Origin of the sequence: Shouchella shacheensis (assembly GCF_001484965.1) — a bacterium.
Taxonomy (GTDB): domain Bacteria; phylum Bacillota; class Bacilli; order Bacillales; family Bacillaceae_D; genus Shouchella; species Shouchella shacheensis.
In genome coordinates this window covers 1-46,994 of sequence record NZ_LLYY01000033.1, presented here as the reverse complement: position 1 = coordinate 46,994, position 46,994 = coordinate 1, and the positions used below count along the sequence as shown (strand labels likewise).

Below are 46,994 nucleotides of genomic sequence, written 5' to 3'. Positions count from 1 at the left end.
TATCTCTTTTTTTACGCTTGGCTTTTGTTCAGTTTTCAAAGAACTCGTTTGACGCTTCCGTTTCAGCGACTCAATTAATGTATCACAGATGAACGTTCAGGTCAAATATCTTTTCGCTTGCGGCGCGTTTTTGCATTGCCGCGGCGACAAGGAATAATATATCACACACTTAAAAAGGACGTCAACACTTTAACCAAAAAAATTCTTAACCCGTTCTTTAACCCGTATAAATAGCGCAAAGTCCTCTCCCTTATTGAATCATAAAGATTACTCTAAAACAAGAAAGCGTTCTATGATATACTAACACTACCAACTAAATTAGGTTAGAAAGAATGTACAGGAGGTTACATACATGAGTTTAAAATATTCTAATAAAATAAACAGGATTCGTACATTTGCCCTCGTCCTTGTTTTTGCCGGAATTCTAATCATGTACGTCGGCATCTTTTTTCGGGACTATACATTTGTCATGGTCACAACGATGATTCTAGGGTTGCTTGCCGTGATCGCAAGTACAGTGGTCTACTTCTTCATCGGCCTCCTCTCTACCAGGGCAGTACCGATCGTTTGTCCGAACTGCGAAAAAGCAACGAAGGTCCTCGGTCGTGTTGACGCCTGCATGCACTGTGATCAGCCCCTGACAATGGACAAGTCTCTTGAAGGCAAGGAATTCGATGAGTCCTACAACTCTCCAAAAACCACGACAAAAGCATAAACCTCAACCGAAAAGCGGAGGCGGGTCTCCTCGCCGAAGCTAGAAAAATCCGAAAAGCTCCGGCGCCCTGCTCACGAGCGACAAGTTCTGCAAGAACGGCAGTATCATTTCCGCCCTTTGACTTGATCCGGCGGTCTGAAGAAACCTCGAGCGAGCGGGCGCCGGAGCTCGATAAAAAGAGACATCTGAGCGTATATCAGATGTCTCTTCACTAGTTTCACTCATTAATGCGCTTTTGACAGGATGGACACGTGCCGTAGATCTCCATACGATGGGTATCCACGGAAAAACCAGTCACATGCTCAGCGAGCGTCTCCACCTCATCCAAACCCGGATAGTGGAAATCGACAATTTTCCCGCAGGAATTACAGATGATGTGATAATGGTTGCTTGTCACACAATCAAAACGGCTCGAAGAATCGCCGTACGTTAGCTCCTTAACAATCCCCACTTCTTTAAAAACCCGCAAATTATTATAAACGGTTGCAACACTCATATTCGGGAAACGTCCTTCAAGGGCCTTGTAAATTTCATCAGCCGTTGGATGTGACATCGATTCATATAGGAATTCTAAAATAGCATGACGTTGAGGCGTCATACGTACACGTGTGCTTTTTAGCGCATCAATCGCTTCTGTTAAGCCGTGGTTTGACATAAGAATGCGCCCCATTTCTAATAAAACTATTCTTTCTTTATAGTAATTATAAGCTAGCAATGGCCATAACGCAACTGCCAGCGCCAAACTTTTTCTGCTCAAATTCAAGCATAACATCGTATTCGGAGGCAAAGAAGAAGCGAGCGCCACGGGGCACTCGCTTCGTATTATTTTGGGTCTGTGGTAAGCAGCAGGGGGGTAGCGTTGGCAGCAGAAACAAGAAAAGACGTATACCGATGTGTTTTTTTATCCTTCGGTCTTTTCTTTTTTTCGACGTCTAAGCAGGCCTCATTCAAAGCTGCCTTCAGACCAGGAAGATCTGTTTCGTGAACGCCAAAGAGAAATGTTGTACTGCCCTTACGAAGAAAACCTCCAGAACTAGCCAATTCAGTCATTCTATACCCGTGTTCCCGCAACTGTCGTTCCACCTCACCTGAATAAAAATCATCAATAATGCATATGAGCAGCTTCATGTGCCGACCCTCCTGATAGCGTTAATATCCCTTCGTTAACATAACTCGATTCACATAGTCTGTGCGTCCTTCAGAAAAGACACGAAAGTTCGTTTTAAATACCTCTAGAGCCCGCGGCTGGTAATTCGATGTTGCCCCGGAAACATGGGGCGAGAGGGTCACCGACGGCATCTTCCAAAGAGGAGAGCCTTCTGGCAATGGCTCCGTCTCAAATACATCGAGCACTGCATGCGCAAATGCTTCCTTCTCAAGTGCCACCATCAACTCTTCTTCAATGACCGTTCTCCCGCGACCAACATTAATAAAAACTGCTTCTTTCTTTAAAAGGGCAAATTCGGCTTCACCGAGTAATCGATCGGTTTTTGCCGTATATGGCAAGATATTCACTAGGTAATCGGCTTCCTTAATCGCCTCGGCCATCTTTTCGATGGAAAACACGGCATCAAAATGTTCAACACTGCGACCATTTGTGTTAACTCCAACGGTCTTCATACGAAATGCCTTTGCTAGTCGCGCCGTTTCTGTGCCAATCGCACCTGTGCCAAGAATGACAACCGTCTGACTGACTAACTCTTTTGTAAGGAGGTCCCCCTCCCATTTCAAATCTGACTTTGCCGCCTCAAATCGTTCGCGGCACTTCGCTTGATCGAGTATCGCCCAAAGCACGTACTCGGCCATTGGTGTGGCGTGAATTCCTCTGCTGTTTGTCATCAGAATACCGGCTGATTCTATGGCATCAAAGGGCATTTCTTCAACACCTGCCGATAAAACATTGATCCACTTTAAAGAGGGAGCTTGTTGGATGTGCTTCGCCTCTACATCCTCTCCGTATGTTAATAAAATGTCTGTTTCGGATAATTTGCTCTCGGCCTCTTCCATCGACGTAAAAAAGTGAAAATCCGCTTCGGGAAAGTTTGACGTTAAATCTTCACGCAAGTCTCTGCGAATTTTTGCTGAAGTTGCAACTTGCCACTTTTTCTCCCTCTTCACAGTAAATTCTCCTCGATGTAGGAGCGTACCTCGTCCACATGATTTTTAACGCGAACGTTGCGCCATTCCTTCACAACGTTGAAGTCTTTGTTAATAATAAACGTTGAGCGGACAATGCCCATATACTCTTTTCCAAAATTCTTCTTCAATTGCCATACCCCGTACCTCTTCGCCGCTTCCAAATCCTCGTCAGCCAAAAGAGGAAAGGAAAGCCCATGCTTTGCAACAAATTTATCGTGTCTCTCGGCAGAGTCCGGACTAACGCCAAGAACAGCCGTATTCAACTCTTCGAACAAACGTGATTGATCTCTAAAATCACACGCTTCTGTCGTACACCCTGGTGTCATATCTTTCGGATAAAAGTAAAGCACAATGTTCTTCCCTTTGTAATCCGAAAGCGAAATTTCTCTATCCCCATCGGCATGTAATGTAAAGTCAGGTGCTTGTTCTCCTATTTCAACCATATTTGCTCACAACCTCTCTATTAACTTTCCTCCACTTTAGATTAGCTTAATCCGGGCACTCAAGCAATAGCTTACGTTTCTCTATCCTGTGACGCTTGCTGTTTTCACGTTGCTATGGTTGAATGTGTTGAAGATAGTTTCTGATACATGGAGGGCATTATGAATAGACAAACATCAGAGCAGCATTATAACGAAGCCAAGAGCCTTATTGTTGGGGGCGTCAACAGTCCTTCCCGTGCCTATAAAGGAGTTGGGGGCGGGACACCGGTTTTTATGGAACGGGGGGAAGGTGCCCACTTTTTTGATGTCGATGGCAATCGTTATATTGATTATTTAGCGGCGTATGGACCGATTATTACCGGCCACGCTCACCCAACGATTACAAAGGCTATTGCTGATCAGGCCGCCAAGGGCGTGCTTTACGGTGCTCCCACCAGACTTGAAAATGAGTTTGCCTCCCTTTTAAAAGGAGCAATACCCTCGCTTGAAAAAGTACGCTTTGTTAATTCAGGAACAGAAGCGGTGATGACAACCATACGCGTCGCGAGAGCCTATACCGGTCGTGAAAAAATTATGAAGTTCGCCGGCTGCTATCATGGACATTCCGACCTGGTCCTCGTTGCAGCGGGCTCTGGACCATCAACGCTTGGTACCCCTGACTCTGCCGGGGTGACGAGAGCAACAGCTGAAGAAGTCATCACCATTCCTTTTAACAACGTCGAAGCCTTTAGAAGCGCATTGGAAAAATGGGGAGATGAAACAGCTGCGGTCCTCGTTGAACCGATCGTCGGCAATTTCGGCATCGTCGAACCAGCGCCAGGATTCCTAGAAGCCGTGAACGAACTCGCTCATGCCCACGGGGCGCTTGTCATTTACGATGAAGTCATTACCGCCTTCCGCTTTATGTATGGCGGGGCACAGAATCTGCTCGGAGTTGAACCTGATATGACCGCGCTCGGGAAAATCATCGGCGGCGGACTGCCGATCGGTGCCTACGGCGGGCGAATGGACATTATGGAACAGGTCGCTCCTCTTGGACCTGCCTATCAAGCCGGAACAATGGCCGGAAACCCAGCTTCCATGAGCGCTGGTATTGCCTGTTTGCATGTTTTACAGGAGGAAGGAGTATACGATCGGCTCGATACCCTTGGTGCCAAACTTGAAAAAGGCCTGTTAGAAGCGGCCGAAGAGGCCCGTGTTCCAATCACGGTGAACCGCTTAAAAGGAGCGCTAACCGTCTTTTTCACAAAGGAAGTTATTTCGGATTACGACGGAGCGACACGAACGAATGGAAACCAATTTTCGATCTTTTTTAAAGCGATGCTCGATGAGGGAGTTCATCTCGCTCCGTCTAAATATGAAGCCTGGTTTCTCACGACTGCTCATCGGGAAAAGGACATCAAAAAAACGATTGAGGCTGCGCGAAAAGCATTCATAGAAGTTGCAACTCACTCATAGATTAGCGGTTATGGGGCTTGCTTTTGAAAAAAAGTAGCGCCTTGCGTATAATGAAAACGGGTCAAAAACGACTCGACTCGAACCTGAGAAAGGATTCATTTCATGAGACTAGGAGCTCGTATTTTAAAAACAGGGCTTGCTGTCGTACTGGCTCTTTACCTTGCGAATTGGCTTAACTTTGACCAACCGCCAACATTTGCAGCAATTGCCGCAGCATTCGCCATTCAACCATCATTGTTTCGCACGTTTCGTACATTTAGCCATCAAGTACAAGCCAACTTAATCGGGGCGATTATCGGTGTGGCGTTCGTGATGACGTTTGGACATGAACCGTTTGTGGTCGGGGTTGTGGTCATGCTGTCTATTGGCATTTTCATTAAATTGAAACTTGAGTCCGCTATTATTCCAACGGCTATCGTGACGATTATCATTATTATGGAGAGCCCGTCAGACGCTTTTCTGGAGTTTGCTTCTCAGCGATTTCTTTTCGTGTTAATTGGGATCACCTCTGCCTTTTTAGTGAATTTGGTGTTTATCCCCCCGCGCTATGAAAAGAAAGTCTATACTCAAATGGAGAGCACGACAGATACGCTGATTCAATGGTTGCATCTTCTTATTCGCCATGACGCGGATCCCTCAACGCTTCGTGAAGACCTCCAAGAGATGCGAAAAGGACTGGATAAATGCGAAGAGCTCTTTAAGCTGTACCGTGAGGAACGCAACTACTTCCGTAAAAAAACGTTCTTCCAGCAACGAAGGGTCGTCGTCTTTAGACAGATGATTACTGCTAGTGAAAGAGCGTACACCGTTCTGGAAGGTCTTGAGAAGCGTTCGGACGAGTATTTTCAGCTTCCTGAGCGCGTTCAGACACGAATTGAAGAACATATTTTCCAGTTAACGGATTACCACCACCGTATCTTGCTTCGCTACAACGGCAAGGTGAGTGCGCACGCACCAGAAGATTATATCTCTGAACTAGATGAAGGGCAGGCATCGATGACGAACCTCTTCGTCACGCTGTATGAAGAGGAGGCCTTTGACTTATCCCAGTGGCACTCCTTCCTACCAGCGATTTCAGCGATCATTGAATATCAGGAAGAGCTTGACCACTTGGATTCGCTTGTCGAGAACTTCCATACTCACCAAGAGGAATAATCATAGAAAAAAGGGGGCAGACTGGAGTTTCTGCCCGGACAAAAAGCTTTACGCCTCAAATAGGCGTAAAGCTTTTTTCGTACTATTCCTCAAACTGCTGTACACTGTACAGTTTATGATAAGTGCCATGCATGCTCATTAACTCTTTGTGTGTTCCCGCTTCTACGACACGACCACTGTCAATAACGACAATCTTATCTGCACTCGTAATGGTTGAGAGACGGTGAGCAACGATAAAAGTGGTGCGGTCTCTTGCCAACACATCCAATGCCTCTTGAATGTACTGTTCACTCTCAAGGTCAAGTGCAGATGTTGCTTCATCAAAAACAAGGATCGGTGGGTTCTTTAAAAAGACGCGGGCAATGGCAATCCGTTGCTTCTGACCTCCAGAAAGCTTCACGCCCCTCTCGCCGACTTCGGTGTCATACCCTGTCTCCAGCTCTGTGATGAACTCATGCGCGTTGGCAGCCCTCGCTGCTTGAATGACTTCTTCATCAGTAGCCTCAGGTTTGCCCATTTTAATATTCATTTTTACACTATCGCTAAAGAGAATATTGTCTTGCAACACCATGCCAATTTTATCGCGTAGGCTGCGGACGGCCAGGTTGCGAATATCCATTCCATCGATGGAAATCTCCCCCGAAGTAACATCATAAAACCTAGGAATTAAACTAATGAGGGTACTTTTTCCGCCTCCGCTCATCCCCACAAAGGCAACAGTCTCGCCTGCAGGAACATGCAATGAGACGTCAGCGAGAATCGGCTTATCATCGTTATTGTAAGTGAAAGAGACTTCTTTGAACTCAACCTCACCGCGGACATTTTTTAATTCCTTCGCCCCTTTAGCATCCTGAATATCATACGATTCATCCATAAACTCAAACACACGGTCCATGGACGCAACCGACTGCGTAAGGACGGTCGATGAATTCACAAGGCGGCGCAGTGGTCCGTACAACCTCTCCATATAAAGAACAAATGCCGTCATTACACCGATTTCTAGGTTGCCCTGTATCGCAAAGTACGCAGCCACAAACAAAACAAGCAGCGGCGCGATATCAGTCACCGTATTGACAACGGCAAAGGTTTTAGCGTTCCAGCGCGTATGATCCAGTGCTCTCGTCAGAAAGTTGCCGTTCCGTTTTGCAAATTGACCTTGTTCATAATCTTCATTCGCGAAGCTACGAATCACGCTCATTCCTTGCACACGTTCATGAAGGTGGCCTTGTACATCGGCAAGCGCCTGTGAACGCACACGTGTTAATTCTCTTAACTTCTGATAGAAAAACTTGATTGAGAAGCCGTAAAATGGAAACATTGAAATCGCCACAAGCGTGAGCCATACATTCAAATTGAGCATGATAATAATCGCAATGACGATTGTTGCTAAATCCAGCCAAATATTCATGAGCCCTGTAATAACAAAGTTCTTCGTTTGTTCTACATCATGAATCACGCGAGAAATAATCTCCCCAACTTTACGGTTGGAATAAAACCGGAGGCTCAGCTTCTGAATATGGGTAAATAATTGATCACGAATGTCAAAAAGCACTTTGTTTCCAATCCACTGCGCAAAATACTGCCGGTAGTATTCAACAGGCGGACGAAGAACAATAAACAAAACCGCCATTCCTCCGACGATCCAGTAAAGCTGAGACAACTGTTCGTCTGAACTCATATCTGTATTAATAATGTCATCAATAACATACATCAAGACCAACGGAAACAAGAGTGGTATTCCAAATTTCAACAATCCAATTAGAATCGTTCCAACAATCTCTTTGCTGTACGGCTTAACAAATTGTAAATATCGTCTGATTGTACCCAAAAAAGTAACTCCTTTATAAGAAAAGCGCAGGCGGGTTGGTCAGGAGCGAGGATTTTGGAGCCCTGACAAAAGAAATCCCGATCTTGGATTTCGGGGCAGGACTGAAAAATCCCGAGCTCCTACCCGCCGGAGCTGGATCAGAAGAAAAGCGCAGGCGGGTTGATCGTACCCGCCGGAGCTAGACACAAAAGAGAGCCTGGTCACAGGACTCCTATCGGTGTTGCAAGTAACGTTCGTACCAACTCTCAACAAACTGCGGTGCAAACGGGCCCTTTCGCTGGTGAATCCAAGCAATTAGCTCGTCTACACTCCTCTTCAAAATTCCGTCAAGTTCAGGCGGATATTTCATAAGCTTACTATGCAATTCGTACTCATCTTCATCCAGCAGCTTCATGGTCATATCCGGATACACCTTAATATCCAAGTCATAATCAATATACTTTAATGCCTCTTCATCCCACGTAAAAGGCGTGCCAATGTTGCAGTAATAGTAAATGCCGTCCGCTCGAATCATTCCAATGGTATTGAACCACTGGTCGGCATCAAAGTAACAGATGGCCGGTTCACGTGTCCGCCAGTTCCGCCCATCTGATTCACGCACAATGATTCGGTCATTGCCCGCTACTACGACTTTTGACGTTCCTTTTAAAACGGTTGTATCTTCCCAAATACGATGAAGCGTACCATTATGCTTGTAGCTTTGTATCTGGATCGTGCTGCCTTCCTTAGGAAAGCTCATAGCCTGCTCCTTTCATTAAACTAAAACCTTTCAAGTAATTTTCACATATCCCTATCTCCATGTTTCATTATACTAGGTTCTCCGCGGTTTTGAAATGCCTACCACTTATAGCAGCAAAGACGTTCATTTGCACAGAAAAAAGCACCCTCAAAACCGTAGAAGGCTGAGGATGCTTTTTTTAGCGCAAATGCGCGTTTAAAACCTATTATTGGTTTTTCTTTTGCTCTGATCTTGCGTTTTGCTCTTTTACATGCTGTGCATCTGTTTCGCTTGCGAACTCAGTGTTATACCCTTGCCCTTGTGCAGAAGCTTGGTTTTGCTTCTTTACTTGGTTTTTGTTCGTTTTCGAGTCAACATTTTTTGGGTTGTTAGCCATGTGTATCACCTCCACGCTATATATGGTGACCATGGCCCTTTGCTTTTATGCGAAAAAAATTAAGTTAGAAGTGAAATTCCTCCATCAACGATAATCGTCTGCCCTCGAATCATGTTCGCCTTATTCGAAAGCAAAAACAGAACGGCATTCGCTAAGTCTTCTGTCTCAACCATTCGCCCTGCAGGAGTACGCTCCGCTGATTCTTGCAACAGCTCTTCGCGGTTTGGGAAATGCTTCAGCGCATCGGTGTCTACTGCACCCCCGGAAACCGCATTAACGACAATATTCTTTTCTGCTAGTTCCACTGCCAAATAGCGTGTAAGCGACTCTACTGCTGCTTTTGAAACGCCAACCGTCGTGTAATTGTCAAGGACACGGATCGACCCCAGAGAGCTTAAACTAACGATTTTCCCACCTCCGCTCCTCTCCATCCTTTTGGCGGCTTCTTGCGCACAAAAAAGAAGGGCTTTAGCATTAATGTCCATCGTCCAGTTCCAGTGACTTTCTTCCAACTCCATTAATGGGCGCATCACTCCGGAGGCCGCGTTGTTAACAAATACATCAAGTCTCCCGTACTCTTCATCAATTTGAGCAAAGAGCTCTTTAATTTTTTCTTGCTTTCCAATATTCGCCTTTACCACAAGAGCTTTTGCCCCCAGTGCCTTAATTTCCTCGGCGGTTTCAAGTGCTGCCGATTTGCTTCGGGCGTAATTAATGACAAGGTCATAGCCTTGCTCGGCAAGTGCTACCGCTATTTTTTTGCCGATTCCACGGCTACTTCCCGTAACGAGCGCAACTTTTCTTTCCATATGTAATCGCCCTTTCCTTGTTATGGTTCTCCTTATTATAACGCATAGAGCTAGCCCGCGACAGGCAAGCTACACACACATGGTCTTTTTAGGAGGAGAATGATTTATGTATGTAGGACGAAGCCTCGATGAGCTTGAGGGCGTTGCACCTGAAGATTGGAGCGATAAAGAACTAGCGTTTTTCCACCATGGGATGAGTCAGCTGACTGCGTATTTAAATGAGCAAGGCAATGCCAAGCACAACCTGATTATTAAAGAGATTGAGGAGAGAGGCGGGCTTCATCAAGAAGCAACATGGACGCAAGGAACTGAAGTGCATTTTGATTAAAGGGGAGATTTCCTTGGATAAACAGCGTTATTACGTTAATTTAAACCCGATTAGCATGGATGAAATTAGCGCAACTCGCGTTGGTGACGGAGAGATGATTGAATACGAAATCGACGCGACACCAGAGGAAAAAAAAGAATTTGAAACACTGTTAAGACAGGTCAACAGACACGATGTCGAGCTTGGCAACTTGTTTTCTTTTCGTCATTTCGATGATATTGCTGGCGATACCGATAAAAACGAATACCAAGTAGGGATGAATGATGTGTACGAGAAAATTTATCAGCTAGGAACAGCGAAAACAAAGCAAATCATTTCCGAAATTCACCTTACGAACGAAGATGATCATGAGCCAGGGATATGAAAGGGAGGGGTTTCACAAAAGACCCTGAGCCTTCGTAGCTCAGGGTCTTCCCATTGGCATAGACGTGCGTTTACTAGGCATTAGACCTAGATTGCCCACCATCAACGTTCAGCGTCGCTCCTTGGACCCAACTAGCTTTATCTGAGGCCATAAACAGCGCAACATTGGCAATTTCCTCGGGCCTTCCAAACCTCCCGGCAGGAATTTGTTCATCAACGAAGTGTTCGATTTTCTCTGGGTTTTCTTCCAGTCTCCGCTGCCAATTGCCGGTCGGATGTAGAATGGACCCCGGGGCAATGCCGTTAACCTGGATGCCGTCACGAGCCACTTCATCTGCAAGTGCTTTTGTAAAGCTAATCATTGCCGCTTTTGCGCTATTATACGTCGCCTTTCCTCCTGACTCCCGCCCAAAAACAGAAGAAATCATGAGAATGGCGCCTTTTTGGCTTGCTTGCATGGCCGGCAGTACAAGCTTTGAAAAATGAACAGCGGAAAAGTAATTAAGCTCAAACGCCTCGTAGAACTGATCTAGAGAGGTCGCAGTAATGGTCGTGCCACTGCTTCCACCCACATTATTAATAAGTACATCGATAGGCCCTAGCGTTCCTGTGACTTCAGTGAAGACGCGTTCGCGCTCCTCTTTCATTAGTAAATCGCCATTGATGACCTTTATTTGTGGGTTCCAGTTCTCATCTACTTTAGACCGTGCTGCTACAGCAACGTCCGCCCCCTCTTTCACAAACGCTTCAGCAATCGCACGGCCAATGCCCTTCGTTCCTCCTGTCACGAGCACCGTCTTGTCTTTTAGTCCTAAGTTCATAATAACCCCTCCTCATAGCATTGGTTTATCAGCTTTTGCTGGAATACTGGAAAAGCGTACGCTTCAAGCTCATGTACATCGACCCACCGTAAGTGAACATGTTTGTGTAAATCTTGATCTTTTACTCGCCCGTAGTACAGCTGAATATGCCACACTAAATGACTAAACACATGCGTGATGTCAGCGTTGCTGCTTTCCAGAGAAGTTTGCGGCCCGTATGTGTCCTTTAACAGCTGCTTGCGCTCCACTTCATTTGACGGGTCGGCTACTTCCACCTGAGGAAACTGCCAAAGACCAGCCAAAAGGCCAGTAGACGGACGCTTTTCAATGAGTACTTTGCCTTCCTTTGATCTTAGAAGAAATGAAGCAAGCTCCTTTTCTTTCGCCTTTTTCTTTTTACTCTTCACAGGAAGCTCCTCTTGCACGCCCTGCTCGTACGCCCTGCATTGCTCGCGCACGGGGCATAGCAAACAGCCTGGAGACGTCGGCGTACATACAAGTGCTCCCAATTCCATTAATCCTTGATTAAAGCTGGAGGGATCTCGTGGATCAATCATTTCGTAAAGTGCTTGTTCAAATTGTTTGCGTGTTTTCTGCTTACTAATGTCATCACTTATGAGCAGCACACGCGAGAGAACTCGCATCACATTGCCATCAACCGCTGGCTCGGGCTTCCCGTAAGCAATGCTTAATATCGCTCCGGCCGTATAAGGACCTACCCCCTTTAACGATTCTACAGCTTCACGGGAATCAGGAACCTCTCCCCCGTACTCTTCCACGACCTCACGTACGGCTGATTGCAGATTACGAACACGAGAATAATACCCAAGCCCTTCCCACGTTTTTAAAAGCGTATCTTCATCTGCCTCTGCTAAGTCCGTCATTGTAGGGAACGTACGCATAAATTGTTCATAGTACGGAATGACGGTGTCTACCCGCGTCTGCTGAAGCATGATTTCTGAAACCCACACGCGGTAAGGCGTACTTTCTTCGCGCCACGGAAGCTCACGCTTATGTATAGCAAACCAACTCGTTAAATTTTTTCTAAACGCATTCGTTTCAAATGTATCGGCTACTGCATTTGTCATAATATCATCACCTGCTTAATTGGGGTAAGACTTGACGTTCCTTCTTGTTACGTTAATAATGGGTGACACTATCGATGCTTGAAGCGTATGATTTCTGGGTATAACTATAGCATACCATGAACTGCGGATGTATCATGTTGTCACAAAGGAGGGAATTCTGCCCGAGATGGACACAACTACACATATCGTAATGGGCGTTGGCCTTGGGGGATTAGCTTCACTAGATCCAAGTGTGGCCGCTTCTCCTTACATGCAGACCGCTGTTCTTACGGCAACATTGGTTGGGTCGAACGCTCCTGATTTTGATACCATCTTAAAACTTAGAAATAATGCGGTGTATATTCGGCACCACCGAGGCGTTACTCATTCCCTTCCAGCAGTGCTAACTTGGCCTTTCCTCGTCTCGGGAGCACTTATGCTGTTTTTCCCAAATGCTGTTTGGCTAACTCTCCTTTTATGGTCGTTTATTTCCGTGGTGCTCCATGTGTTCGTCGATATCTTCAATGCTTACGGCACACAGGCACTCAGACCAATTTCCAACAGATGGGTGGCTCTGGGAATCATTAATATTTTTGATCCAGTCATTTTCCTTACTCACGCGGTAGGAATTATTCTCTGGGTTGTTGGCGTTCCGCCTGGTCCTACGTTTTTGGCTGTCTATCTAGGTTTGATCTTTTATTATGTATGGCGAATTCACGAGAAAAGGAAAGTCGTTCAAGCGGCACGCTCGATTCACCCGACGGCTTCCCATATATTTGTCTCGCCAACGATTCGCTGGAACAAATGGCATCTGGTCATTCGAACGCCAGAAATGCTTTATGTGGCTCAGTCCAAGGACAAGGAAATACATTTTTTCGAAAGCTATACGTTTGATCCAATTCCTACGGACCCCATCATGCTTGCTGCTCGAGAAGACAAAAATCTTTCGGCGTTTCTGTCGTTCTCGCCCACGTACCGTTGGGAAATAGAGGCAAACACAGATGGCGGATACGAAGTCCGCTTTATTGACCTGCGCTACAGAAGCAAAGGCCACTATCCGTTTGTAGCGATTGTACAAATGAACGAATCCCTTAAGATCCTCTCTTCTTATACTGGTTGGGTCTATAGTGAAGAGACGCTGCAGAAAAAGCTGAAGGTCCTTACCTAGAACGATTCGATTGGGACGGATTCCCTTCATAAGCTTTGTGCCTCTCGTTCATACTAGAGGTAAGCCGATATGGCGAGGGGGGCTCACGAGTGCGAAACAAAGCAAAAAATTTTCCAAACCGAATTTCGTTTAATGGCAACAAAGTGGACAATGCCGATGAGCATGCTTCTAGGCGCGCAAATGGCACCATTAATGATCGCCCGCAAGAACGAATGAGTTCGTCCGACCATTTTAGAACGCACTAATATGGAGGGAAATCGAATGGGGAAGGAAAACAAGCATCTGAAAAATGGTTCGTATCGTGATCCGTTCATGTCACCGCGTGCAAACCCAAAGCACGCCTTCCACCAAGTGAATGGTGAAACCCAACAAACTCAGCGAGATATCGTGCTTGAAGCGCAGACGCGCAAATTACGCACGTAAAAAGTCGTGCGAATGACAAAGGAAGCCATGTTGGCTTCCTTTGTTTTTTCATCTATCGCTCGTGAGCAGAGCGCCTCCGCTTTTCTTCGCTACTCTGTCACCTTATCCCCTAAAAGCGAGATCGGCACGGCTGATAGGTCTTTTTCTTTCCCCCGGTGTCCCCAGGCGAATCGTCCATTCATGTAAGAAATCGTAAAGAGGTCCATCCCCTCCGTTAATCGGTACGTATGTCCTGGCACAAATTGGTCTGGATCAAGCAAATAAGCTTGTGCTAAAATTTTTCTTCTTTCATGTACAGCGAATTCATTCCCCATTCCAAGCTGCTCAGCTTTCTTTGCTTTCTCATTAAGAGTGGCAATTTCTTGTCGAAGTTCATACTCACTCATTTCGCTAAATCGTCTCTCCAAACTAATCGCCCTCCTTCGGGTATTCATCTAAATACCTCTCAATTACATTTAAAGCGAACCCTTTTCTGTAAAGTGCCTGCTTCAGCTTCCACTTCACTTCTCTTTCTTCATACTTCTTTCTGTAGGAAAAAGCCAGCTTGTCCGCCTGATAAACTAAGGCCTTCCATTCAACTTCTTCGTCTTTTCCTTTGATCATGGAGAGCGCCTCTCTGATCGGCTCATGCTCGAACCCTTTCGAAACGAGACGGTTCATCCACTTTAGCTTTTGCTTCTCCCAAGACTCCTTTTGCTTTCTCTGCTTGGATAATTGTTTCTCGAGCCAACCATAGGCGCTCTCCACTTGCCATTCGAAGGTTAAAGGCATGAGCGCTTGCGCGATAATTGAGGACGAAATTCCTTTTTGTACAAGCTCCTGGCTAAGCTTGCGCGGGCCAACTACATGCTGCCTTGTCTTTGTGCGGATATAGGCTCCAGCAAATTCTTCGTCATTGAGAAGCTTCTCCCTAAAGAGAAAGGCCATCGTTTGCTCAATATGAGCTGGCTCCCTCTCCTTTTTTTGCAGATACGTTCTCAATTCATGGGCAGAACGAATGCGGTACGAGAGATAATGAATCGCTAAGTGCTGCGTTTTTTTCGCTTCATCAGCATCGATGAGTGCGCGCATCTCCTCTTCCTCAAGCGCTTGTCCTTTTCGCAGATTGTATTTGATGAGGATGTCTTCATCCACACTAAAAGCGTATCGTTCGCTTTCCGCTTCTTTAAGAAAGATATTGTAGCGCTGCCTTGCTTTTTTTTGCACAGTGATCTTTGAAATCGTCGTCAAATTTCTCTCCCCCTTTCTGACCATGTGTGGCCGTATCGTTTTTGGGGTATAGCTCCGTAAGTAAAGACACGAAGGAGAATGAATCATGAAAATTGCAATCACGGGTGGAACAGGTCTTATCGGCTCTAAGCTAAGTCAACAACTTGTAAACCAGCATCATGATGTCCTTATTTTAACGCGTGATGCTAGCAATAAGCAAAACACCGACCACCTCACCTATGTAGAATGGCTTAGTGATCATTCTACTCCGGAAAAAGAGCTTGAAGGCACGGATGTTTTTGTTAATTTTGCTGGAGAATCTTTGATGGGACGCTGGACGAAAAGCAAGAAAAAAGCCATTCTGGATAGTCGAGTTACCGCAACACGTGAACTCCTCTCCATCATTCATAAGCTCGAAAAAAAACCCGAGGCGCTCATTAACGCATCGGCCATCGGCTACTACGGAAATTCACAGACGGAGGAATTTACGGAGGAATCGGAACCGATCGAAGAAAACTTTCTTTCTTACGTCACTCAGAAATGGGAACAAGAAGCAGCCAGTCTGATGGAGCTAGGTGTTCGAATCGTCTACGGGCGTATCGGCATTGTTCTCGACTCCAAAGAAGGCGCATTGCCAAAGATGACCCTACCTTACCGCCTCTTTGTCGGGGGAACCGTTGCCTCAGGAAAGCAGTGGATGTCGTGGATTCACATAGACGACGTCGTTGGGCTTTTTCAGCACGCGGTTGAGAACAAAGAAATCACGGGACCTTTAAATATCACAGCCCCAAAACCAGTGAGAATGAAGGAGCTTAATCAAGAGATTGGCGAAGAACTTGGGAGACCTCATTGGATGCCCGCGCCTCAATTTGCGATTAAGTTAGCGCTTGGAGAAATGAGCACACTCGTCGTAGATGGCGCTTATGTCTCGCCAAGAAAAGCCTTCGATAGTGACTACTCTTATCATTATACAGAGATCAAACCGGCGCTGCATCAGCTTTTAACCTAGCCTTGCGACCCGATCGCAAGGTTTTTTTATCTTTTTTCATGAAAAAGGGTTTCATTTCCTGAAAACGGGTAACTAATTTGTAGCAAATAAAAAGCACTCCAATGTCAGGTCCGCTTTTTATGAGCTCACGGCGACTCAGCCGTATATATCGTTGTTTATCCACGTTGCGCTCACTTCAGAGATTACCTATCATTAAACATGGCTAGCACAACGATACTCTATTTTCTAAGGAGGAAACCATTGAGTACACAAACAGCTGTACTAATTCAAAAAGAGACCATTACCTTCTCAAAACCTGGAACAGACGACGGGGCGTCCATGTGGGAGCTCGTCAACCAATCAACACTTGATAAGAACTCTGCCTACAAGTATGTGATGATGAGCGAATTTTTCAGCGATACATGTGTTGTCGCTAAACGCAAAGGCAAAGTGATTGGCTTTGTCACAGGCTTCATCCAACCAGAACGACCTGATACGATTTTTGTCTGGCAAATTGGCATCGACTCAGAAGCACGAGGAGAAGGGCTTGCGTCACGCCTGCTCGCTGAACTTCTCAGCCAAAATGAAGAGAAGGAGATTCGCTATGTGGAAGCGACCGTTACCCCTTCCAACACAGCTTCACGTTCTCTCTTTCAGAGCTTTGCTCGCAAGCAAAAGACAAAATGCCGCATTCGTGATTGCTTTGAAACGTCTCACTTTCCTGAATCCGGTGATGACCACGAAGCAGAAGAACTATTTCGTATCGGCCCATTTAAGTAAATCGGTTCGCTTTACAAAATGTACATCTGGAGAAGGAGAGGATCTTTTTTGAGTCAAGAAACAAACATGTCCATCTTTGAAACATTAGAATCGGAAGTACGTAGCTATTGCCGAAGCTTTCCAACGGTTTTCCATAAAGCGAGAGGCTCTTATATGTGGAACACGGAAGACAAACAATACATCGACTTTTTCTCTGGTGCCGGAGCGCTTAACTACGGGCATAATGACCCTGTTATGAAAAAAGCGCTGATTGACTATATCAGTGAAGACGGCATCACTCATTCTCTTGATATGGCGACGAAGCAAAAGGCCGAATTCCTTGAAGAATTCTACAATGTGATCTTGAAACCTCGTAATCTTGACTACAAAGTCATGTTTCCTGGTCCAACAGGAGCGAACACGGTTGAGAGTGCACTGAAGCTTGCCCGTAAAGTAACCGGACGTACAAACGTCATTAGCTTCACAAACGGATTTCACGGAATGACGATTGGTGCCTTATCCGTAACAGGAAATTCCATGAAACGCAAAGGCGCTGGCATTCCACTAAACCACACGGTGACAATGCCTTATGACAATTTTGTCAATGACAACCTCGACACTCTGGAGTATCTCGAGCGTTTTCTTGAAGGTGGCGGAAGCGGTGTCGACATGCCTGCTGCGATTATTCTCGAGACAGTCCAAGGTGAAGGCGGTATTAATGCTGCTAGATTCGAGTGGCTTAAAAAAGTTGAAGAAATTTGCAGGCGCTTTGACATTCTGCTTATCATTGATGATGTTCAAGCAGGAATCGGCCGCACAGGTACATTCTTCAGCTTTGAAAAAGCCGGAATAGAACCGGACATTGTGTGCTTATCGAAATCCATTGGCGGTTACGGGTCCCCATTTGCCCTCACGCTCATCAAACCAGAGCATGACATTTGGCTACCAGGTGAGCATAACGGGACATTCCGTGGCAACAACCATGCATTTGTGACAGCTAAAGCAGCGCTTTCGTATTGGAAGGATGAAGCCTTTGAAGCGAAAATTGCAAAGCAATCTAAGACGATCTACAGCTTTTTAGAAAGCATCGTTGAGCGCTTTCCGGAGCTTGAAGGAAAAGTTCGCGGACGCGGCTTTATGGTGGGGATTGCCTCGCCGAAGGAAGGACTTGCAGAAAAAGTAGCGGCAGAGGCCTTTAAGCGCGGCTTAATTATGGAAACAGCTGGTCCAGATGATGAAGTCTTTAAATTGTTCCCTGCGTTAACAATTGAAGACGCCGTATTAAATAAGGGGCTTGAGATCCTTGAAGATGCGGTTCGTGCCGCAACAAGACCAACAGAAGAATTAGTGAACGCATAAAACGAATGAGAGTCGGAGGGAACACACCATGAAAGTAGTCAACCTTGAAAAAGATGTACTAGGAACAGAGCGAGAAGTAGAAGCAGAGAACGGCAATTGGGTTAGCCGTCGCTTGCTTCTAAAGAAAGATGGTATGGGCTACTCCGTCAACGATACGATTATTAAGGCCGGCACAGAGACACATATTTGGTACCAAAACCATCTAGAAGCCGTCTACTGCATTGAAGGCGAAGGAGAAGTCGAAACCATCGCTGATGGCAAAGTATGGCCGATCAAAGCGGGCGACATTTACGCGCTCGACAAGCACGATGAGCATTTACTTCGTGCACATGCGGGTGGCGACATGCGCATGGTATGCGTCTTTAACCCTCCCCTCTCCGGCAAGGAACACCATGATGAAAACGGCGTTTATCCTGCCGATCTTGACTAAGGATGAGTAACTCAGCTAAAACCAGTTCGCATCGTGCGAGCTGGTTTTTTGAAGCCTTGAGTGAAGTGAACAGGCTGGGGGATTCGGCGGATCATAGGCCCTTCTCTCTCTCATCCGTGCCCTTCTTGCTCACATCCGTGCCCTTCTTGCTCACATCCACGCCCTTCTCTCTCTCATCCGTGCCCTTCTCGTTCACATCCGTGCCCTTCTTGCTCACATCCGCGCCCTTCTTGCTCACATCCGCGCCCTTCTTGCTCACATCCGCGCCTTCTTGCTCACATCCGCTCCCTTCTCTCTCACATCCACGCCTTTCTTGCCCACATCCGCGCCCTTCTTGCCCACATCCGAGCTCTTCTCACTCGCATCCGAGCCTTCTTGCTCACATCCACGCCTTTCTCTCTCACGTCCTAAGCTTTGGAAGGCCTGCACTAGAAACCCCGATCTTGGGTTTCAGGCCAGGACTGAAAAATCCCGAGCTTCTACACGCCGGAGCTAGACAAAAAAAGCAAATCACAAATGATTCGCTCTTTCCGTCTAGTGCACATACACTTGCTCAAACTGAATGCTTTTTTCATCGATCCCTAATTTACGCAAAAACTTCTTTGCTTCTTTCAGCGTTCCCAACGGGTACTGAGATTGGCAAAGTTCATCTGCTCGCCTTAAGCTTTCTTGAAATGTTTGATTTAGCGCAAGATCAGCTTTAACGTTATATATTGCTTTTAATACACGTTCATCGCGTTCAAAGCTGACAAAGCCCCTCGTTTGGTTGAAATAAACAATAAGCGGAACATGTGTGGTCGGATGAATGATGTGCGTCTTATATAGCTGCATGACAGCCCCTCCTTTATCCCTTTCTTTATCGTATGGAATAAAAGAGCAAACGGTCAATTATGAACTTCTCTTAACTCGGCAGTACTAATTCTGTTACAGACTCCACCTGCGCCGTCCACGGGAACATGTCGACTGGCTGCACCGATTTCACCTTATACCCACGTTTTGTAAGCGTATGAACGTCTTTTGCGAGGGTCGAAGGGTTACAGGAGACATAGACCACTCGTTTTGGTTGAACCGACGTGATTGTCTTCAGAAGCTTATCATCACAACCACTACGGGGAGGATCTACGAGAACAACATCTGGTTTCCACCCTTCCTTAGCCCAACGAGGAAGCCAGTGTTCAGCTGTCCCAACTTCATACGTAGCTTTTGTTAGCCCCCGATTCTGCGCGTTTATTCTTGCGTCATCGATCGCCTCTTTCGTGGTGTCCATTCCACGGATTTCCGCGGCGTCCTTCGCTACCCATAACCCGATGGTTCCGACCCCGCAGTACGCATCTACCACTTTTTCCTTGCCTGTAAGCTCCGCCGCCTTTTTTGCCTCATTATATAAGGGCACTGTTTGTTCAGGGTTAAGCTGAAAAAAAGCTCGAGCCGACAACGAAAACGCGACGTCTCCCAGGCGTTCCTGAATGGTTTTCTCTCCGTCCACGTGCACGGTCTCTTCACCAAAAACAAGCGACGTCTTCTCCCCATTTACATTTTGCATAAACGAGGTGACTTCAGGCAGTCGCTTCCGTACTTCTTCAATCAAAGCCTCTCTTTTTGGAAGCTTTCTGGTGCGAGTAACGAGTACCAGCTGAACGTGGTTCGTCTCAAAGCCGACACGTGTGACGATCGTTCGCACGTCTCCGGAATGTTTCTTTTCGTCATAGATCCCAATAGTAAGGTCTGCCAAAATTTCTTTTACGACTTGGGTAACATGGTTAACCGTCTTGTTCTGCACCATGCATTCGCTTAAATCAATCAAGTCATGGGTATTCTCTTTATAGAGACCAGCGAGAACTTTTCCACCCTTTTTACGTGCTTGAAGCTGACCTTTATTTCGGTAATACCACGGGTGGTCCATCCCGATTGTTTTCTTGATAGGAAGACCTTTTCCTAGCCCAGTATGACGCTCGAACGCCTGAGCCACCATGTCTTTTTTCTCCCGAAGCGTTGCGGCGTAGCTCATATGCTGCAACTGACACCCCCCGCAGGCTTCATAGATTGGACAGGGCGGGTCTACTCGTTCGGGGGAACGCTTACGGATCTTCTTTACTTTGGCTTGCGAGAAGCGCGGCCCTGGTTTCACAACTTCCGCCACTACTTCCTCACCAGGAATGGCCCCTGGAACAAACACCACATGGCGCTTAAAGTAGCCGACACCTTCCCCGTTAATCCCTAGTCGCTTAATCGTGAGCGGGAATTGCTGCCCTTTTTCAACCGAGGACTTAGGTTTTGTGCTATTTTTGTATGAGTCGTTTCTCATCCCATTCAACTCCAACTTTTTGCTTTGATGCTATTGTACCAAAATTAATCCCCTTCCTAAACTTACTAACCCTATAAGCGTTTATCTTTGCTAAAATAGGGGAGTCATTCGCTTTTTAAAGGAGAGATTAAGTTGTCCATACCTACAGACGTTGCGTCTTTAAAAATCATGGCTCATGTGTATAAACAAAAGGAAACACAGTCCGTTTTTGTGAAAACTGTAGAGAGTTTGGTGGATACGGTTCCCTACATTGACTGGGTAGGTATTTATGTGTATGAAAATGTTGACCACAAACTCGTCGCCGCTTCCTGTTTTCAAGACGACTTGCGGTGGGAGTGCAATAGTGAGTTAAAGTTCCCGGTGACAGATTCGTCCAATTCCGAGATTGGTATGATGATTGTTCGTACGCGTGAATCGATTGCCTTTGATGTGACCGACGTGTCCACTCTTGAAACGATTGCCACCGCTATTGGGCAGGACTGCTTGGTGAATTAAAATAGGAATGGGAGAGAGGCCTGCGTTTGGGAAAACGCAGGCCTCTCTGGATGGCGCGTAGGCCGTAGGAGAGCTTCAGATGACTCCAGTTTAGAACAATGGCTGACTCAACCCAAGCTCGTCTAGACTTCTAAATGTATAGCCAAGCTTTTCACATTCATCGATGATTTTCGCCAGGGCTTCGGCGTTGTCCGGAGAAACAGAGTGCATAAGAATGATCGCCCCGGGGTGGATTCGTCTCATGACCTTTTCATACGCATAGTCTCCGCCCTTCTGCTTGTCCACCTCCCAATCTACATAGGCAAGTGACCAGAAGACATTTGTGTAGCCGAGCTCTTTTGATTTCATTAGCGTACGCTCACTGAACTCTCCGCGTGGGGGACGTAAGTAGCGCATGTAAGGGCCTCCAGTGATTTGCGTATACCTCTCTTCCACTTTTGTTAACTCTTCTTCTAGCCCAGCATCATCTTTTGCTGGCAGGCTAGGATGGTGGAAGGAATGATTGCCGACAATATGACCTTCTTCGACCATTCGTTTAACGTAATCGGCGGCTGAGTGCAAGTAATGACCCGTGACAAAAAAGGCAGCGGGCACTTCCTTTTCTTTCAGTACATCCAGCACTTTTTCTGTATAGCCGTTCTCGTAGCCATTATCAAAGGTTAAGTACAGCGTCTTTTGGTTCGGATGACCGATATAGTACCCATCTGACTGCTCTAACAGTTCTACGTAATACGGTTCTGTCCCCGACGGTGTATGTTGTGGGGCAGGCTTGTAACTCCAGTTATGCGTTTTGTTTTCGTAGGCGAGTACTTGGTCTGATAATGTGGCAATGCTTATTGCTATTAGTAAAACAATGGTTATGAAACGAGCGGCAGTTCCTTGCATCTTCTGTGCTCACCTTCCTGTATTGGCGTTCGTATAGGCTATAGTATGTCTCCGTCGTATCCCGACTATGAATGGAGGCACCTGCCAATTAGATCTCTTGCAACTTTTGATGACCTGTGGTTTGATTAAACATGTGTGAAACCAACGGGAGGATTACAGATGCTTGAATGGAAAAACATCTTTAGAGGCATGGTGATGGGGCTTACAGAGCTCATTCCTGGAGTAAGCTCAAGTACGCTTGCGATGTTAATGGGCTTTTATGAGCGCCTGTTAGGGTCGATCAATGACCTCACCAACGGTCATTGGAGGAGAGCTTTTCGCTTTTTAATTCCTCTTGGGATTGGAATGGTACTGGCCTTATTATCCTTAGCCAAATTGCTAAACTTTTTAACACAAAACCACCCCGAGCCAACTTTCTTTTTATTTATGGGGTTGATTCTTGGCGTGCTTCCTTTTTTATGGCGGTCAGCGCATCGTGCGTCAGGAGAAAGCTTTCGCGGCTTTCATTATATGATCATCTGTATTGCTTTCGTTCTTGTGGCTCTGATGAGTTTTGTAGGCGAAAACGAAGCGGTCATGACTGACTTAACAACAGGGGACTATATTTATTTATTCGTATGTGGCTGGATCGCAAGCACTGCCTTAATTTTACCTGGAATTAGCGGATCGATGATGTTTCTTTTGCTCGGCGCTTACGGAACAGCCATCAATGCTTTAGATACATTCAACCTTCCCGTCATGGCCGCTGTTGGTTTAGGCGTCTTAGTAGGGGTATTGATCACAAGCAAGGTTGTGCGTTATTTTCTCAAGGTTCATACTCAAGCCACTTATGCGGTGATGATCGGCCTTGTAGCAGGTTCCTTGCCTGTCGTATTTCCCGGGGTTCCAGCCCCCTTCCTATACGGACTGCTATGTCTTTTAACATTCATTATTGGGTTTATCGTTGCACTCGCTCTCGGCCGCGCTGGTCGTGCTTAATGAATCACATTCCTTCAAAGGAATGCGATTCTTTTTGAATTATAGATCAATTTTAAAAATATTTGACGTTCCTGTCATATTCACATAAAATAAGATTACATTTACTAAAGAAAGCGGGGTGATTCGATGGTGGAGAGTATACAGTAGATAGACAAACGGTTATTTGCGTACGTGCCGTTTGGAACTTCTTGATGCGCTCTGCATCGAGTCGGGCTTCCGCTTTTATTCTTGCGTAACCATCTACCTTACTACTTGTTCTCGTACGTGTCTTCTGGTTTAAGTGCCGGATTATTGCTTTTCATTTTAAGAACAAGCGGGCCTTCAAGTTCCAAACTAGGAAAACTTCCCCCTATTTTTGAACGTTCACTTTCAGGAGGTGACTCCCTCGACTTGAGGGGACTATTTGGACATATCGACCATAATTAACTTACTCGGAGTAACTCTACTGATTGCTCTGACCGCCTTTTTTGTAGCTTCTGAATTTGCCATCGTGAAAGTCCGGAGCACACAGCTTGAACCCCATATAGAAAACGGACGAAAGTCGGCCATCTATGCGAAGAAAGTGGTTTCTCACCTTGATGAATACCTTTCTGCTTGTCAACTGGGGATCACCATCACTGCCCTCGGTATTGGGCGTTTAGCAGAGCCAACGTTTGAACGGCTGCTTCACCCCATTATTGGTGAGTTTGCCATTAGTGAAGCGTTGGTTACAACGTTCGCTATTGTGATCAGCTTTGGGTTTGCGACTTTTTTACATGTCGTTATCGGAGAGCTAGCGCCAAAGACATTAGCGATTCAAAAGGCAGAACAGGTGACTTTGGTCGTGGCAAGACCTCTTATGTGGTTTTATCGTCTGCTCTATCCATTCATCTGGTTCTTAAATGGCTCGGCCCGTCTTTTAACACGTGCGTTCGGGTTAAAACCGGTGTCGGCACACGGGGTCACGCATAGTGAAGAAGACTTGCGTCTCATCCTATCGGAGAGCTACAAAGGTGGAGAAATCAACCAGTCTGAGTTTAAATACGTGAGTAAGATTTTTGATTTTGACGATCGCGTTGCCAAAGAAATCATGGTCCCGCGTACAGAGATTTCTGCGATCTCAATCGAAGATAGCTTAGATGAAAACCTCGAAATTATGCGGCAAGAGAAGTTCACTCGCTATCCCGTTGTTAACGGGGATAAGGACCATGTTCTTGGAATTGTCAACGTGCGCGAAGTACTTACTGATATTGTTGCCCCAGATGTTACGGAGGAGATCAAGCTTGAAAATTATATTCGTCCCGTTATTTCCGTCATTGAATCGATTCCTGTGAATGATTTGCTTATTGAAATGCAAAGGAAACAGACGCATATGGCGATTTTATTCGATGAATACGGCGGGACGGCAGGCCTCATCACAGCGGAAGATATTATCGAGGAAATTGTCGGAGAAATCCGCGACGAGTTTGACGTCGAAGAAGATCCTCTCGTTCGTAAAATTGATGAGGGCCATTATTTACTCGACGGCAAAACACTGATTACAGACGTAAATAAGCTGCTTCATGTCAATATTGATGAGGATGATGTGGATACCATCGGCGGCTGGGCCTTGACCGAGAAGTATGACGTGACGGTCGGTGAAGAAATGTACGTTGGCCATTTTCGCTTTACGGTGAAAGCATTCGACGGCCATCAAATTAAGTTGATTGAAGTGTTGAAACAAGAGGAAGAGCTCAGCGACGAGAGTCAATGGCTCACGTCACGCCCTTCATAGCCAAAAAGCACAGGCGGGTTGGTCAGGAGCGAGAATTTTGGAGCCCTGACAAAAGGAATCCCGGTTTTGGATTACATTGTCAGGGCGAAAAATCTCGAAGCTCCTACCCGCCGGAGCTAGACAAGAAAAGCGCAGGCGGGTTGATTAGGAGCGAGAATTTTGCAGCCCTGACAAAAGGAGTCCCGGTTTTGGATTACGTTGTCAGGGCGAAAAATCTCGAAGCTCCTACCCGCCGGAGCTAGACAAGAAAAGCGGAGGCGGGTTGATCAGGAGCGAGACAATACCGAAAAGCGCAGGCGTCCTGCTCACGAGTGACAAGTTCTGGAAGAACAGCAGGATCAAGCCTGCCCTTTGGCTTGATCTGGCGGTCTGAAGAAACCTCGAGGAGTGGGCGCCGGAGCTAGAAAAAAGAACCAGAGCATAAGCTCCGGTTCTTTTTGTCCTATCCATTTACAGCAGTCCATGCTTGACATTAATCTCAGTCCGAATCGAGTCTAAATGCGCCGTGCGGTTTGTATAATGAAGCAGATAGCGGTCCTCTCTTTTCCTCCACTCAAGATGAGTCACACTCGTATTGCCAATCATAAACGGCCGCTCATAGCTTGCCCAGTTTTCGCCAACGAGAATATACATGAGCAAACAACTAATGAATCCGCCATGCGAAACGATTGCGACATTGTCATGGGCATGTGCCTTTTTCAACTGTCTAAGCACGCTGTGTGAGCGCTCTGTTAGCGCTTCGTTCGTTTCCGTCCCTGGTAGCCCTGAAGTAATCAGTGGCTTTTCCTTCGTTTCCGGAAACTTCTCGGCAATTTCCTCACGTGTCAGTCCTTGCATCGGACCAAGATGAACTTCCCTGAGGGCTTCCCACCGGTGTACCCGCTGCCCAAACTCCTTGGCAATCGCTTCAGCAGTTGTAGACGCTCTTTTCAAATCGCTGCTATAAACATACTCGATATCCAGCTCCTGACAGAAGCTTGCTACTGCCCCAGCCTGCTCATGCCCAAGATCTGTTAAGGGAAAATCCATTGTTCCTTGAATCTTTTTAGAGCGGTTTCCTTCCGACTCCCCGTGCCGTACAATGTATAAATTCATAGAATGCCCCCTACTCTGGCCAGTCTTTGCGAAATTGTTTGCATTTTACTTCGATATCATCAATCATGGAAAGCAAGCGATCCAATTCTTCAACGGAGGCCGTGTCAGCGTTCATTCCTTCCACAACATTTGCGAGAAGTTCGAAGCGTCTCTGCAAATAGGCAAGCTGACGGTCTTTTGACTCAATTTTTCCACCCAAATGTACCTCTCCTTTTCTTTTCACCGTTCTTAGTTTAACAGAGGAACGACTTTCGCTCAATTCTTGCTCCGTATCTTTTGTTTCCAGCTCAAATACGCTAAGATGGAAGGATGGCTGGTAAAGGAGTTTGATAGTATGATGGGACTGACCAAAAATCGCATCACCCCTGTAAATGATCCGTGGGAGGCTTATCGTGATGTAGAGGAATTTGGGCGTGTAACGCTTTCCAACATCGAGGTGACAACCACAACGCTTTGCAATATGCGCTGTGAGCACTGTGCGGTTGGCTATACGCTTCGCCCAAAAGATCCGGATGCCCTGCCACTTGAGGTGTTGCTTCATCGTTTAGAAGCACTTCCACACCTCCGTGCCTTCAGCATAACCGGCGGAGAACCGATGATGTCGCAAAAATCCGTGCGCGACTATGTCCTCCCTCTTCTGCGCTATGCACATGGACGGGGGGCGCGAACACAAATAAACTCCAATCTCACGATGCCACTGGAGCGCTATGAAGCCATTCTTCCGTATCTCGATGTCTTACATATCTCACACAATTACGGGAGCGTTGAAGATTTTTCGGACATTGGCTTTGCTATGGCCGAACGCAAACCTGGCGAGAAGCAGCGACAGGCGATGTTTGCACGCATGATTGACAACGCCAAAGCACTCACGAGTCGCGGCGTGATGGTTTCAGCAGAAACGATGCTCAATAAGCGCACCTTGCCTCACCTAGAGCAAATTCATGAGCAAATTGTTGAAATGGGCTGTCAGCGCCATGAAGTCCACCCCATGTACCCAAGTGACTTCGCCAGCGCTCTTGAGGTGACATCTCTCCCTACTATTCGCGAAGGCATCCACCGATTGTTAGACTGTCGGTCTCCCGAGATTTGGATGCTTTTTGGAACGCTGCCTTTTTATCCTTGCAGCACTAATGAAGAAGACCTCCGCCTGCAGAAACGCTTGTACAATGAGAAAAACGTCACCGTGCGCAATGATCCGGACGGTCGTTCAAGGCTTAACGTGAACATCTTTACAGGTGACATCATTGTCACCGACTTTGGTGACACGCCAGAGCTCGGAAATATCCAATCCACAAGCTTTGAAGAAGCGTATGAGAAGTGGAAGGCATCGGCGATAAATGATTCGCTTTCCTGTCACTGCCCAGAAGTGAAATGTTTGGGGCCTAACGTGCTTGTGAAGGACACCTATTACAAGGCTGTCGATTTTCGCAAACGATCGTCTAACCTCTAAAGAAAATGGACACCTTACGCAAACGAGCCCTTGAACAGTCAAGGGCTTCTTTTCTCTCGTCTATTGCGGCTGTTTGGCTGCAACAAAGCTAAAGGACACATTGTCTTGAACAGGAATCCAGGCACCAATTCCTTGTTCGGTCACATTTTTAACTTCAAGTTTTGGCTTCCCTGCTTTTAGCGTTAAATAGACTTCTCCGTAAGTAACGCTGCCTTTTTCAAGCACGGCTGGCACATGACCGTGCAAGTAACCGACTTGCTTTGTTGGAACATTGTACGTTTGGTTCTTTTTTGTGCCTTGACCGATGACCGTGTCAAAGGAAAGGGGCAGACTCGTCTTTTCTGCTGCATGAATCATCATCATCTTCTCAACTGCTTCTGCGTTTGGAATCTTTGCTGTAAGCCCACCGGATACTTTCTTCTGCTGTTCTTGGGTGTAGGTGAGTGTTTTGGAATCTTTCCCGCCGCGGTTGTCACTATAGTTCGTATTCACTTTTTCGTACTCCCAATTAACCTCTGTTTCCTTCGAATCGTACGCAAGCGGCCATTCCCCTAAGTAAATGGACGCCTTCATGACGAAACCGAGCTTCGGATAGTGAATGCTTGATTCGTTCATGATGCGGATTAAGTCTGGATTCTCGATTTTTTCAGAAGTAGAGTCAAGCAATTTTTCGGCAAGTGAACTTGGCTGCAGGTAAGGCAAATCCTGCGTCGGATTTTTGTAGGTGTTTTCCTTTGAAATAGACAGGACGGAACTCGGAATCGCAAAGCTTTTTTCTTCCCTTGGTTCATCTGCCTCTTCAGCCAGCGTATCCAGACTCATTCCCATGCTAAGAATCAGTGCCAGCAATGCAAGTAGCGCTATTTTCTTCATTTTTTCATGCCTCCTTTTTCAATTTGTACGTTTATGTTTGTTAGTTTTTTACCGATCGCTGCTTTTTATCCGTTACTCGATAACAAAAAAGAGGCAACAGCGGAACGCTGCTACCTCTTTTTCCCTAAGACATGCATTTATTCACTTTACAATCTGGGGTCGAAACGATGTTTGTCTTTTGGAAACACCTCTTCATTCAAGTATGGTCGTACATGCTTGAACTGCTATCTCCTCGCTCAATGCAACCACCTCATTCATAATTGAATAAGCTGTAAGACGCACATTTCTTACCTATTGCTAACTGAACGACAGTGCCTGTAGGGAAGAACAATGACGTTTGTCATCGTCCTTACATTTAAGTATGAGCAGGTTCGTTGTCCCTTATTCATCGCCTCTCGAATTTTTTAACTGCTTCATTTCATCGGCAGTTTCCCTTGCCGTATTCAAAGCCTCTTCTGATGTCTCCTTAATATGTACCGCTGTTTTGGACAATTGCTTAATATCGCCGGAGATGTCCTGCCAAAGAGTGCTTACCTCTTGGCTTGCCTCTTTAATTTGTTCCACCATCTCTTCTCGGTTATCACGAACAAATACAAAGGCGTCCGCTACATTTCCTTTTAGTTCCTGTGCTTCCTCAAATACCCGCTGACGCCATTCCTTTTTTATAAGAACCGCTGCCAAAATAATCGAACCACCAATTAGCAAACGTTTTCGATTTCTTTTCACCTTTAACATCCTCCTTTTGTTATGTACGTCCCTTTTCATCATTGTAGCATTTTACCACGAAATCGAAAAATTATAAGCCAAAAAGCGGAAGCGGGTTGCTCAGAAGCGCGAATTTTGGAGACCCGATATAAGATATCCCGACCTTGGATTTCGTTATCGGGGCGAAAAATCTCGACGCTTCTACCCGCCGGAGCTAGACAAGAAAAGCGCAGGCGCCCTGCTCACGAGCGACAAGTTCTGGAAGAACGGCAGAATCAAGCCCGCTATTTGGCTTGATCTGGCGGTCTGAAGAGACCTCGAGCGAGTGGGCGCCGGAGCTAGGAAAAAGAAAAAGGCCTCCAAAGAGACCTTCCTTATTAATTATACGTTTGCATCAAGTATTCATCTGTTTCCAAAGGCTCGAACGCCGATTCTTTTTTCTCTTTCAGCGTCGAAATTTCAGCGGTTAGCCGATCCAACTTCTTTTGCATGGACAGCATCATCTTTTTCTCTTCTTGTGTCATTTTATCCCCTCCGTTCTAGGTTGTCTGAACAAACGCTCACTCATTCGTTACAGGACGCCAAATAAGAAAAAAGTTAATTTAGAAATATTCTATCAATGTCCGCTCGAGATGTAAAGATGTCTTTTTTATTGAAATCGCTTACACTTATATTATTTTTCGACACGGTTCTCGATTATCAAAAATTTGTAACAAATTTGTCATTGTATATTTCCTGCCACATGTTATACTATAATTAATAAAAATTCAGAAAAGGGGTTTTAATAAAAATGAGGAAAAACCATCTTGTGCGTCTTGATGACTTAATCGCTCAAAACCGTGACGAGTTATTGAATGACCCTGAAGCTTTAACAAAGATTGAAGATAAAATGGATGAGCGCACAATGAAGAAAAACGTTTCACAGAAAAGCAAATCTTTGAGAACGAACCACTATTAATGGTTCGTTTTTTTTGTGCTAAACCATGTTTTACAACCAAAGGATAGGAAAGACTTCGCTCTACCTTGGGAAGACACACGATCGTATGTCTTCCCTTTATCTGCATACAACCACTTCCTTTAGTACATAGTAAGGGCAACAATGTGTATGGAAAGTGAGGCCTTTCATCTATGGATAACGTCATGCTCTCTCGCATGCTATTTGGTTCCTCGATGGCATTTCATATTATTTTTGCTACATTAACTGTGGGTGTCTCTCTCATGATCTTCTTTGCTGAGGTTATGCGTACCATACGTAAAGATCATGATTATGCCATTCTTGCGAAGCGGTGGACGAAAGGACTGGCGATTTTACTTGGAGTCGCGATCCCCACAGGGACGATTGTTGCGATCATGCTCTCCCTTCTTTGGCCAGGTTTCATGGAAATTGTTGGCCAAGTCATTGCCCTTCCTTTTCAGATTGAGATTTTCGCTTTCTTTCTAGAATCTCTCTTTCTGGCCATTTACGTGTACGCGGCTGACCGACTCAGTCCACCCATGAGGCTCGTTAGTTCGTTTTTAATTGCGCTTGGTGCGGTTGCTTCTGCTGTTCTCATCACAAGTGCTCATGCCTGGATGAATACGCCGCGAGGGTTCGAAATGGCGAGTGATGGCACCATCTCGAATGTTAACCCTCTTGCCGCAGCTCTCTCTCCTAGCTTTTTTCCTTCATCTCTTCACGTCGTTAGCACCGCTTATATGGCAGGTACATTCGTTCTTATTGCTGTGGCCGCTTATAAACTAATGAATCCGAAGCTAACAGGGCGAGAGCGACAATACCACTACAAAGGAATGACGCTTATTCTGCCAATTGCTTTTCTTATGTCTATCTGGACAGCCTCCACCGGTCATGACACGACCGTCATGCTTTATGAGGAACTTCCTATAAAACTTGCGGCTGCTGAAGGGTTGTTTGAAACACAGACAAACGCCCCACTAACCATCTTTGGCACCCCGAGCCCAGAAGCAAATGGGGTCATTGGTGGTATCGAAATTCCAAACATGCTAAGCTGGCTTGCCACTTATGATTCCAGTTCGGTCATTCAAGGCTTAAATGATTTCCCTCAAGAGGAGTGGCCTCCACTCTTTGTCCATACGCTCTTTAACGTCATGGTCGCCATCGGTTTTTCTTTGCTAGGGGTTGCAGGTATTGGCCTTTTGCTATTATTTCTGCGACGCGGCTCCACTCACGTTTTCCCAAAATGGTTGCTTGTTTCGCTTGTGGCGGCAGGCCCCCTTGCGATTGTGGGAATCGAAACGGGGTGGATTTTCAGCTGCACCGGGAGGCAGCCGTGGACCATTTTCCAAGTGCAAACAACGGCAGAAGCAGCAACCACGTCGGGGAATCTAGGGATGATTTTTTTCTTCTTCGTTATGCTGTACTTGCTCTTAGCCGTGTTGACTGGCTTCGTGCTGTACTTTTACTTTAAACGCAACCCGCTCAAGCAAGACATCTCTGTGTACGAATCGGTTTAATACACTTTACAACGGAAAGGAAGATTGCTTTGGAACCTGTTTATATCGCCGTACTCATTTTGTGGCTGTTTCTGTTCATCTACGCCATTGCTGGATCGATTGATTTTGGCACGGGGTTTTGGGCGATGTATTATCAACGCAAAGCCAACGAGGAGGCAGAGACGATTGCCAATAATTATCTTTCCCCTGCCTGGAAGGTCACCAATGTTTTTCTTGTTCTCCTTGTGGTCTCCTTTGTCGGCTTTTTTCCAGGCGCTGCGCCCACGCTGGGGACGCTTATGATCGTTCCCTTCTGCCTGGTTTTGTTGCTGCTTACCATTCGCAGCGCTTTTATGGTGTACGCTTACAGTACAGAGAAGTATTCGCGGCTTCTCACGCTCGTCTCCGGCATAAGCGGCTTGCTCATTCCGGCAATTCTCGTCAGTATTCTCCCCGCGGCGATCGGTGGCTTTTTTGCCTATGCAGGCGAGCAACAGTACATCTTGATTAATAGGCTGTTCAGCAGTCCAACCTTTTACACGCACGTCGCGTTCGGCCTCGTCACAGAGCTTTTTTTATCCTCGCTGTTTCTAAGCGATTACGCGAGAGAAGGCGGTCATCTTAAAACATACCGAACGTACCGGAAGAACGCGATTTTTCTCGGGCCGCTTACGCTCGTATTCGCGGTGGCTACGATTTTTACCTTGATTCCGGAAGCACGCTGGATGTTTAACAACTTTTTAGATCTTTGGTGGCTCTACACGCTTTCCCTATTTGCCTTTGCGATCGGCTATAGTGCGCTTTGGTGGCCTTCGAAAAAAGCGGGGAGAGGGCAATCACGCGTTGCGTTCCTCTTAATTGTTCTTCAATTCGGAATTGCGAGCATCGCCTACGGGGCGGCGCTCATGCCGTACTTTTTGTATCCGGATCTTACCGTCTTCGATGCCTTTACGAACGAGGTGATGTTTCAATCGCTCCTTGTCGGCTATATCATTGGGATGGCGATCCTCATCCCTGCGTTTGTCTGGTTCTGGCGCCTTTTTCTTAAGGATAAGAGCTATTTGACGGGCGAGGGAGATTAAAACTCACGTTAATCGATGAACGCGGCAAAGCCCTCGATCTCTCGAGGGCTTTGCGTCTTATTTCTTCACGAATTCCTCAGCATCGCCAAGCACCACATCAATCGCTTCCTGCCAAAAATCGGGCTTCGTTAAGTCCACATCCAAATGCTTCATCGCGAGTGCTTCAGCCGTCATACTGCCGCTATCTTCAAGCAAGGCAATGTAGGCTTCCTCAAACGACTGCTCGGATTTAAGCGCGCGCCCGTAGATGCCGAGGCTGAACAAGTAGCCAAAGGTATACGGAAAGTTATAAAACGGCTGTCCGGTGATGTGGAAATGCAGCTTCGATGCCCAGAAGTTCGGGTCGTACGAAGCAATTTTTTCTTCGTAGGCTTCTCGCTGCGCTTCCTCCATCAACTCATTTAAGCGCTCTTGGGGCACCATACCATTCTTACGCTCCTCATAGAAGCGCGTTTCAAATAAAAAGCGGGCATGGATGTTCATAAAGAACGCAAGCGAACGAGAAAGCTTGTTTTCAAGCAACATCGTCTTCATGCTGTTTGAATCGGCTTCTTCTACAAGGGCATCGGCGACAATCATCTCCGCAAAAGTGGAAGCCGTCTCGGCGATGCTCATCGGGTACTGCTTCTGCGACTGGACGTTTTGGTCTTTTAAGCACCAGCTATGATACGCATGTCCGAGCTCATGAGCAAGCGTCGCTACATTGGACATAGACCCGTCATAAGTCATGAAAATGCGCGATTCACCCGCAAGTGGGAAGTTTGTGCAAAAGCCGCCTGGACGTTTGCCTGGACGGTTTTCCGCCTCTACCCAACCGTCGCGCAAGGCCATTTCTGCAAAGTCCGCCATTTTCGGGCTAAACTTTTTGAAATGTGTAATGATCAATTCGCACGCTTCCTCATAAGGCACCGTGCTCCTCTCTCCGTCTTTCACTGGAAGGGGGGCGGCAACATCAAAGAAATCAAGAGTGTCCAGCCCAAATAGTTCCGCTTTTTTCTCCATATACGGCATTAGCTTCGGCTTGTTCTTTGTAATCGTTTCCCACATCGTATTCAATGTCGCCTCGGTGATCAAGTTCGAGTCAAGCGGCTCCTTTAAAACATTTTCCCAGCCCCTTGCTTCGTACAACTTCAATCGAAACCCTGCTAAATGATTGAGCGTCTGCGCAAAGAGAGGTCCCTCCGAGCTCCACGCCGCTTTTGATGCTTCGAAGGCCCGCTTACGTACATCGCGTTCCGTACTTGAGAGTCGGTTGTGCAGCTGCCCTGCGGATAACCGCTTGGTTTCGCCGTCCTCTTCAAATGGAATTTCCATTCGCCCGACCGCTTCGTTATACACGGTGCCCCAGGCGTGGTATCCATCTTTGGCGAGAGCGGTTGCCAAATTTTCCTTCTCCACATCGAGCTTATCCTGAGCCCTGCTTCTCGACGTCTCCAGCATAAACGCAGACGGCTTAAGCTCCTCCGTCTCAAGCAGCGCTTGGAATTCCTCATCACTTAGCTGGCGGAGCTTGTCCTCAAGCGAAAGTTGAAGCACCTGCGCCTGGACGCTTTGTTCCTGAATTCTTTCATTAAGTAGCGCCGCCTGTTTGTCTTTCACATTCTGGGCCACAAGGCAGGAAACAAAAGCTCCCGCATGACGCTGGCGCGCACGCAGTGTCTCTAGCACCGGCACAAGCGCCTGAACGCTTAATCCCGATTGATCTCGTTCGATCCATTTTTGTATGTACGCATCCGTTTCTCCTAAAAATTGCTTGAATTCACTAGATTCACTTCCCCCACGAAAGAGCGCGTCTAAATCCCATCTCATTGGATAACTCATCCATCTACCTCCTGCCGTTTATTTCGAAATCCGTAACACTTTTGATTGTATCAAAGATTAGTCAATTGTGCACGAATTCTTATTTTAAAAACAGCCAGGGTATTCAGATTCCGTACAGCAAGCTGGAAAAAATCAGCGCGACGGTTGCCAGTCCCATAGCGATTAGTACCTTTTCCTGTGCTTGATAGCTCTTCCATTTTTGCTTCATAGAGATAAACATCCGCCTCAGCTCCTTTTACCTCCAGCTTATGAGCAAAAACAAGAAATAGACCACACTCCGCAAAATCGTGCGGCCCTCCTAAAGTGCCTCCAGATTCGCAACACAGACTACGAAAGAGCCTCAACTGCACTAGAACATACAAGAATGACCATCATGCTCTGACTAATTGGAGTAACATGGCGTTCAATACAGTAAGCGGCTTTTACATTAACGGTAACCAAAAAGATGACCATCTACTCTTTGAAGAGTAAAAATGGTCATCTTTTTTCATATGTTATAATATAACTCAACTTTCGGAGTTGAGAGTCGAACCCTTATTAGGCTGGTCTTTTCTATAAAAGCGGCCTGTCAACATCGGAGAAGTACAGAAACTCATTCGTGTCGGAATGAAGCTCGCCCCCCCTGCCGAGAAGAGCTGCACGTATTCTCTTAGGTCTGTAGATGAGGGGCACTTTTTTTGTCCGAAAGATGAATAATATAAGATGAAAATAATGCATCTAGGGAGGAGTTAACTATGACTACTGGTAGAAAGGGCATTCTTATTTTTTCAATAATTGTTTATTACTTTTGCTTTGGAGCAGGATTTTTGTTTCTTATAATCAATAATAACGCTTTGCAAGAATACAATGTAAGTCCTGGGCTCATACCATTTATAACCTTCTTTAGTCTTTTTGCCGCTATTTTTTTTACTTTTAGATACAAAAAACTTGTTAACCGCTATGACAATAATGAATAATTTTATAGTCAAAAGAGATAGGTGCATGACCGCGGGTACACGAAAAAAAGGCCGCAAGAAGCGGCCAACTCCAATAAATCATCATCCATCAACAGAGCCTATTTCATCAACCCCTCAAGTTTCGGAAACACACGAAGCGCTGTTTCATAGAAGAATTTCTCGTGATAGCGCTCCGGGATAATGCCAGCCAGCCACTCCATGTACGGGCGAACTTGCACAAGCGGCCAGTCCGTCCCGAACATATAGCGATCATAGCTATCTCCAAACACAAGCGCGTGCCTAAAATGGTCAAAGTACGGGTTGCTTGTGTCCATGTGAGGTTCCACACGATTTCTTGTACCGACGATCAACCCTGATAGATCCGCAAACACATTGTGGTTCTTATACATGACTTCTGCCGCCGTCAGGCACCAGGGGTCCCCAAGGTGAGCCATCACAAAGCGCACGTTTCGATGCTTGACTGCCACCTCGTCAATCGTCAGTGGGTGCGCGTATTTAATTAGCGCGTCGGCCGAGTACGTGTCCCCTGTATGAAAAACGACGGGCACATCATGCTTCTCGGCCAGCTCATAGACCAGTGTGTAGATGGAGTCGTAGGCGTAATATGGATAGTAGCCTAAGTAGATTTTAACCCCGACCACCGTTGGATCTTCTAGCTTTGCGTCAAGCCTCTCGAGCTCAGAAGCTGTGAGCGCAAACGGATTGATGCCGATGCAAACGCCGATTTGTGACGGGCGGTTTTTCAAATTAAGCCCCATAAGCGCTGGCGCTTCCTCATCAGGAAACGCACCTACGCGGCTCTCTTCCAAGCCCATACCAACAGCGGCAACGACGCCCAACTGTTCATATTCAGCGAGCAACCCTCCCTCATTGTATTCAACATCCGCCAATTTATGGGCCGTCTCAACAAACGTCTGGATGCTTGAGAAATGCACATGCGCATCAATGATCTTCAAAAAATGTCTCCCTCCTTTAGGTCCACGTTTTGAGTCCATGTCCAGCCTTCACTGCTCGGAAGCTGGTCCGTCCAAACAAACGCCTGTGTTCCCGTTTGAATGGAGGGGACATCGGGCCTCTTCTCTAGGCGTTCCTGATTCATATACGTGAACACTTCTTTGTTTTCATAGAACTCCCGCTTTTTTGCAGCGGTTTGCGGCACGACGACAAGCGACTCGCCACTCCTTTCCTCCTGTAACCGAACGACCTCAGCTAACTCTCTTCCGGCAAGCGAAAAATGCCCAGCGCTCGGCGTGAAGAACTGCTCATCGTTCTCTGTTGCATAGACGCGCAGTGCTTCCTGCTTGTTGAAAAAAGCGCCTGTGAGTAGGTTTTGCTCGTGTAAAAGCACCCCTGTCTGCTTGAATACAGTTGTATGCAAAAGGACGCTTGACTTTGGCAGCGTAACAAAAAATTGTTCAAGAACCGCGCCTTCCCAGTCGCTGTGCTCCAATTTAATCGTCAGCTTGAGACCCGTCCATGTTTGCTGCCACTGATCGTTCATTGTGACAAATTCCGTGCGCCGCTTTTGTTTCTGAACACTTAACAAGTTGAGGCCTCCAGGAATCGTCATGATCCCACCCCCCCACGGGTTCCACCAGCTTTTCGGACCTGCTTTTGGAAACGCATGGTCCAGCCATTCCCGCTCTCTCGTTTTCAACGAGTAAATCGCAGGCGAGAATTCATTCGCAGCCTTAAACGTGAGAATGCCATTCGAGACTTCATGGACTTCTAGCCCCTCCTCTTCGTTCGTCTGGCAGCGAACCGTTTCGTTGCCGTGAGCAATTGCCTGAAGGGAATAGTTTTTTTGAAAGGTCGCTCCTTCGTACTTGATTGTCAAGGCGCTCGTCTTCCCTTTTGGTGGATACATATCTGTCAGCAAAATCGAATCTGGCCCATGGATGTCAAACGAGCGGATGCTCCGCTTCTCCCCATCGATATCAAGATGAACCTGCGCTGTGTCCGCCTGTTTTTTTCCTACGTCCAGTCTCCAAGATCCTTCCTCCCCGTGTGCAAAAAATCCATGCTGTTCATGAACAACCTCGGTGAACGCCCGTTTTTCTCTGAAAGAACCCATATGCTCTGTGAATGCATCTGCGGTTTGAAAGACATCGCTCTGCAGTGAAATCGGACACGTCTCAAACGAATCATTTGGCTTGAGGCTCGGGATGGCTTGCTGAAAAGCGAGAGCATGTTCCACCAGCAACCACTTTAACGACTTTGTTGTTGAGACGGCAAGGGAGTGTTTCTCCCAAGAGAAATACATCCACGTATCATTCATATCGGCAAGTGGCAAATCGTCAAGCTCCACCTCTTCAATGCCGCCTGCATACAGATGCTTCGAAAATGCAGGCATCAGCAACTGATCAACGTCGAGACGCATCCCTAACGTGACATATCCAACATCAAGCATATCCGTGGAAAGATTTTTGATTTTTGCCGAGCAGCAAAGCGTTTTGTTTCGGTTCCAATCATAGATGACACTCAGTGACCCCGCACCATCCTGAATCTCATAATCTAGCGTGAGCTCAATCCCAGTACATGTTTTTCGAAAGGAATAACCAGACCAGCCTTTGCTTGCAAGCTCGTGGTTGAGTGGTTCTCCAAACACAGGGTAGGCGTGGAACCATGGCTTCGCCTCCTCCGTTTGTGCATTCATTTGTCGTGCGAACCCTGTCTCTTTATCAAAAACCAGCGTCTCCCAGCCATTGATGAGGTAGAGGCTTCCCTCTCTCTCGTAACTTGTGATTAGGTGCTCATCCGGTACCACAAGCATGTGCGGATCACTATATAGAAAGCGCTCCCCGTCCCCGGCAATATCTAGCTCTAAAGCGAGTTGTTCGATCCCAGCCACAACTTCTTTCACTGGCAGTGGAAGCGTTTGTTTCTCACCTGTTGCAAGAGAACAAGTGACAGACTTGGTTTCCGGCCGAAATAAACGGGCAGACGATATTGATAGCGTTAGCGTTATCTCCTCTTTTAACTCGTTTTTCACCTCAAAGAAGACCTCACCGCCACGCTCGTCTACAAGCTGCCTTGGCTTTACAATCAACGGCTTGACTGCCACCGGCTTTTTTATCGTGTAGCCACATCCTAAGGCACAAGGCTTGCCGTCAACGGTTAGCTGTAAATCAAAGCTTGGATGGGTTTTCCAGCGCGACTGATGGCCTCCATTCTCTTCGTTAACGGAGAAAGGAATGGTAATCTCAGCCTCTCCCTCTACGTTGTGCTCAATGGTTGTCGTTGTATGTAGGGATGAGGGAGGCAGAGCCTCTCCTTTAATATGAAGTGGTTTATTGGTTTTATTGATCACGCGAAGCGTCGCCTCGTATTCCTTTGCCACAAAGAGAACATGCGCGGGCAGCGTCCACTCTAGTTTAAATTGCTCGGTTTCGAGAGCACAGAGCGTTCGACTGCTATGCTCCACGGTTGCGCTGACATTTCCTTTGTCCGTTTCAAAATGGTAGGTAAACGTGGTGAACCCACTTTGTGTTTCTCCATCTGGCTCTAGCTTAACCTCTCGCTTCAGTGTGTGGTACCAGTTTTCATTGGTTACATACGTAGATAGAATGCCGTGACGTAGAAGCAAAGGAATGAAATTCATTAAATGCGTGCGGTCCTCCCTGTCTTCCCAAAAAAACCCACAACGCTTGTAGAGAGGTACTGCCTGTGTGTTTCCCGGCCATGTATATAAATCCACGCGTGGCCAGCCCGCCTCCACCGTTCGCTGAACTGCTTCGAGTACAAGCCGCTTGCCAATCCCTTTCCCAATGTACTCAGGATGGACATTTAATAGGGGAATATAAAGAGCCCCTGTGTCCTGCTTATACGTAGCCAACCCACAATAGCCTACGACCTTCTTATCCTCCATCGCCAGCATCGTCACAAGATTGCCACTCGTCTGCTCCTTAACTGCTCGATCTCGAGCCGTCTCAAACTCATGACCGCCACCAAAATTGCCACGACTCTCGTTCCACATATCCGCAACCGCCTGAGCATGATCGCGTGTATACTCGACAATAGTAACCATTCAACTCCTCCTCACTGTGCTCATTGTACCTAGTAGTCTATCAGCTCCGCAATAGGTAGCCTAGCGGTTTCTCTTACTTTGTGGCGTGCTTTTGCGTTAAAGGTGACGGACGCTCATAGCCGGGGTATTTTGTTCTCTTTCGAATCGGGCCCCGTACTAAAAAACCGATGCGGAGGTTTCCTCCACACCGGTGATCTAGTCAATTATTTAGCTTTGCTTGGCGGCTTCTACATACTCAGAGATATCTACATTGAGCTCATCAGCAAGACGCTGACCGAGGGTTTCGTCCGCACGATAAAAGTTGCATACGGCGCGGAGAACCGTCTCATGCGTGACGTCGGAAAGATCGGCGACTAGGTTTTTCACTAGCGTGTCCTGGACCTCTTTCGTATAGCTTCGGTAGATTCTTCCCGCTTGACCGAAGTGGTCCGTTTTCTCAATCGCCTGACGACCTGTTGGCCCCGTAACAGGAGCACGGTAGTCCTCGTGGATCGTATCTTCCTTCGGCGTCTCCTCATAGCGGTTTGGCTCGTAATTGATTTGATTGGTTTGCTGTCCAACCGGCATGACACCATCGCGTGTGTTATTCGCTTTTTGCGCGAATGGGCAGTTGATGGGAAGATCAAGGTAGTTGGCTCCTACACGATAGCGCTGCGTATCCGAGTAAGAGAAGATTCGTCCTTGAAGCATTTTGTCTTCCGATGCTTCAAAACCAGGTACAAGATTCCCTGGATTAAAGCCAACTTGCTCTGTTTCAGCAAAGACATTGTCCGGGTTACGGTTCAGCGTCATTGTCCCAACCAGCTGCATTGGAATGTCTTCTTCTAACCAATCCTTGGTTGCATCAAGCGGGTGGAAATCAAAGCTATCCAAATCCGCAGGGTCAAGAACTTGAACGTAGAGATCCCACTCTGGGTAGTCTCCGTCCTCAATGGCTTGATACAAATCATTCGTCGCATGGTTGAAATCTTTCCCTTGGATCTCTTCTGCTTCTTCCATGGAAAGGTTGCGCATTCCTTGTTTCGGTAGCCACTTCAATTTGATATACACCATATTTCCATGCTCATTCACCCATTTAAAGGCATGCACGCTTGACCCTCGCATTTCGCGGTACGAAGCCGGGATGCCTTCATCGGTAAATAAGTGAATCATCATGTTTGTCGTTTCAGGGGAAAGAGACATGAAATCCCAGTAACGATCCGGGCTTTGCACGTTTGTACGTGGGTCCGGTTTTAAAGAGTGAATCACGTCAGGGAACTTAATCGCGTCACGAATAAAGAAGATCGGCAGTGTATTGCCAACAAAATCATAGTTTCCTTCCTCCGTATAGAACTTTACAGAGAATCCGCGGGGATCGCGCAGTGTTTCCGGAGACGTTCCGCCGTGAATAACCGTTGAAAAACGTACAAACAATGGAGTTTCTTTGCCGTCTTCAGCGAGAAAGGCCGCTTTTGTGAATCGCTTCATGTTGTTTTTGACTTTAAATACACCGTACGCCCCTGCGCCGCGTGCGTGAACCACTCGCTCTGGAATGCGTTCACGGTCAAAGTGAGCAAGTTTTTCGACAAGATGATAGTCTTCAAGTAGTGTAGGACCATGTTGACCAGCCGTACGTGAATTCTGGTTATCGTAAATCGGGTGCCCTTGGTTGTCTGTAAGCTTTTTCATCTCAATTGCTCCTCCCTATGTACTGTATCTTTGATTCACGCTCTTTCAAAACTATTTATAATAGACAAATAGAAAGAGTGATTACTTATTTGTAATCATTATCGTAAATTCATTGTATAAAAGAGTAGGACGAAAGTCAATACTAATTATAACAATTTTAATGTAGAATTACGTCTAAATTTCGTCCTTTCCCGCGATGAAGAGGAACTACGAAGGGAAATGCCTGCATCTCTTCTCACTTTCAGCACTAAATGACAACCCCCCTCGACTGATTTAATCGAGGGAGAGAGGCATCTATTCTGCAGAAAACTGCTGAAAGACGCCACTTTTCTTCGTTTCATACACATTCTCTCCAGCTAGCTCATTGACAATGCGCATATTGCGCTGAACAGAAAGCGCTAAATTCGTCGCACTGGTGCCGTGGCTGTGGTCAAGATTGGTAAGTGAATAAACCTGACCCGCTCGTTTCTTTTTAAAAACAAGGGCGGCATTCCGGTTAACGGCGAATTCTTTTTCTGACTCCATCACAAGCTCGCTTTCCATTGCCTGAAGCCATTTGGGGACATTCGGTTTGTACCCTGTAGAAAAAATCACCTTTTCGCTTTTGTGGACAAACGCCCTCTCTTCTTGCCATTGCCAGCAGTCCAGCTCATACGTTCCCTCTCCTGCTTTCTTTACCCCATTGACCTCCACCAAGGCCTGTATTCGCACAGCCGCTTTTGTCTGATGAACCGTCTGATGATAGAGGCGGTCGTAAATTTTATGAAGCGTCTTTTGCTGCACGCCGTTTCTTAGGCTCCCAAGCAATGGCAATGCGTCTTGTCGTGTGTCATAAGGAAGTTTATGAAAATAATCGACGTACTCCGGTGAAAACACCTCCTGGCCAAGCTTCGATTCTTCCAACTGAAAGAAACCGGGCGATCGTGTGAACCACGACAGCTTATAGCCATGCTCGGGCTGGTCTGTAAGAAGAGTGTAGAAAATTTCCGCCGCGCTTTGACCAGAGCCCACCACTGTTACCGCGTTTGCCTGCTTGATTTCTTCCTGATGAAAGGCGTATGTACTGGAGTGAATGACATCATCATTTACGACTTCTTCAACCCCAGGTGGCACGAGCGGTGTATTTCCCGTTCCGACAACGAGGTGCTTCGCGTAGAATATCTCTCCTTCGCTAGAGTCAGGGTAATGAACCGTCAATTTATAGCGCCCTTCTTCTTCCACATAAATGGCATTGGTTACTCTGCGGCCAAAATGACAGCTCCCCACTTGATTTGCGACCCATTGACAGTAAGCATTGTACTCCCTTCGTGGGATATCAAACCGATTGAAAAAATAAAAGGGCAACATCCGCCCATTTTCATGAATATAGTTTAAAAACGTGTACCGGCTTTGGGGGTTAGCCATCGTCACCAGATCGGCGAGAAACGGAACTTGCAAATCCGTTCCTTCCAGAAGCATCCCTGGGTGCCACTCAAAGGACGTATTCTCATCAAAGAAAGCAGCGCTTAACTCGGTGCGCTCCTCAAGTAAGGCGGCGAGCCCTAAATTAAAGGGCCCGATGCCGATGCCAATTACATCATATGTCATAGCGTCCTCCTATTTAAACAACTTGCGAATCAATTTGTAGCTAAGTGTTCCCAGGCTGTAGCGGATGGGAAAATCAAACTTGGTCGTCTGCTTCAGCAACCCTTTCTGGTGAGAAAACGTCCGGAAGCTCTCGTAGCCGTGATACGCACCGGTACCACTTGCCCCCTTCCCACCAAACGGCAAGTGCGGATTGGCCACATGCATCAGCGTGTCATTGATACACCCTCCGCCAAAGGAGAGCTGCTCCGTGAAGAGCTGCTGCACACGTTCGTCTTCCGAAAAAACATAGAGAGCGAGCGGGTTTGGTAGCGACCGCACCCGGGCAAGCACCTCACTTGCCTCCTTATACGTAAAAATCGGCAAGATCGGACCAAAGATTTCCTCCTGCATTACCGGGGCTTCCCAACTCACATTCGTTAAGATTGTCGGTGCAATCAGTCGATCTTCAGGGCTGAACTGGCCGCCAAGCACAACCTCCCCATCATTCAAAAAGTTCTTTACACGTTTATAGTGTCGGTCATTCACGATCTGGGTATACTTTCCTTTTTTTGTTTTTTCCGCAAAGAGCTCGTGTGCTTGATCTCTTAGCTTCTCCACAAACTCGTGGTAGACCGCCTCGTGAACAAGTACATAATCCGGGGCAATGCACGTCTGGCCTGCATTTGTGAATTTCCCCCAAGCAATTCGTTTTGCCGCCAGCTCAAGTTTGGCACTCTTATCAACGATCGCCGGGCTCTTTCCGCCAAGCTCAAGCGTGTGTGGCGTCAGATGCTTCGCCGCCTTCTCCATGACCTTTTTTCCCACGGCGACGCTGCCCGTAAAAAAAATGTAGTCAAACGGCTCTTCAAGAAGGGCTTCTGCGGTCTTCGCGTCCCCTTCGACCACCGCAACCACTTCTTTCGCAAATGTTGCTCGAACCGCAGCCGCAATCGCACTTGACGTGTGCGGCGTTAGCTCCGAAGGCTTAATGACAGCACAGTTCCCCGCCGCGAGCGCTCCTACAAGCGGTGAGAAGGTAAGCTGGATCGGATAGTTCCATGGGGCAATAATCAGAACACTGCCGTAAGGTTCATGATGAACCCAGCTTTTTGAGCCTGCATGGGAAGGCGGGTTCTTCACCTTCATTGGCCGCATCCAGTTCTCAAGAGAATCGAGCGCGTGCGTAATTTCCTGGTAGACAGAACCAAGCTCCATCAGGAAGGCTTCTTCCTCCTGCTTGTTTAAGTCTTTTTTTACTGCTTTTAACAGCTCGCCTTCATGTCGTTTCAACATTGTTCGCAACCTCTCAAGCTGTTGTTTACGAAACGACAAGGGCTTTGTTGCTCCTGAAAAGAGATAATCTTGCTGGGCAACTCGAAGCGAATCAACCATCGTGCTCCTCCCTTTCTACCGTACGAAATGTCTTCCTTAGAGACTTATACCCTGAATTGGGTCTGGCCAACCCTTTGGGGCAGAATTCATCACCCACTCGTTGAACGCCGGGAGCTTGGAAGAAATAGAGAGACTAGCTTAGGCCACTTTCTGCCAAAAGTGCTCGTTTCCTGCACGTCTACGACAATCACCAGAAGCTACCCTTTCCTCCCGTAATCAGCCTTAATCTCGCCCCACAGTTCCGTTTCCCATTTCAACACCGGATTGTGATTAGGGTTGTCTTTTAGCCATGCTTCTGCTTGCTTCACAAGCGACCAGATTTCTTCGGTTTGCGCATTGCGAATAAGTGTAGAGTTGGCTTTCTTCTTCTTAACCCAACCGATCGCCGTTTTCGAATCGGAATAGACGGGGCGCTCGCTTCCATGCTGTTTTAAGTAAGCTAAGCCATGGACAATCGCCAGAAACTCCCCCATATTATTTGTGCCCATCTCAATCGGTTCCCGCGAAAAAATGACGTCCCCCGATTTCGTGTCGACGCCTTTATATTCAACTTTACCCGGGTTGCCATGACTGCCAACATCGACGCTTATGCTGTCCCATATCACGTCCGTCGCTGACGGCGATCCCGTTTTTTCCGGCGGTTTTGTAGACGTGCGTGTACGTGTCTTTCCTCCTTTGAGAGCCGCCTCTGCTTCTCCCTTTGTCGCAAACGACTTAAAGGCGGCCCCCGGAAAACCCTTCACTTGCGCCTCACACTCCGCCCAGGTGGAAAAAATTCCGGTCTTGCGTCCTTTCCAGACAACATAGAACTTCTTTTTGGCCATGCGATGGACATCCTTTCACGCTAATTCTAGATTTATATATGCGTTGTTACTATACCACACATCTTGTGAAAGGCGGTCTGGTGTACTTCGATCATCACAGCAAAAAAGTGTTAAGCCCTTATCGATGGCTTAACACTCTCTAGGTTTCTTGCTTTCACTTTTCCCTAAATAAATCAAAATCGCGTCGCGCAAGAATGCTGTACCCCCTCTCGCGACGTTGTCATAGTAGCTAGTAAACCGCTCATCTGCGACGTACATTTCCGCAATTCCGGCGTGGGCGTCTTTCGAGTAGCTGGACCAAGAATACAGGAGCCACTGCTTATGCACCTCAGCTGCTTTCTGTCCCAGTGAAGAGGCTGGATCTCCCGTCTCATACGCTTGTTCAAGCAAGGTGAACAGTTCCTTCTCAAGAGCTTTCATCGCCGCATACTCGTCTTCAGACATGCCTTTTAGCTTCATATTGGCGTTGTCTATCGTCTCGTCCCCGTACTTCTCACGGATTTCGTTCCCGTATTTTGCTTCATTTTCACTGATCAGCCCTTCTTTGAAGCCTGCAAACTTTTCGTTGTCCGTCATGTGTTGACCTCCTTCCTTGGTGGCCATCGTCTTTTCAACGATTGCAATCAACTGGTCGAGGCGTGTTCGCTTTTCGATCAGCTTCTGGTAGTGCTTCTTCAAGGCTGCTTGTTCATCAAAGGAAGGCTTGTTCACGATGGAGCGAATCGTTTCTAAGCTCACGTCCAATTCACGATAGAACAAAATTTGCTGAAGAAGGTTGACTTGCTGCTGCCCATAGATGCGATAGCCAGAAGCATTGATTCTTGCTGGCTTAAGGAGCCCGATTTCATCATAGTAGCGAAGTGTTCGTGCACTCACACCCGCTAGCCCAGCCAGTTTTTTAACAGTGTATTCCAACTCTACTCCCTCCCCTTTGAGCATAAACCTTAACGTTACGTGAAGGTCAATCACTTTTAGCCCAAAGATTGAGACTTTTCACCTCAAGTTTGTCGACTTTTTCGCCTTGTTTCAGATCAATTCTGTCAACTAAAGCAACCGAACAAACACCACGCCTCCATACGAGAGCTGGGAGTGGGGTTCAAGCTGATTCCCTGCTGCTATTTATCAGCCCTCGCTATTATACGCGGGGAACACTCTATTATCATCTAAATCCGCTCCAGCTTCCATCTTTGCATCATTAACCGCCAATGGACCTATCAGGGATGAATCCAAGAATGTTTTTCAATACAAAAAAGCCGGAAATCCCTGCGCTTAGGAATTTCCGGCATGACTCAATGCCGTCTGTTTTAGTTAAAAAGAAATGATGTGAAGCTGGTCCATAAGTTTGTAAACCAACCTTCATTGCTGGCGCCACCCAAGCCTGTTTGTGGCATTTCATCCGGCATCATCGCCGCTTCCTCCGCATTTTCATCTAATTGTCCGCGAATTTCACCATCTGGAAATTGCTCTGTGTGGAGGTTCGCATAGACTTCGCCAGCTACGAGTGCCATCGAAAATTCTTCCCAGCTTAAATCTCCTACCAGATCCTCTTCTGTCAATGTACCGGTGGCTACTTCGCCGTTATAATCCATCGCTTCCTCGTTTTCAAAGAGGAACAATTCTACCGGTCCGTCTTCCCCTATAGCTCCGCTATGCAAATGTCCAGCCACTGCGTTCTCCAAATTCTCGGCATGAATCGAATAGTCGAGTGATTCACCGTCTTCACTCACTTCGAAATGGGCCTCTCCAGTGGCGTAGCTTTCTACGTCCATGGTTTCTTGCTCAGGAGTCAATTCAACCCAAAACTCTCGCTCTTCGTGATCGGCAGAGGCTGTTCCTGCAAAGGCCGTTAAAGCAAGCGCAGCAGCCAGCGGTGCAACAAAAAATTTCTTCATATAAACAATCTCCTCCCTTAAGATCGGGACCCATACCCATAAGAATGTTGGGAGGTGTCCCTTACACAGGAATGATTTTTTTCCTGTTACTAAGGGTACGTCCAAAGAATCAAAATGGATCAGCCTATTTAAAAAAATTCTTAAATACTTTTGACAACTCCCACGCCTAAAGGCGCAAGCGTGATCCCTCTCGGTCTTC

At 46.8% G+C, this 46,994-nt stretch carries 49 protein-coding genes; 19 read left to right on the top strand and 30 right to left on the bottom strand.

Annotated features, from left to right (window positions below; translation table 11 throughout):
* Positions 1 to 352 precede the first annotated feature (352 nt).
* Positions 353 to 715, top strand: coding sequence for a YgzB family protein (locus tag AVZ68_RS17315; protein WP_059105836.1), 363 nt, complete (start codon positions 353 to 355; stop codon positions 713 to 715).
* 217 nt (positions 716 to 932) lie between these two features.
* On the opposite strand, the gene perR is transcribed toward AVZ68_RS17315, so the two are convergent.
* The 4 genes from perR to bcp all read right to left on the bottom strand — a co-directional run bounded on the left by perR (position 933) and on the right by bcp (position 3,297).
* Positions 933 to 1,370, bottom strand: coding sequence for a peroxide-responsive transcriptional repressor PerR (perR, locus tag AVZ68_RS17310; protein ID WP_059105839.1), 438 nt, complete (start codon positions 1,368 to 1,370; stop codon positions 933 to 935).
* A 167-nt stretch (positions 1,371 to 1,537) separates the two neighbouring features.
* Positions 1,538 to 1,843: a cyclic-di-AMP receptor gene (locus tag AVZ68_RS17305; RefSeq protein ID WP_059105835.1), complete on the bottom strand. Its 306-nt coding sequence runs from the start codon at positions 1,841 to 1,843 to the stop codon at positions 1,538 to 1,540.
* A 21-nt stretch (positions 1,844 to 1,864) separates the two neighbouring features.
* Entirely contained in the window at positions 1,865 to 2,833 is a 969-nt protein-coding gene (locus AVZ68_RS17300; RefSeq protein ID WP_059105834.1) for a D-2-hydroxyacid dehydrogenase, read from the bottom strand.
* Entirely contained in the window at positions 2,830 to 3,297 is a 468-nt protein-coding gene (gene bcp / locus AVZ68_RS17295) for a thioredoxin-dependent thiol peroxidase (RefSeq protein ID WP_059105833.1), read from the bottom strand. Before bcp ends, AVZ68_RS17300 begins: the two co-directional genes overlap by 4 nt.
* Before the next feature lie 159 nt (positions 3,298 to 3,456).
* Here bcp and AVZ68_RS17290 point away from each other — a divergent pair, with 159 nt between their 5' ends.
* Together AVZ68_RS17290 and AVZ68_RS17285 are read left to right on the top strand one after the other, a co-directional pair.
* Entirely contained in the window at positions 3,457 to 4,755 is a 1,299-nt protein-coding gene (locus tag AVZ68_RS17290) for a glutamate-1-semialdehyde 2,1-aminomutase (protein WP_059105832.1), read from the top strand.
* Positions 4,756 to 4,857: 102 nt separating this feature from the next.
* Positions 4,858 to 5,910 carry an FUSC family protein gene (locus tag AVZ68_RS17285; RefSeq protein WP_059105831.1) on the top strand — a complete coding sequence of 351 codons (1,053 nt, stop codon included), beginning with the start codon at positions 4,858 to 4,860 and terminating at the stop codon, positions 5,908 to 5,910.
* 82 nt (positions 5,911 to 5,992) lie between these two features.
* Here the strand turns inward: AVZ68_RS17285 and AVZ68_RS17280 are convergent, their stop codons facing one another.
* From AVZ68_RS17280 to fabL, 4 genes are all read right to left on the bottom strand, one after another.
* Positions 5,993 to 7,738 (bottom strand): ABC transporter ATP-binding protein, encoded by a 1,746-nt coding sequence (locus tag AVZ68_RS17280; protein ID WP_059105830.1) that lies wholly within the window; start codon positions 7,736 to 7,738, stop codon positions 5,993 to 5,995.
* A gap of 211 nt (positions 7,739 to 7,949) precedes the next feature.
* Entirely contained in the window at positions 7,950 to 8,477 is a 528-nt protein-coding gene (gene ntdP / locus AVZ68_RS17275) for a nucleoside tri-diphosphate phosphatase (protein WP_059105829.1), read from the bottom strand.
* A gap of 205 nt (positions 8,478 to 8,682) precedes the next feature.
* On the bottom strand, positions 8,683 to 8,853 hold the full coding sequence (locus AVZ68_RS17270; protein ID WP_059105828.1) for a gamma-type small acid-soluble spore protein: 171 nt from the start codon (positions 8,851 to 8,853) through the stop codon (positions 8,683 to 8,685).
* A 59-nt stretch (positions 8,854 to 8,912) separates the two neighbouring features.
* Positions 8,913 to 9,662: an enoyl-[acyl-carrier-protein] reductase FabL gene (fabL, locus tag AVZ68_RS17265; RefSeq protein WP_059105827.1), complete on the bottom strand. Its 750-nt coding sequence runs from the start codon at positions 9,660 to 9,662 to the stop codon at positions 8,913 to 8,915.
* Positions 9,663 to 9,768: 106 nt separating this feature from the next.
* Between fabL and yfhS the strand changes: the two genes are divergently transcribed.
* Positions 9,769 to 9,990 carry a mother cell protein YfhS gene (yfhS, locus tag AVZ68_RS17260; protein ID WP_059105826.1) on the top strand — a complete coding sequence of 74 codons (222 nt, stop codon included), beginning with the start codon at positions 9,769 to 9,771 and terminating at the stop codon, positions 9,988 to 9,990.
* A gap of 13 nt (positions 9,991 to 10,003) precedes the next feature.
* Positions 10,004 to 10,354: a hypothetical protein gene (locus AVZ68_RS17255; protein ID WP_059105838.1), complete on the top strand. Its 351-nt coding sequence runs from the start codon at positions 10,004 to 10,006 to the stop codon at positions 10,352 to 10,354.
* A 73-nt stretch (positions 10,355 to 10,427) separates the two neighbouring features.
* On the opposite strand, the gene AVZ68_RS17250 is transcribed toward AVZ68_RS17255, so the two are convergent.
* Positions 10,428 to 11,174 carry an SDR family NAD(P)-dependent oxidoreductase gene (locus AVZ68_RS17250; RefSeq protein ID WP_059105825.1) on the bottom strand — a complete coding sequence of 249 codons (747 nt, stop codon included), beginning with the start codon at positions 11,172 to 11,174 and terminating at the stop codon, positions 10,428 to 10,430.
* A complete protein-coding gene (gene mutY, locus AVZ68_RS17245) occupies positions 11,171 to 12,262 on the bottom strand; it encodes an A/G-specific adenine glycosylase (RefSeq protein WP_059105824.1) in 1,092 nt (363 codons plus the stop codon). Before mutY ends, AVZ68_RS17250 begins: the two co-directional genes overlap by 4 nt.
* Positions 12,263 to 12,428: 166 nt before the next feature.
* On the opposite strand from mutY, the gene AVZ68_RS17240 reads away from it, so the two are divergent.
* From AVZ68_RS17240 to AVZ68_RS20005, 3 genes are all read left to right on the top strand, one after another.
* Positions 12,429 to 13,409: a metal-dependent hydrolase gene (locus tag AVZ68_RS17240; RefSeq protein ID WP_059105823.1), complete on the top strand. Its 981-nt coding sequence runs from the start codon at positions 12,429 to 12,431 to the stop codon at positions 13,407 to 13,409.
* A gap of 89 nt (positions 13,410 to 13,498) precedes the next feature.
* Positions 13,499 to 13,654 carry a small, acid-soluble spore protein K gene (gene sspK, locus AVZ68_RS20010; RefSeq protein ID WP_082676758.1) on the top strand — a complete coding sequence of 52 codons (156 nt, stop codon included), beginning with the start codon at positions 13,499 to 13,501 and terminating at the stop codon, positions 13,652 to 13,654.
* Between the two features lie 16 nt (positions 13,655 to 13,670).
* On the top strand, positions 13,671 to 13,832 hold the full coding sequence (locus AVZ68_RS20005; protein ID WP_082676757.1) for a YpzG family protein: 162 nt from the start codon (positions 13,671 to 13,673) through the stop codon (positions 13,830 to 13,832).
* A gap of 89 nt (positions 13,833 to 13,921) precedes the next feature.
* On the opposite strand, the gene AVZ68_RS17235 is transcribed toward AVZ68_RS20005, so the two are convergent.
* Both AVZ68_RS17235 and recX read right to left on the bottom strand, forming a co-directional pair.
* On the bottom strand, positions 13,922 to 14,239 hold the full coding sequence (locus tag AVZ68_RS17235; protein WP_245628171.1) for a YfhH family protein: 318 nt from the start codon (positions 14,237 to 14,239) through the stop codon (positions 13,922 to 13,924).
* A 1-nt stretch (position 14,240) separates the two neighbouring features.
* Positions 14,241 to 15,062, bottom strand: coding sequence for a recombination regulator RecX (gene recX / locus AVZ68_RS17230; protein WP_180316726.1), 822 nt, complete (start codon positions 15,060 to 15,062; stop codon positions 14,241 to 14,243).
* An 85-nt stretch (positions 15,063 to 15,147) separates the two neighbouring features.
* Between recX and AVZ68_RS17225 the strand changes: the two genes are divergently transcribed.
* The 4 genes from AVZ68_RS17225 to AVZ68_RS17210 all read left to right on the top strand — a co-directional run bounded on the left by AVZ68_RS17225 (position 15,148) and on the right by AVZ68_RS17210 (position 18,577).
* Positions 15,148 to 16,050: a TIGR01777 family oxidoreductase gene (locus tag AVZ68_RS17225; RefSeq protein ID WP_059105820.1), complete on the top strand. Its 903-nt coding sequence runs from the start codon at positions 15,148 to 15,150 to the stop codon at positions 16,048 to 16,050.
* A gap of 240 nt (positions 16,051 to 16,290) precedes the next feature.
* Complete coding sequence (ectA, locus tag AVZ68_RS17220) at positions 16,291 to 16,809, top strand: diaminobutyrate acetyltransferase (protein ID WP_245628170.1); 519 nt, start codon at positions 16,291 to 16,293, stop codon at positions 16,807 to 16,809.
* A gap of 66 nt (positions 16,810 to 16,875) precedes the next feature.
* On the top strand, positions 16,876 to 18,147 hold the full coding sequence (gene ectB / locus AVZ68_RS17215; RefSeq protein ID WP_059105837.1) for a diaminobutyrate--2-oxoglutarate transaminase: 1,272 nt from the start codon (positions 16,876 to 16,878) through the stop codon (positions 18,145 to 18,147).
* 28 nt (positions 18,148 to 18,175) lie between these two features.
* Positions 18,176 to 18,577, top strand: a complete 402-nt coding sequence (locus AVZ68_RS17210) for an ectoine synthase (RefSeq protein ID WP_059105818.1) — start codon at positions 18,176 to 18,178, stop codon at positions 18,575 to 18,577.
* A gap of 91 nt (positions 18,578 to 18,668) precedes the next feature.
* Here AVZ68_RS17210 and AVZ68_RS20355 read toward each other — a convergent pair whose 3' ends face one another.
* The 3 genes from AVZ68_RS20355 to rlmD form a co-directional block, all read right to left on the bottom strand.
* Positions 18,669 to 18,836, bottom strand: a complete 168-nt coding sequence (locus AVZ68_RS20355) for a hypothetical protein (RefSeq protein ID WP_157404696.1) — start codon at positions 18,834 to 18,836, stop codon at positions 18,669 to 18,671.
* 275 nt (positions 18,837 to 19,111) lie between these two features.
* Positions 19,112 to 19,408, bottom strand: coding sequence for a hypothetical protein (locus tag AVZ68_RS17205; protein ID WP_059105817.1), 297 nt, complete (start codon positions 19,406 to 19,408; stop codon positions 19,112 to 19,114).
* Between the two features lie 70 nt (positions 19,409 to 19,478).
* Entirely contained in the window at positions 19,479 to 20,882 is a 1,404-nt protein-coding gene (rlmD, locus tag AVZ68_RS17200; RefSeq protein ID WP_059105816.1) for a 23S rRNA (uracil(1939)-C(5))-methyltransferase RlmD, read from the bottom strand.
* A gap of 132 nt (positions 20,883 to 21,014) precedes the next feature.
* Between rlmD and AVZ68_RS17195 the strand changes: the two genes are divergently transcribed.
* The gene (locus AVZ68_RS17195; RefSeq protein ID WP_059105815.1) at positions 21,015 to 21,377 is read left to right on the top strand and encodes a hypothetical protein; all 363 of its coding nucleotides are present in this window, start codon (positions 21,015 to 21,017) and stop codon (positions 21,375 to 21,377) included.
* A gap of 90 nt (positions 21,378 to 21,467) precedes the next feature.
* Here AVZ68_RS17195 and pdaA read toward each other — a convergent pair whose 3' ends face one another.
* On the bottom strand, positions 21,468 to 22,262 hold the full coding sequence (pdaA, locus tag AVZ68_RS17190) for a delta-lactam-biosynthetic de-N-acetylase (protein ID WP_059105814.1): 795 nt from the start codon (positions 22,260 to 22,262) through the stop codon (positions 21,468 to 21,470).
* A 159-nt stretch (positions 22,263 to 22,421) separates the two neighbouring features.
* Here pdaA and AVZ68_RS17185 point away from each other — a divergent pair, with 159 nt between their 5' ends.
* A complete protein-coding gene (locus AVZ68_RS17185; RefSeq protein WP_059105813.1) occupies positions 22,422 to 23,240 on the top strand; it encodes a DUF368 domain-containing protein in 819 nt (272 codons plus the stop codon).
* 403 nt (positions 23,241 to 23,643) lie between these two features.
* Entirely contained in the window at positions 23,644 to 24,993 is a 1,350-nt protein-coding gene (locus AVZ68_RS17180; RefSeq protein WP_059105812.1) for a hemolysin family protein, read from the top strand.
* 450 nt (positions 24,994 to 25,443) lie between these two features.
* On the opposite strand, the gene AVZ68_RS17170 is transcribed toward AVZ68_RS17180, so the two are convergent.
* Positions 25,444 to 26,088: a histidine phosphatase family protein gene (locus AVZ68_RS17170; RefSeq protein WP_059105810.1), complete on the bottom strand. Its 645-nt coding sequence runs from the start codon at positions 26,086 to 26,088 to the stop codon at positions 25,444 to 25,446.
* 10 nt (positions 26,089 to 26,098) lie between these two features.
* Positions 26,099 to 26,287, bottom strand: coding sequence for an SE1561 family protein (locus AVZ68_RS17165; RefSeq protein WP_059105809.1), 189 nt, complete (start codon positions 26,285 to 26,287; stop codon positions 26,099 to 26,101).
* A 135-nt stretch (positions 26,288 to 26,422) separates the two neighbouring features.
* On the opposite strand from AVZ68_RS17165, the gene yfkAB reads away from it, so the two are divergent.
* Positions 26,423 to 27,538: a radical SAM/CxCxxxxC motif protein YfkAB gene (yfkAB, locus tag AVZ68_RS17160; protein ID WP_059105808.1), complete on the top strand. Its 1,116-nt coding sequence runs from the start codon at positions 26,423 to 26,425 to the stop codon at positions 27,536 to 27,538.
* Between the two features lie 60 nt (positions 27,539 to 27,598).
* Here the strand turns inward: yfkAB and AVZ68_RS17155 are convergent, their stop codons facing one another.
* The 3 genes from AVZ68_RS17155 to AVZ68_RS20350 all read right to left on the bottom strand — a co-directional run bounded on the left by AVZ68_RS17155 (position 27,599) and on the right by AVZ68_RS20350 (position 29,640).
* Positions 27,599 to 28,411 carry a YfkD famly protein gene (locus tag AVZ68_RS17155; RefSeq protein WP_059105807.1) on the bottom strand — a complete coding sequence of 271 codons (813 nt, stop codon included), beginning with the start codon at positions 28,409 to 28,411 and terminating at the stop codon, positions 27,599 to 27,601.
* A gap of 381 nt (positions 28,412 to 28,792) precedes the next feature.
* Positions 28,793 to 29,137: a hypothetical protein gene (locus AVZ68_RS17150; RefSeq protein WP_245628169.1), complete on the bottom strand. Its 345-nt coding sequence runs from the start codon at positions 29,135 to 29,137 to the stop codon at positions 28,793 to 28,795.
* Positions 29,138 to 29,493: 356 nt separating this feature from the next.
* On the bottom strand, positions 29,494 to 29,640 hold the full coding sequence (locus AVZ68_RS20350; RefSeq protein WP_157404695.1) for a hypothetical protein: 147 nt from the start codon (positions 29,638 to 29,640) through the stop codon (positions 29,494 to 29,496).
* A 266-nt stretch (positions 29,641 to 29,906) separates the two neighbouring features.
* On the opposite strand from AVZ68_RS20350, the gene AVZ68_RS20000 reads away from it, so the two are divergent.
* The 3 genes from AVZ68_RS20000 to AVZ68_RS17140 all read left to right on the top strand — a co-directional run bounded on the left by AVZ68_RS20000 (position 29,907) and on the right by AVZ68_RS17140 (position 32,649).
* Positions 29,907 to 30,074, top strand: coding sequence for an FbpB family small basic protein (locus AVZ68_RS20000; protein WP_082676755.1), 168 nt, complete (start codon positions 29,907 to 29,909; stop codon positions 30,072 to 30,074).
* A gap of 170 nt (positions 30,075 to 30,244) precedes the next feature.
* Positions 30,245 to 31,588, top strand: a complete 1,344-nt coding sequence (locus AVZ68_RS17145) for a cytochrome ubiquinol oxidase subunit I (RefSeq protein WP_059105805.1) — start codon at positions 30,245 to 30,247, stop codon at positions 31,586 to 31,588.
* Between the two features lie 29 nt (positions 31,589 to 31,617).
* Positions 31,618 to 32,649, top strand: coding sequence for a cytochrome d ubiquinol oxidase subunit II (locus tag AVZ68_RS17140; RefSeq protein WP_059105804.1), 1,032 nt, complete (start codon positions 31,618 to 31,620; stop codon positions 32,647 to 32,649).
* A 57-nt stretch (positions 32,650 to 32,706) separates the two neighbouring features.
* Here AVZ68_RS17140 and AVZ68_RS17135 read toward each other — a convergent pair whose 3' ends face one another.
* The 9 genes from AVZ68_RS17135 to AVZ68_RS17090 form a co-directional block, all read right to left on the bottom strand.
* Entirely contained in the window at positions 32,707 to 34,470 is a 1,764-nt protein-coding gene (locus AVZ68_RS17135) for a M3 family oligoendopeptidase (protein ID WP_059105803.1), read from the bottom strand.
* 1,054 nt (positions 34,471 to 35,524) lie between these two features.
* Positions 35,525 to 36,382, bottom strand: a complete 858-nt coding sequence (locus AVZ68_RS17125; RefSeq protein WP_059105801.1) for an amidohydrolase family protein — start codon at positions 36,380 to 36,382, stop codon at positions 35,525 to 35,527.
* Complete coding sequence (locus AVZ68_RS17120; protein WP_059105800.1) at positions 36,379 to 39,453, bottom strand: GNAT family N-acetyltransferase; 3,075 nt, start codon at positions 39,451 to 39,453, stop codon at positions 36,379 to 36,381. Before AVZ68_RS17120 ends, AVZ68_RS17125 begins: the two co-directional genes overlap by 4 nt.
* A 207-nt stretch (positions 39,454 to 39,660) precedes the next feature.
* Entirely contained in the window at positions 39,661 to 41,121 is a 1,461-nt protein-coding gene (locus AVZ68_RS17115; RefSeq protein ID WP_059105799.1) for a catalase, read from the bottom strand.
* A gap of 294 nt (positions 41,122 to 41,415) precedes the next feature.
* Positions 41,416 to 42,708 carry a lysine N(6)-hydroxylase/L-ornithine N(5)-oxygenase family protein gene (locus AVZ68_RS17110; protein ID WP_059105798.1) on the bottom strand — a complete coding sequence of 431 codons (1,293 nt, stop codon included), beginning with the start codon at positions 42,706 to 42,708 and terminating at the stop codon, positions 41,416 to 41,418.
* A gap of 9 nt (positions 42,709 to 42,717) precedes the next feature.
* Positions 42,718 to 44,079: an aldehyde dehydrogenase gene (locus AVZ68_RS17105; RefSeq protein ID WP_059105797.1), complete on the bottom strand. Its 1,362-nt coding sequence runs from the start codon at positions 44,077 to 44,079 to the stop codon at positions 42,718 to 42,720.
* Positions 44,080 to 44,276: 197 nt separating this feature from the next.
* Positions 44,277 to 44,903 (bottom strand): ribonuclease H, encoded by a 627-nt coding sequence (gene rnhA / locus AVZ68_RS17100; protein ID WP_059105796.1) that lies wholly within the window; start codon positions 44,901 to 44,903, stop codon positions 44,277 to 44,279.
* 129 nt (positions 44,904 to 45,032) lie between these two features.
* The gene (locus AVZ68_RS17095) at positions 45,033 to 45,818 is read right to left on the bottom strand and encodes a MerR family transcriptional regulator (protein WP_059105795.1); all 786 of its coding nucleotides are present in this window, start codon (positions 45,816 to 45,818) and stop codon (positions 45,033 to 45,035) included.
* 389 nt (positions 45,819 to 46,207) lie between these two features.
* The gene (locus AVZ68_RS17090; protein WP_059105794.1) at positions 46,208 to 46,795 is read right to left on the bottom strand and encodes a CHRD domain-containing protein; all 588 of its coding nucleotides are present in this window, start codon (positions 46,793 to 46,795) and stop codon (positions 46,208 to 46,210) included.
* Between the last annotated feature and the right edge of the window lie 199 nt (positions 46,796 to 46,994).

Coding starts and splice junctions, on each gene's coding strand:
- bcp (WP_059105833.1), bottom strand. CDS start 3,297: ATGGTTGAAATAGGAGAACAAGCACCTGACTTTACATTACATGCCGAT.
- AVZ68_RS20000 (WP_082676755.1), top strand. CDS start 29,907: ATGAGGAAAAACCATCTTGTGCGTCTTGATGACTTAATCGCTCAAAAC.
- yfhS (WP_059105826.1), top strand. CDS start 9,769: ATGTATGTAGGACGAAGCCTCGATGAGCTTGAGGGCGTTGCACCTGAA.
- AVZ68_RS17115 (WP_059105799.1), bottom strand. CDS start 41,121: ATGAAAAAGCTTACAGACAACCAAGGGCACCCGATTTACGATAACCAG.
- AVZ68_RS17250 (WP_059105825.1), bottom strand. CDS start 11,174: ATGAACTTAGGACTAAAAGACAAGACGGTGCTCGTGACAGGAGGAACG.
- AVZ68_RS17170 (WP_059105810.1), bottom strand. CDS start 26,088: ATGAATTTATACATTGTACGGCACGGGGAGTCGGAAGGAAACCGCTCT.
- yfkAB (WP_059105808.1), top strand. CDS start 26,423: ATGATGGGACTGACCAAAAATCGCATCACCCCTGTAAATGATCCGTGG.
- AVZ68_RS17120 (WP_059105800.1), bottom strand. CDS start 39,453: ATGGTTACTATTGTCGAGTATACACGCGATCATGCTCAGGCGGTTGCG.
- AVZ68_RS17090 (WP_059105794.1), bottom strand. CDS start 46,795: ATGAAGAAATTTTTTGTTGCACCGCTGGCTGCTGCGCTTGCTTTAACG.
- ntdP (WP_059105829.1), bottom strand. CDS start 8,477: ATGAGCTTTCCTAAGGAAGGCAGCACGATCCAGATACAAAGCTACAAG.
- rnhA (WP_059105796.1), bottom strand. CDS start 44,903: ATGGCCAAAAAGAAGTTCTATGTTGTCTGGAAAGGACGCAAGACCGGA.
- AVZ68_RS17240 (WP_059105823.1), top strand. CDS start 12,429: ATGGACACAACTACACATATCGTAATGGGCGTTGGCCTTGGGGGATTA.
- AVZ68_RS17185 (WP_059105813.1), top strand. CDS start 22,422: ATGCTTGAATGGAAAAACATCTTTAGAGGCATGGTGATGGGGCTTACA.
- AVZ68_RS17285 (WP_059105831.1), top strand. CDS start 4,858: ATGAGACTAGGAGCTCGTATTTTAAAAACAGGGCTTGCTGTCGTACTG.
- AVZ68_RS17305 (WP_059105835.1), bottom strand. CDS start 1,843: ATGAAGCTGCTCATATGCATTATTGATGATTTTTATTCAGGTGAGGTG.
- pdaA (WP_059105814.1), bottom strand. CDS start 22,262: ATGCAAGGAACTGCCGCTCGTTTCATAACCATTGTTTTACTAATAGCA.
- ectB (WP_059105837.1), top strand. CDS start 16,876: ATGTCCATCTTTGAAACATTAGAATCGGAAGTACGTAGCTATTGCCGA.
- AVZ68_RS17110 (WP_059105798.1), bottom strand. CDS start 42,708: ATGACATATGATGTAATTGGCATCGGCATCGGGCCCTTTAATTTAGGG.
- AVZ68_RS17105 (WP_059105797.1), bottom strand. CDS start 44,079: ATGGTTGATTCGCTTCGAGTTGCCCAGCAAGATTATCTCTTTTCAGGA.
- rlmD (WP_059105816.1), bottom strand. CDS start 20,882: ATGAGAAACGACTCATACAAAAATAGCACAAAACCTAAGTCCTCGGTT.
- AVZ68_RS17210 (WP_059105818.1), top strand. CDS start 18,176: ATGAAAGTAGTCAACCTTGAAAAAGATGTACTAGGAACAGAGCGAGAA.
- AVZ68_RS17205 (WP_059105817.1), bottom strand. CDS start 19,408: ATGCAGCTATATAAGACGCACATCATTCATCCGACCACACATGTTCCG.
- AVZ68_RS20005 (WP_082676757.1), top strand. CDS start 13,671: ATGGGGAAGGAAAACAAGCATCTGAAAAATGGTTCGTATCGTGATCCG.
- fabL (WP_059105827.1), bottom strand. CDS start 9,662: ATGGAAAGAAAAGTTGCGCTCGTTACGGGAAGTAGCCGTGGAATCGGC.
- mutY (WP_059105824.1), bottom strand. CDS start 12,262: ATGACAAATGCAGTAGCCGATACATTTGAAACGAATGCGTTTAGAAAA.
- perR (WP_059105839.1), bottom strand. CDS start 1,370: ATGTCAAACCACGGCTTAACAGAAGCGATTGATGCGCTAAAAAGCACA.
- AVZ68_RS17135 (WP_059105803.1), bottom strand. CDS start 34,470: ATGAGTTATCCAATGAGATGGGATTTAGACGCGCTCTTTCGTGGGGGA.
- AVZ68_RS17225 (WP_059105820.1), top strand. CDS start 15,148: ATGAAAATTGCAATCACGGGTGGAACAGGTCTTATCGGCTCTAAGCTA.
- AVZ68_RS17270 (WP_059105828.1), bottom strand. CDS start 8,853: ATGGCTAACAACCCAAAAAATGTTGACTCGAAAACGAACAAAAACCAA.
- AVZ68_RS20350 (WP_157404695.1), bottom strand. CDS start 29,640: ATGACACAAGAAGAGAAAAAGATGATGCTGTCCATGCAAAAGAAGTTG.
- AVZ68_RS17145 (WP_059105805.1), top strand. CDS start 30,245: ATGGATAACGTCATGCTCTCTCGCATGCTATTTGGTTCCTCGATGGCA.
- AVZ68_RS17290 (WP_059105832.1), top strand. CDS start 3,457: ATGAATAGACAAACATCAGAGCAGCATTATAACGAAGCCAAGAGCCTT.
- AVZ68_RS17315 (WP_059105836.1), top strand. CDS start 353: ATGAGTTTAAAATATTCTAATAAAATAAACAGGATTCGTACATTTGCC.
- AVZ68_RS17155 (WP_059105807.1), bottom strand. CDS start 28,411: ATGAAGAAAATAGCGCTACTTGCATTGCTGGCACTGATTCTTAGCATG.